Raw genomic sequence first — 57671 nt, forward strand, 5'->3', positions numbered from 1 at the left:
GCTTTCGTCAGGCTGCTGCGCAGCCCGATCTCGATCGCGATCGACGGATCGTCGGTCGCGTCGAGCAGGTTGAACACGATCGCCGCCTGCTGCAGCGGCGTGATGCGCGCATCGGGCTGCGCGAGCCGGTCACGCTCGACGCCCGAGCCGGCGAGGATGCGGCCGCCGTCGATGCCGCGCTCCTCGGCCAGCATCAGCATGAACAGCGCATACGCGGACGACACCGTCGCCTTGTTCAACTGGCGCGCGGCATCCGGAACGGACGGGACCATGCGGCTCACTCCGGGCGGTTTCGGCGGATTGTAGCGTCGCTGGCCCGCCATGACACCTTGTCGGCACTCTAGCGCGACGACATCCGCTCGGGCGCGTGCCCGCCGGCCAACGTGGCCCGAAATGACACCACCATTGGCACCAGCGGCCCTCGCACGCGCTCCGGCACGCGCCTATGCTTGTCACATCGGCATTGCGCCCCCACTCCTTCCGTACGGATCCCGGTCGATGAGCCACCCTGCACGAACCGCCTTTCGCCACGACGCAGACAAGGTCGCGTACGTCCGCCGCGAAGTCAACGCCGCGAGCGACGCGATCCGCGCGCGCTTTCCGCTGCTCGACAACCAGAACCTCGTCGGCGCGACCGTGATGGCCGTGTCGGTCGGCGCGATGCTCGCGATCGCGTGGCTGTATGCGCGCGGCGCGATCGCGTGGTACGTCGCGCTGCCGCTCGCCGCGTTCGTCACGTCGTTGATCCACGAGCTCGAGCACGACCTGATCCACCTGATGTACTTCAAGAAGACACCGTGGGCGTATCACCTGATGATGGCGCTGTGCTGGCTCACGCGGCCGGGCACGATCAACCCGTGGACGCGGCGGCGCATGCACCTGCATCACCACAAGGTATCGGGCGGCGAATCGGATCTCGAGGAATTCGGCATCACCAACGGCGAGCGCTGGGGCGTGAAGCGCGCGCTGATGATCGCGGACGGCATGCTCGCCGTCGTGCTGCGGCCGGCCGCGATGCGTCGCAAGGTGAAGCAGTACGTGGCCGCGCAGCCGGTGGAGGATCCGTCCGAGCGCCTGCAACTGCGCGTCGAGCAGCTGTCGTCGTACATGCCGATCGGTCACCTGTACTACACGCTGTGGCACGCGTTCATCGTCTATCACGTCGGCCTGTTCGCACTGCATGGGTTCGGCTACGCGGCGACGGTGCCGGCCGTCGTCGAACGCGTGATGAGCGTCGTCGATTTCCTCGCGGTGGTGTGGCTCGGGCCGAACTTCCTGCGCAGCTTCTGCATCAACTTCGTCAGCTCGAACATGCATTACTTCGGCGACATCGATTCGCGCAACGTGATCCAGCAGACGCAGGTGCTGAACCCGTGGTGGATGCTGCCGTTCCAGTTGTTCTGCTTCAATTTCGGCAGCACGCATGCGATCCATCACTTCGTGGTGCGCGACCCGTTCTACATCCGGCAACTGACCGCGCGCACCGCGCATGCGGCGCTGCGCGAAGTCGGCGTGCGCTTCAACGACGTCGGCACGTTCGCCCGCGCGAATCGCTGGGGCGCCTATCGTCCGTCTCGCGGCACGCGCGACGCGCAGGCCGACGCGTAACGCGTAACGCGTGCGGCGCGCGGCGTCAGCGCCTCGTCAATCGCCGATCGGCGGCATCGCGCCCTGCCCGCGAATCCACGACCAGTTCGCGAGCTCGGCCATTTCCTTGTCGCCGCGGCTGTCGCCGTACGCGAACAACTGCTTCGGCGGCCGGTTGCCCCACCATCCGCGCAACCGCACGACCTTCTGCGGCCCCCAGCAGTTCTCGCCGTCGAGCCGCCCGGCGAAGACACCGCGCTCGAACGCGAGCCGCGTCGAAAGCACCGCGTCGAAGCCGGCCGTCTTCGCCCACTTCTCCAGATACAGCGACGGCGACGCGCTGACCAGCACGACTTCGTGCCCGCGCGCGCGATGTTCGCGAATGCGTTCGAGCATTTCCGGACGCACGAGGCTCGGCAGATAACTGTCGACGAACGTGCGCGCGTGTGCATCGAGCGCGTCTTCGCGGATCGGCCCGAACGCGAACGACGCGAACTTCGCCTTCGCGTCGCCGCGCGACAGCAGCCCGGCCTTCATCGCGAAGATCCACGGCAGCGCGCGCAGCCCGGCCCACGCGAATCGCGGCGTGCCGACCGCCTGGCGGACGAAATGGCGGAAGCTGTCGGTGGTCGTGATGGTGCCGTCGAAATCGAAGGCGGCGACGATGCGGTCGGTCATGGGGAATCGGCGGGAAAGCGGTGAGATGCCGGGAAGATAGCAGAGTCGGGGCCCCCCGCGCGAAACCGTATCGCCCGACACGAGACCACGCGCACCGAAGCGCGCGGTCGCATCGTTCCCTCAGCGCGGCGGCCGCGCGGCCAGCGCCGCCGGCAGCACGACGTTCATCAGGTGATCGGCGCGCGACAGCAGATCGGTCACGCGCTCGTCGAGCCCGCGCAGTTGCGCCGGCTGCATCCGGATCTGCTGGACGGCCTGCCCGACGATGTTGCGGCGATCGAACAGCGTGCGCTCGACGCCCGCGTCGTCCGGCGCCCGCACGACGTCCGACACCGCGCTCAGCGCCGCGAGCACGACCACGAGGTTCTCTTCCGCATGGCGAACCTTCGCGGCGAGTTCCTCGGTACGGCGCGGGAAAAAGCCGAGCGACTGCTTCAGCGCGCCGAGCGCCGCGCGGTAGTCGACATGGCTGGACGCCCCGCCGAACCAGCGTTCGAACATGCCGGCCTTGCGCGTTGCCTGCGCGAGCATCCCGGCCATCATGTCGGCCGCGCCGAGCTCGTTGAATTCGCGCGTCGTCGCGGCGACCGCTTCGACGAGGTTGCCGGCCGTCTCCAGCGCGCCGTCGCCGATCGTCGCGACCGTCGCGAGCTTCAGCGGCACCAGTTGCCGGATATGCCGCTCGATGCGCGGTGCGTAGTCGGGATAGAGATTCGGAAAGCTGGCCTGTGCGGCGCGGAAACAGGCTTCAAGCTGCGGATGGTTCGATTCGCCGAACAACGCGCGGCCGACCGCATCGGCCGGCGCCGTACGCACGGCTCGATCGGACGCGGGCGCCGGCCCGAGATCGAGCGCCCGCGGGGCGGGCCGCGCCGGCGCACCGGCCGCCGTCGGTGCGTCGAACGCAAGACGCCCGGGCGTAGGCTCGGGCGTCGTATCGAACTCGAGCCGCTTCGGCTCGTCGGACGGATTCGTCATTGCTGCTTCCTGCCCGGCGCGGCGGCGTGCCGCGCGCCGGGCCGCCGCCAGTCAGACCGCGCCACCGTATGCGCGGACGAAATCGCCGAGGCCGCGGTTGTAGCCCGCGCCGACCGCCTTGAACATGAAGTGGCCGTCGCGACGATAGAAGCTGCCGACCTGCACCGACGTCTCCATCGAGAAGTCTTCCTCGAGCGCATATTTCGCGATCACCGTACCCGACACCTCGTCGGCGATCTGGATATAGCTGTTGCGGACCTGCCCGAAATTCTGGCGGCGCGCTTCGGCCTGGTCGATCGTTACGACCACGGAGATTTCCTCGACATCGGCCGCGAGCTTGGTCATGTCGATGAAGATCACTTCGTCGTCGCCGCTGCCGCTGCCCGTGCGGTTGTCGCCGCTATGCACGACGCCCAGGCACTTCGACGAAGGCATCCCGCGCTTCGGGAAATCGTCGCCTGGCTGGATGAAGGTTTCCTTGCGCTCCATCGTGCGCACTTCGCTGTTGTAGAACACGAAATGCTGATCCGAGATCAGCTTCGGATTGCTCTGCTCGTCGTACTTGCACAGGAACACCGACACGTCGAGATCGAAATCCGTGCCCGTGTCCGTCGCGTTCGCGTCCCAACCGAGACCGATGCGGAATTTCTGCGTGCCGGGCGCTTCCTTCGACAGATTGACGCGACCGCCTTTCGACAAATTGATCATCTGAACCTCTTCTGCTGGAACCGCCGTTACGCCGGCGGCGATGCCGGGCCGCATGGAGCGGCCCCTTCGTTGATGGTTTTCGTGCCGCGCGACGCGCTTACTTGCCCGCCACCGCGGCGCGGTCTTCCCTGCGCTGCACGACGATCGACGACCACACGGCCGCGGCGATCATCGCCGCGCCGATCAGGCCCGTGACGACTTCGGGCACCTCGAACTTCACGCCCAGGAACATGATCGTCGCGAGCGCGCCGATCGCCCAGAACGCGCCGTGCTCGAGAAAGCGGTACTGCGCGAGCGTGCCCTTCTTCAGCAGCACGAGCGTCATCTCCCGGATGTAGGCCGCGCCGACGCCGAGGCCGAGTGCGATCAGGAAGATGTTGTTCGACAGCGCGAACGCGCCGATCACGCCGTCGAAGCTGAACGACGAATCGAGCACTTCGAGATACATGAAGCCCGCGACGCCTTCGCGCACCACGCGCGTGCCCGTGTCCTCGCCGCCGACGAGGTCACCCACGCCGTGCGCGATCACGAAGCCGATTACGCCGAACGCGCCCGCGAGCAGGAAGCTGACCTGCTCGGCCGCCGGCACGTAGAACGACGCGATGATCACGATCGCGAGCGTCAGCGCCACTTCCAGCGCGGTGATGCGGCCGAGATGGCGCATCGGGCCTTCGAGCAAGCCGATCCAGTGTTCGTCCTTCTCGGTGTCGAGCATGAACTTGAAGAACACCATCAGCAGGAACGCGCCGCCGAACGCCGACACCTCGTGATGCGCGGACGTCAGCACCGCCGCGTACTTGTCCGGCGATTCGATCGCGAGCGTCAGCGCGTCCCACAGGCCGATGTGGCCGATCACCGCGACGATCAGCAGCGGGAACACGAGCCGCATGCCGAACACCGCGACCGGCAAGCCGAACACCATGAAGCGGTTGCGCCACTTCTCCGACCAGTTCTTGAGCACCGACGCGTTGACGACCGCGTTGTCGAGCGACAGCGAAATTTCGAGCACGCACAGGACCGCGACGATCAGCATGTCCTTCACGCCGCCGAGGAGATAGGCCGCGATCAGCGCGAGCGCCGTGAGCGACAACGGGATCTTGAAGTCTTTCAACATGATGGGGTAATCGAGTTCAAAAAATGGGTAGGCGGGATACGCTTACTTCGCGCGCACCCAGTCGCAGAATTCCTGCGTGATCAGCTGTTCGTAGATCTGTTCGTCGCTCAGGTCGAGCGATTCGAGATGCAGGAAGCCAACGTTCGGCATTTCGTTCGCGACTTCAGCGAGGAAGTCGAATTCGCTCGGATCGCCGACGCCGACGAGCGACCAGTACAGCGGGAAATGCTGCGAGTCGGCCAGCAGCTGGCGCACGCGCTTGCGGTCGTTCTTCGGGTTCTGGCCGTCGGTGACGAACAGCACCCAAGCGGGCAGATGGCCGTTAGCGGGCGCCGAAGCGGCCGGTGCGGACGTATCGTCCGCGCCGCCGAACAGCCGACTCAGGAAGCCGCGCTTTTCTTCGCGCTTCGGCTCCGGCGCGCGGAAGAAGAAGTCGACGATGTCGTTCATCACCGGCGCGTACTGCGTGCCGCCCCACTTGTCGATCCGCGCATTGAGCACATGATCGGAAATGTACGAACCGTAGTTCTCCGGCGTCGCGGTCGGCAGGCGGTCGTAGCCTTCGGTGAAGGTCCACGTATCGACTTCGCCGTTGTCGTCGAACTTCAGCGCGATGCCGAGGATCCGGTCGTGCGTCTCCTGGATCACGCCCGACTGGTACAGCGGCTTCGCGGAGCCCGAGATGTCGAGCGCCGCGCCGACGCGCACGACGGGCGGCTTCAGGATCTGACGTTTTTCGAGGACGATCGCGACCTTCGCCGCGCGTTTCTCAAGCGTAATCATGCGGTGTTCTCTCAGGTTTCTTGGTTGTCAGTTCTGCTTCGGAGCAAATCGGGTGATCAGGTCCTGTTCGAGCTGGCGCAGGCGCGGCGCGTCCTGCTCGCGCTGGCGGCGGCCGTCGGCGATGATCTGCGTGATGTCGTCGAACGCGCCGAACAGCTGCTGCTGCGCGTATTCGAACGTGTCGGTCGAGATCACCGGGCGCTGGCCGAGCTTCGCGACTTCCTGCGCGTTCTGGCGATTCAGGTCGGCCTGCGCGCGGATCGCCTCGTCGGCCGCGTCGTACGTCGCGTTCGCGAGCGCCGCCGCGCGCTTCGTGCTGAGCTGTTCGAGGTAGAGCGCAAATGCGTTGGTCCACGCGGGGATCAGCACGGTCTTGATCGTCATGAATTTCGACGTCAGCGTGCGTTTCTGGTCCTGCTCCATCCGGATCTGCGGCGCGAGCTGCTTCGACATCAGCATCGCGCGGTCGAGATCGTCGAGCTTGCTTTCGAGCGCGTCGACCTTGCGCTTCACGTCGAGCAGGCGCTGCGCGGCGAATGCGTCGTCCGCCGGCTGCTGGCCGGCCGCCAGATGCGCGCGCAGCGCCGCGAGCGCCGTTTCGCCGTGCGCCTTCGACTGCGCGAGCTCCTGGTGCAGCGCGTAGTTGTCGTTGTACATCCGCTCGAGCTCGTCGATGCCGGCCTTCTGGCGCTGCGCATGGTTTTCGAGCTCGACGACGAGCGTGTCCATCCGCTTGCTCACCGATTCATATTGCGACAGCAGCTTCTCCTTGGTCGAGCGGAACAGCCGCGTGACCTGCGTGAGCAGCCCGCCCTTGTCGGCGCCGCGCGGGTCGAGCCCTTTCGCGGTCGCAATCAGCTCGTTGAGCTTGTCGCCGAACTGGTCGGCGTCCGAGGCCCGGACGCTCGCGAGAATCTGCTGGGAGAAGGCGGCGATCCGCGTGCCCTGCGTCGCGCCGAGCTGGTCGATCTCGTCGACGGTGATCAGGCGCGCGTGTTCCGTGGGCTGCGCTGCCGGCGCGACGACGTGGGCAGCGTTGGCGACGGCGGCGAGCACGGCGACGGGTGACGAAGGCGGGGTGGAAGGACGATTGCTGACCGCATCGGATTGCTTGTCGTCGAATAGCGGCTTCATGTGGCTACCCCGTTTCCTTTTCTGCTTTTTGCTACGTGTTGTCGTGCGCGCGAGGCGCGCTTCCGTGGTTGCCGTCGTGCTCTCTCACGGACGGCAGACGGACAATAATGGGCGGCGGTGCGGCTCGTCAAGCCGGGCCAATCTTTCATTTTCCATACCTTTTGTAATATATGCGGCGGAAATTCCGACACTGCCTCCGGCAACGTCAGGACAAATGCCTTGATGGAGCACGAATCCGGGTTCCTCGGGGCACGTCGGCAAAGAGAAGTGGAAAGTATTTTGAAAGAATTAAGCGCTCGCCATTCCGCTGATTGTTACAGATCGCTTAACGCGAGCCCTTGCGTCGCGCCCTAGTACGAATAGCCTTGCGACGCCGGGCGCGCATCGTGACGGCGGCCCCACCACGGCAAGTACGCGTTGTTCTCCCCGCGTGCGCGGAACCAGTCCTTGCCGGGATCGATCGGTGTCAGCTTCGACGGCGCAACCACCACCACGGCCGTCGGACGCTCGGCGTCGGTCGTCCCCGCCACGAGCACGTTTCCGCCGAGATGGTTTGCGCGGCCGATCGCCAACGCCACATCGGTCAGCGCCGCGCCGGCGCCCATGTCACCGAGCAGTGCCGACGTGTTGAAGGTCGCGTCGCGGAGGTCGCTTTCCGGCACGGTTTGCGCGAGCCCTTGCGAAAGCGACGCGGCCCTTGCCGACGCGGCAGCGCTGCCCTTGCCCGCATCGTGAATAACGTAGTTCAGCGACGAGACAGCGACGCCCGCATTGCGTGCCGCCGCATCGATCGTCGACTTCCATGCCTGCCCTCCCCGGCTGCCGCCCTGCTTCGCGTCGAAACCCTCGACGTTGCCTTGCGCTGCCTTGCCGATCCATGCCAGCGGTTCGCGCTCGGTCTTCAGAGCCGGGCCGGCGAGGAACAGCACCACCATGTTCTCGTTGATCTGTTCGTCCTGCGGAGGAAAGCTTGGCGCGTCCCAGTTCATCACCCACACGCTTTTGTCGGGATGCGCGGCCAGGTAGTCCAGCGCGGCGTTCAGCGACGCGAAGCCGGCATTGCCGTGGCCCGACGTCACGCGCACGTCGGGCGGCGTATCGCTGCTCCACAGATTTTTTGCGGAAGGGTTGCCGATTTCGTACGCATTTACCATTTCGTCGCGCAAGAACGCGCCGGCAGCTTCAGGATCGAGACGGCCGGCAGGAAGTGCGAGTTCGACACGCACCCCGGCCAGTTCACGCCACTCCCGCTTGTACTTCGAGCCGATGGTGTAAAAATAATCGGGGTTCATCACGTAGCGCGTCCGAAACAACACAAGAAGTTCGCGAATATATTTCTTGTAGAAACCTACGAACGACTCGCGCCCCCACCGCCCGTCCGCGACGATGGAAACCGCCTGCAAGGTCGAGTATTTTTTGGGGTTTGTCCGCACCATGTCGTCGTTGGCGTTCGGTTTCACCAACCCGAGCGTCCACAGCAATTGCCACTCGGTCGGATAGTCACGACGCTGCAGTGGATTGAGCCATTCGAGTCCGACAACTTGAGCAACAAATGGCGCGGCAGATGCACCTTCGACAGATTGCGCCGATGTGGCGCTCGTCTCGGCCCGCAACGGCGAACCCGACACGAGTGTCGCCACGAGGATCGAGACGCACCCGATGCGTCTGGCAAGCGTGAAACAGTGCATGAATATTCCCGATCGAACCGACCAATCCCGAGCGCCGGTCCGATAATTCATTCCCGTCCGGACGACGCCAGACTCGAAATCAGCGTCGCGCCGCAAGATGTCTTGTGACCATCGAATGCGGCCGGCTTCCCGTCGACGATGACCTGCGGATCGCCTTCGGCGATAAAGCAGGCCTGATGGCCCGTGATCGGGCAGACACACGTATCACCGAGCCGCGCGACCGGCCGCCCCATCACTTCGCTGACCGCGCTGCCGGTCACGACCTGACCGCCGTGGCTCGTTGCGTCGCCGACCCGGATGATTCCGCGCATGCGTGTTCCTTACTTTGAATAGCCTTGGGCCGTCGGGCTCGCATCGTGACGACGCCCCCACCAAGGCAGATAGGCGTTGTTTCCGCCGCGTGCACGAAACCAGTTCTTACTTGCGTCGATTGGCGTCAGTTTCGACGGTGCAATCACCACCATCGCCGTCGGATGCTCGGTGTCGGTCGTTCCTGCTACGAGCACATTTCCACCGAGGTGATTCGCTCGGCCGATCGCCAGCACCACATCGGTCAGCGCCGCGCCGGCGCCCATGTCACCGAGCAACGCCGATGTATTGAAGGTCTGCGTACGGAAATCGTATTCCGGCAGGACTTCCGTCAGGGTCTGCGACAGCGACGCAATTCTCGTCGATGCAGCATCGCTGCCCTTGCCCGCGTCGTGCACGATGTAATTCAACGACGACACCGGCACGCCTGCATTACTCGCCGCCATATCGATCGTCGACTTCCATGCCTGCACCGCGCGGCTCGCGCCCTGCTTGGCCTCAAAATCCTTGACGTTGCTTCGAGCAGCCTTGCCGATCCAGGCCAGCGGCTCACGCTCGGTCTTCAAGTCGGGGCCCGCGAGGAACAGCACCACCATGTTCTCGTTGATCTGTTCGTCGTTCGGCGGAAAGCTCGGCGCGTCCCAGTTCATCACCCATGCACTCTTGTCCGGATGCGTAGCCAGATAGTCCAGCGCTGCGTCCAGCGATGCGAAGCCGGCATTGCCGTGGCCCGTCGTCACGTGCACATCAGGCGGTGTATCGCGGCTCCATAGATTTTTTGCGGATGGATTGCCGATTTCGAATATATTGACAATGCGATTGCGCAGATATGACGCAGCCGATGCAGGCTCAATTCGACCAGAAGGAATAGCCAGTTCGACGTGCACACCCGCCAACTCTCGCCACTTCCCTTTATCATCCGCACTGACGGTATAAAAATAATCTTCATTAGTAAAATACGGAACCCGGAACAGCAACAACAATTTATCAACATATTTCTCGTAAAATCCGGAAAAAGATTCGCTACCTCGATTACCATCGGCGACAATGGAAATTGCCTGTAACGTCGAATACTTCTTCGGGTTTGTCCGAACCATATCGTCGTTGACATTTGGCTTGACTAGACCAAGTGTCCACAATATTTGCCACTCAGTAGGGTAGTCTCTGCGTTGAAGGGGATTCATCCATCCAAGCCCTACAACTTGAGCAATGAAAGGTTTGGATGAACTGGCCCCAGCTATGGCGACTGCCTTATCGGTCGACGAGGCCGCCACCGCGCGAGGGGTTGCAATCACCGTTGCGAACGCAAATACCATGATTGCCACGAGCCCAGGGACCAGCACCAATCGTCTCATCAGATTACCCATACTCAATAACTCTCCCGTCGACTTTCCCGACGAAATCAATATCAAAAATGATGCCCCTAAAGCAAAAAACAACGCAAGACTTGCAATCCCGACTCGGCGCGGCCAGGTAGAAATGACCGCCTTCACAATACACCTCCCAGCTTCAGGAAAAATCCACCATCTCGCTCATCGTATATTTTCCCTGGCATCTTGGCATTTTCGTCTTTTTTCACCCAATCAGGCAAAAACAAATCGCCATGCTTTCCAGTATTTATATAATCCATCAAATTGAAATTAGGATCACCCTTCCTGGAATCACTGGCAAACCTCCAATCAGCTTGAGTTCTGAGATATGTCAAATCATCTTCAGTCAGATAGCAAAGCCCAATTGCAACATCATAAGCCAACGCCTTTTCAGCATGGTCCTTGTTGGTCATGATGGTCGAATGGTTGGTGGGGTTATTCTTGTCCCCGCCGTTCAGAATCTGAAATATCTCCTTGTTCCGCCATTCCGTATAGTCAGCACTCGCTGACTCCGGATTGTCCTCCCCGACCACGGTTCCGATCTCGTCGACCCAGCGACGATTTCCGGATCTCCGCGCTTCCATGCGAAGAATCGAATGATCCTCATACCGCTGCGCAGCCTCGGACGCCGCATCGCCCTGTGCTTTCAGCGCATCACCCTCAGTCTTGAATTTTTCCGACTTCGCGTCGAAGTTGTCGTACGGATCGTCATCGCGCTTGCTCTCCTTCTTGGCATCGCGCGCAGCCGACGGCGGATCGTAACTCTCGTTGAAGCGCCCTTCCTCAATCGGTTTCCCCTGCGCATCGCAAGCGCCCGACGGTTTGTCGTAGCGCAACGCCTGCGGAAGGAAGCGGGTCTCCTTGTCGAGCATCGGTGCCGTAATCGGGATTTCCCAGTCTTTCGGCGGATCGGCATTGACCGCCATGTCCGTCAAATTGAACAGGTAGAGGGCCGGGCTCGTTGCAATCGTGAAAAACTTCGCGATCCACGATTTATTGGAATGCGTGCCTCGTCCAAGACCATACCGTGCAGGTGGTGACGGCGGATACCAGAAACCTTCCTTCTGGTTCTTGTCCTTGCGCCAGTCATCCTGCCAATACCGATAGAGCTTGTTCTCTCCGCCCACCTCGAAATTCGACGCGAACACGCGCTGCGAGAAAACACCCCACCCGTTGGTCGCACTGATCTCGTCGACACTCATCCCGCGCCAGCCGATTCCCTGAACGGTCAAGGCCGAAATGACCTGATCGTGCGGGCAACAATACAGCGTCACTCTGCCGTACGTGTTTTTCTGGTACAACCCGTGCGCCTCGCGGTCCTTGGCTGCACTATACGGTTTGCCGCCGTTCTTCGACGGTCTTGCGTTTTCCATTGCGCGATCGAGATCCTCCGCAGGCATCTCGAGCTCGGCCCTGGCACGCAGGATATCGAAGTACTCCCTCAGCGTTTCCTTGCGCGCGACATAGGTCTCGCGCCCCACGTGCCCGTTCTTGTCGCGCACCCCGCGCTGGGCCCACGAGTCGGTCATGTTGGCCTCGACGAGACTGTACGGGGGATTGGCGAGAACATAGGTATCGGCGACGCAGCGCCCTTTCTTGCCCCACTGATCCGTCACCTCGGGCAACCGGTCACCGAGAAACGCTGCGGCGAGACCGATCATGTTTCCCTGACTGTGGCACACGATCGTGATCGGCGCGTCGGCCTGTCGCTTGCGGATCGATTCGACCAGGCGTGCAAGCCGCAGTGCGCCAAGTACACCGTAAGTGCGCGGTGGCGTGGAGTAGATTTTTCGATTGCCGATGCCATTCATGTGCTGGACGGTCAGCCACAGAAAAAGCCGATCGTTCAACCCGTCGTTCCACAGATCCGGCAGACTCGTACACCCGCCCGCGAACGGGCCACCGCCCCAGTAATTCTTTTCGTTGAGCATAATCTTGTCGCCATACTCCTTCAGCTCCTCCGCGTTCGCGGCGTAGCCCCACCGAAAGTGGATGACGGGCGAAAAGGACGGATCGGGCTTGATGTACGTCTTCGACGACATGTCCGGATTCAGGAAACCGTCTGGCGTCAGGCTTTCGATATAGCTGACCGGCGTCATCTGCCCGGCCACCGGCCCCCAATGGAACAGTTGATCGTCATAACGCCCCATGCGCCGGTTCAATCCGGCACACAACCCTTTCTCGGCGTCCTTGAACCATTCCCCTTCCGAATTCACCCCGTGCACGAAAATGACGACGCCCGGCAACGGCATCTGCATCACGCACTCGAGGTCGTTGCGGTTGAACAGTGTCGTCCCCAGTCCACCGCCCACCGAAGTCTGCGACGGGTCGTCCGTCGACGGTTGCCCGCCCGGGTTCTGCGCAAAGTTGTAGTTGAACATGTTGTTTTTCTTGAAGACTCAGCTCAGGTTCTGGACTTGAAAAAGCGAACCGCCAATTGTTCGAACTGATCGCTGCTGACCGGCGCCAGCTTGCCTTGCGCGTCGGTCTTCCCCTTGATCAATTCGCCCGACGCCTTTCGCACCTCGGCTTCCATGCCCTCGACCGGCTGCCCGTCCGTGGCGCGTACCAGCTTCGGCACGCGCCCCAGCGAGCCTTGGTCGAACTTCGGAAAGTCGGCGCTCATGCTCGCCGGCCCGGCCCACGTATGCGACGCGGACTTGACGGTGAAACTCCCCGGGCACCCGAGCTCGATATCGCCGCCATGCAGCTTCAGATACGCGCCGCCCGACGTCACGAACACGACCTGCTCGCTGGCCATGCCCGCGAGCTTGCCGCCGCCCGCCGTCATCTGGATGTTCTTCGCCGAATCGATCTGCGTGTCGTCGTTCTGGCTCTGCAGCGCAACTTTCCCCTGGTTGGCGATTGCCGATACGCCTTCGCTGTGCGCAAACATCGCGACACCGTGCCCGGCCTGCAGGTTGATCCGCTGCCCGCTCGTGTACTGCAGGTGGTTCTGCGCGACGACATCGACGTTGCCGCCCGCATGGGTCGTCACGGTCTTCGGCGTCGCCATGCTGATGCCTGCCGGTGCGGTGATGCCGATCGCGGCCATCGGCGCGCCTGACGACTCACCGCCGCCGGACGCCTCGCCATTCGGCCAGCCTTTCACCGTGGTCACGAGTGCATCGTGCGGCTGCGTGTCGGGCGCGACGCCCTGATGCTGGCCCGCATAGTCGCCGAGACTCTTGAACAGCTCGACGCATTCCTGCATCAGCTGCAGATACTCGTCCCGCGCGAGGTGGCCGTCACTGGCGCGCAGCCGCTCCCAGGCCGAAATCAGCATCGCCTTGCCGCTTCGAATCGCGACGTGCGCATCGCTGCGCAATTCCGCGCCTTCGCCGCGCGCCGCCCCCTGCCCGTTGTCGCGCGGCTGCGTCAGATAGCCGAGGTTCAGCTGACTGTACGCATGCTCGCTCGCCAACTGGCTGCTGATCTGCCCGGGCGTATCGTCGAAGCGGATCTGGTTGTACCGCTGCCCCTTGATTTCCTTCGTCTTCGTGCCGGAAAGATAGCGGTTGCCCGGCAGCGCGCCGGTATGACTGAAGGTCGCCGGCATGTTCGGCCCATTGGCCAGCACACCCATCACGACGAGCCGGTCCGGATCGCCGCCGATATGGCCGATCAGCACTTCCATGCCGACGCGCGGCAACGTATTCGCGCCGAAATTCGGCCCGGCGAGCGCGCAGGCGACGCGCACCGGTGCGCTGTCGGACGGCGTGCCACTCGTGCCGGCCCCCTGCGCGTGCGCATGATCGTCCGCGCTCAGCCCCTGGATCCGCACCCGGATGCGGCCCATTTCATCGCAGAACACCTCCTCGCCCTCCGGCCCGACGACGACGGCCGTCATCGGATGCACGGGCGGCAGGTCGACGTGCGGATCGTAGGCAGGCGTCAGCGGCACGCCGCGCCGCACGCACGAGAACGTGTTCTCGTAGCGCCTGTCGCTTTCGTCGCCCGGCTTGCCGCTCACGTCGGTCGGCACCGCGTTGAACAGCACGCGGCTTGCGGCGAACAGCGATTGCGCGCGCCCGTTCAGTTCCTTCGGCAGGTTGTTTCGCACGCAATGATGAAGCGACGTGACGACAAACTGCCGCTGTTCGGCCGGCAACGTGTCGAGTTGCGGATGCTCCGCGAGCGCAAACCAGTGACCGACGGCCAGATCACGCACGTTGCTCACGCCGTCGACGGATTCGGCGCGCAGTTCATGCGCCAGCATCCGGTCCTTGCCGATCCGGTCGAGATCGGACGACGAATCCCCGGCGTGCGGGATATCGATCACGACGTCGGCCAGCAAATGCCCGAGGTCGTTGCCACTGTCGCCCTGATCGACGATCGTCGCCTGCTCGGTTTGGGACATCCGGCCGCTCTTGTAGTCCCACGTCGGCCGGACGATCTTGCCCGGAATCAACCGGCGGCTCGTCGCCCACAGCGTGATCGAGTCGCGCTCTTCGGTGGCGGCGTCACGGTGGTAGCGGATGGTGCCGGCGGCCGTCTGCGGCAACTTCATCGAGTCGTCGGCAAAGACGAGCGTATGCACCGGCGTGTCGTGCGCATTGCCGCTCGCCCGCTCACCGGCCTTGCCCGCCTTGACGAATACGGTCGCTCCCTCCCGTCGCAACAGGCGCCGAATGAAATGCGCGTCCGACTCGTTGACCTGCCGCGTGAGTTCCCGCGCGGGGTAACGCTCGGCTTGCAGACCGGACAGATCGAATTCGAATGCGCCCGCGAGCGCCGAGCTGCGCTGCCGCCATTCCTGAAGCAGCACACCCAGGATGTCGGGGAGGCTCTTGGACCGAAACAACCGCGAATTGGTGCGCCGCTCCATCACGGACAGCACGTCGCGAATCGTCAGCTGGTAGCAGGTCAGTGAACCGTCCGATTGGCCGGTGCGAACGTCGGTGACAATGCCGTTGATGGTATGGAGACGCCCGCGATCGGTCGTCATCTCGACGGAGACCGGCAGCCCGATGAAGCCGCGGATCGGAAGATCGGCCCGCGCTGACACGCAGGTCAGATGCCCCTCGATGCCCGTCATCAACCCTTCGCGGATATCGGCATACTGGAGCGCAAGCACCTGCTCGAGCGTTTTCTGGGCGGCCCCCCAGTTCATGCGAACCGGCCGATTGTTCTGATCGACCACCCCGGACGCAAACGTGCGCAGCAATTCGGCTGTATTCACAGCGTGACTCTCAGGATTTTGTTTGACTTCGTTATTCGGCAAGCAATCACGCCCGCTGGTCCGTCCTGGGAGTGCCGCCCGTCTGATTTTCGGCGAGCATAACAAATTTGTCGGCTTGGTGACGGCTTTTTGACAGGATTTAGAATCCTTTTTGCGAAGCGTCCGAACGGACTCTACAGTTCACATTCTTTCGAACCGGGACGTTCCGTGTCCGATGTAGCGAACGGGTCGTACGGGTCGTCACGATCTGACGCAGGGCGTCGCGCGCTCGGTATGGATCGACGATTTTCCGACGGGCGAGGAAGGGAGTGGCGGGCTGCCGCCAGAGTTTGCTATACTCTCGGTCTTCCGGAGAGATGGATGAGTGGTTTAAGTCGCACGCCTGGAAAGCGTGTATAGGTTAATCGCCTATCGGGGGTTCGAATCCCCCTCTCTCCGCCAGAATACGTGAGGCCCCTGACTTCCCTAGGAATCAGGGGCTTTTCATTTTGGGACCGCCGACACGCCATACATCGCCCCGCCCCCTCACGGATGCCGAATGTAATCCACCAACGCCCGCGTATACTCATCCGGCCGCCTGTCGCACAGACTGACCACGATCGCCACCGCAAACCCCGCCGGCACCCCGAACACGCCTGAACTGATCGGCTCGATCCCGAACCACGTGCGCCCGGCGAACCCGGTCAGTTGCGTGAAGAACGGATAAGTCGACACGATGTAGTACACGCACACCGCCAACCCCGTCACCATCCCCGCAATCGCGCCACGCGTCGTCGTGCGCTTCCAGAACACCCCCAGCACCAGCACCGGAAAGAAGCTCGACGCCGCGAGCGAAAACGCGGCGCCGACCAGAAACAGGATCTTCCCGGTATTGAGCGACGCGACATACGACGCGAACAGCGCCACCCCGAGCAGCAGCACCTTCGAGATCGTCACGCGCCGCTGGCTCGACGCATCGGGCGCCACCATGCAGTAGTAGACGTCGTGCGACAGTGCATTCGCGATCGTCAGCAGCAGCCCGTCCGCGGTCGACAGCGCCGCGGCCAGCGCACCGGCCGCGATCAGCCCCGACACCACGTACGGCAGCCCCGCGATTTCCGGCGCGGCCAGCACGACCATGTCCGGCTGCATCTGGATTTCCGACCAGTGCACGATGCCGTCGCGAATCACCTCGACGACGCTGATCAGGTCGGGCTCGAAGTGATGCCACTGCGTGACCCACCCCGGCAATTCGGCGAACGGCCGCCCGACGAGATTCGCGAGGAGCTCGTACTTGATCAGCACCGCGAGCACCGGCACGCTCAGGTAGAACAGCGCGATGAAGAACAGCGTCCAGCCGACCGAGCGCCGTGCCGACGCAACGGACGTGGTCGTGTTGTAGCGCGTCAGGATGTGCGGCAGGCTCGCCGTACCGAGCGACAGGCACAGCAGCAGCGCGAGGAAATTCCGCTCGCGCGGCTTGCGTTCGTCTTCGCTCGCGGCCGGAAACGGCTCGTGCATCGGCACGGGCGGCTCGGCACGCGCGAGCAGGTCGTCACGCGCCTGCGTCCACGCCACGCGCGCCGCCGCCGGATCGCGCGGGAAATCGGCCAGCTCGCGCTCGCGCCGGCTGATCTCGCGCAGCGGCCCGTTGTGGCGCCGCAGGTCCGCAAGCTGGTCGACGAGATGACGGCGCGCGTCCGCATAGGACGCCGGCAACCGGTCGAGCCGCGTCTGGATGTCCGCGGCTTGCCGGCGGTATGCATCGCGCACCTGCTGCTCGTCACGCGCGTCGCGCACCTGCGCCTCGCGCGCCGCGACGCGCTCCATCAGCTTGCCGTAATTGAACTGCGGCACGGGGCCGAGCCCGTTCTTCATCGCGATCAGCGACACCGGAATCAGGATCGCGCCGATCAGGATGATGTACTGCGCGACCTGGGTCCACGTGACCGCGCGCATCCCGCCGAGAAACGAGCACACGAGAATGCCCGCGAGCCCGCAGAAGATGCCGATCGCGAAATCGACCCCGATGAAGCGCGTCGCGATCAGGCCGATCCCCTGGATCTGCGCGACCAGGTACACGAACGAACACAGGATCGCCGCGCCGGCCGCGAGCGCGCGCACGGCCGTGCTCGAAAAGCGCGTGCCAAGAAAATCGGGAATCGTGTAGCGCGCGAGCTTGCGCACATACGGCGCGAGCAGGAACGCGACGAGGCAGAACCCGCCCGTCCAGCCCATCACGTACGCGAGCGCGTCGTAACCGGTCGCGTAGAGCGAGCCGGCCAGACCGATGAACGACGCGGCCGACAGCCAGTCGGCCGCCGTCGCCATCCCGTTGAACGCGGACGGTACGCGCCGCCCGGCCACGTAGTACTCGACGAGATCGGACGTGCGCGACAACAAGCCGATCACCGCGTACACGGCGATCGGCACGAACAGGAACACGTAGCCGATCCACACGCCCGAGCCCGTCGCGCGCTCGATCCGCCACATCAGCAGCACGAAACCGAGAAACCCGAGCGTATAGAGCGCGTACGCGCGTATCAGTCGATGTGTCAGCATGAATCAGCGCCCGCCGTTCGCATGGCCGGCGCGCGCCGCATGCTCGTCGTACGCGCGGCGCAGCGTGCGGTCCGCGCGCTGCATCAGCCCGATGTAGACGACGATCAGCACGAGGTACACGAGAATCGCGCCCTGTGCGCCGACATAGAACGGCAGGCTGAAGCCGGCGAAGCGAACCCCGGCGAGCGCGGGCCCGAAGAACGGCACGATGAACGACACCGCGAAACCGATCACCATCAGCACCGCGATCAGCGCGACGTTGAAGCGCCAGTAGCGTGCGTGCGCACGCGCGAGCGGCGCGGGAACGGGAGGTGGCGCAGCAGGCGCCGAACGGGTCGGAACGGTCATGCCGTTATGTAGCAAAAAGCCCCTGCGCGGGCAATCGGGATTGCCGCGCAGGGGCTCGTGCGCGTGACGCGCAACCGGCAGGCGCTCAGCGCACTTCGGTGAGTTGCTCGAGGATGGCCGGATTCTCGAGCGTGGACGTATCCTGCGTGATCGCCTCGCCCTTCGCGAGCGAGCGCAAGAGGCGCCGCATGATCTTGCCCGAGCGCGTCTTCGGCAGGTTGTCGCCGAAGCGGATGTCCTTCGGCTTCGCGATCGGCCCGATCTGCTTGCCGACCCAGTCGCGCAGCGCCTTCGCGAGCGCCGCCGCTTCGTCGCCTTCCGGGCGCGAACGCTTCAGCACCACGAATGCCACGACCGCCTCGCCCGTCGTGTCGTCCGGGCGACCGACCACCGCCGCCTCCGCCACGAGTTCGTGCGACACCAGTGCCGATTCGATCTCCATCGTGCCCAGCCGGTGGCCCGACACGTTCAGCACGTCGTCGATCCGGCCCATGATCGTGAAGTAGCCGGTCTCCTTGTCGCGCACGGTGCCGTCGCCAGCCAGATAGAGCGTGCCGCCGAGTTCTTCCGGGTAGTAACTCTTCTTGAAGCGCTCCGGATCGCCCCAGATCGTGCGGATCATCGCGGGCCACGGACGCTTGACGACCAGAATCCCGCCTTGCCCGTTCGGCACGTCCTGGCCCGTCTCGTCGACCACCGCGGCCATGATGCCCGGCAGCGGCAGCGTGCACGAACCCGGCACGGTCGGCGTCGCGCCCGGCAGCGGCGTGATCATGTGGCCGCCGGTTTCGGTCTGCCACCACGTATCGACGACCGGGCAGCGCTCGTGGCCGACGTGCTTGTGGTACCACATCCACGCTTCCGGATTGATCGGCTCGCCAACCGTGCCGATGATGCGCAGGCTCGACAGGTCATAGCTCTTCGGATGAACCTTGTCGTCGGCTTCGGCCGCCTTGATCAGCGAACGGATCGCGGTCGGCGCGGTGTAGAACACGGTCACCTTGTGGTCGCCGATCATCTTCCAGAAGCGCCCGGCGTCCGGATACGTCGGCACGCCCTCGAACACGACCTGCGTGCCGCCGCACGCGAGCGGGCCGTACGTGATGTACGTGTGGCCCGTGACCCAGCCGATGTCGGCCGTGCACCAGAACACGTCGTCGGGTTTCCAGTCGAAGGTCCACTTCATCGTCTGCGCGGCCCACAGCAGGTAGCCGCCCGTGCTGTGCTGCACGCCCTTCGGCTTGCCGGTCGAGCCCGACGTATACAGGATGAACAGCGGATGCTCGGCGCCGACCCAGGTCGGCTCGCAGCGGTCGGATTCGCCGTCGGTCAGCTCGTGCATCCACAGGTCGCGGCCCGCATGCCAGTCGATCTTGCCGCCGGTGCGGCGATAGACGATCACGCTCTTGACCGCTTCGCAGCCGCCCAGCGCGATCGCCTCGTCGGCGATGCTCTTGAGCGGCAGCGTCTTGCCGCCGCGCGCCTGTTCGTCGGCGGTGATGAGCGCCACGGCGCCGACGTCGACGAGCCGCTCGTTCAGCGATTTCGCGGAGAAGCCGCCGAACACGACCGAGTGCGTCGCGCCGATGCGCGCGCAGGCCTGCATCGCGACGATGCCTTCGATCGACATCGGGATATAGATGACGACGCGATCGCCCTTGCCGATCCCGCGTTTCTTCAGCGCATTGGCGAAGCGCGACACGCGTGCGAGGAGATCGGCATAGGTGACGCGGGTGACGGTGCCGTCGTCGGCCTCGAAGATCACCGCGACGCGCTCGCCGTGGCCGGCTTCGACGTGACGGTCGAGGCAGTTGTACGACGCGTTGAGCTCGCCGTCGTCGAACCATGTGTAGAACGGCGCGTTACGCTCGTCGAGCACCTTGGTGAACGGCTTGTGCCACGTGAGGCCTTCGCGCGCGAGCCGCGCCCAGAAGCCTTCGTAATCCTGCTCGGCCTCGGCGACGAGCGCGCGATAGGCCGGCATGCCGGAAATGGTCGCCGTCTTCTCGAGCGCCGCGGGCGGCGCGAACTGACGGGTTTCGTGAAGAACCGATTCAATCGCAGACATCGACTACCCCTTGGTGAACATGAATCCTCTGCATGGCGGCGCGATCGTGCGCGCCGCGCGTCGTCCTGGCCGGCGCTGCGCGCCGCTGTCTCCCACCACCCGCGCGCGGCCGCGAAGGCCTGCGCACGATGCTGCACCGCACCACATCAAGTCACGTCACGCAAACGTGACCTGCGGCGCGGCAGTTCCACGATAAGCGCGCCAACTTACCCGTCACTTACGCGGCATGGCCGTTTCGTGCGCGAGGCGCCGCATCGAGGCCCGCTTTACGCTGTTACAACCGCGACCCTACAATCCTAACTGAACTCGCCTTCCGGATTCCAGCTTGAATCGCTACGCCCTCTTCCTCATCCTGTCGATGCTGTTCGTCGGCAGCAACGTCGGTATCGGTAAATCCATCGTTGCATTCGTCCCCGTCGCCATCCTCGCCACGCTGCGCTTCGTGATCGCGATCGCGGTGCTGTGGCCGCTGTTCAGCCCCGCGAAGATGCGCGCGGTCAAGCGCGGCGAATGGCTGAACCTGTTCCTGCAGGCGTTCTTCGGCACCTTCATGTTCACGCTGCTGATGCTCAACGGCGTGCAGCGTACGAGCGCGGTGGCCGCTGGGGTCATCACCAGCACGATCCCGGCGATCGTCGCGCTGTTCGCATGGCTGATCCTCCGTGAAAAACCGAACGGCCGTGCGCTCGTGTCGATCGCGCTCGCGATCATCGGCGTCGTGACGATCAACCTCGCCAACGGCAGCGCGGCCGGCCACGGCGCGCAGGGCGACGCGTCCGGCTCGCTCGCCGGCAACCTGCTGATTCTCGGCGCGGTGTGCTGCGAATCGATCTACGTGATCCTGTCGCGCCGGCTCACGCAGACGCTCGCGCCGATCGACATCTGCGCGTATACCCACCTGTTCGGCCTGTTCCTGATGCTGCCGCTCGGCGCGACGGCGCTGTGGCGCTTCGATTACGCGAGCGTGCCCGCCGGCACGTGGGCGCTCGTCGTCTGGTACGGGTTGTCGGCCAGCATCTTCTCGTTCTGGCTGTGGATGAAGGGCATCCGGCACGTGCCGGGCAGCCTCGCCGGCGTGTTCAGCGCGGTGCTGCCGATTGCGGCAGCCGCGTACGGCATCGCGTTCCTCGGCGAGCGCCCGACGCTCGCGCACGGCATCGCGCTCGCGTGCGTCGTCGCCGGCATCGTGCTCGCGAGCCTGCGCGTCAAACGCGTGCCGGCGGCCGCCTCCTGATCCGTCCCCCGCGGCGCCGGCGCGTCGCTGCAGTCGCGCCGGCCGACGCGTTACAATAGCGCGCCTTTTCAAGATTACCCCGATACCTGCGCACCGCGCCCGTACCCCGACATGTCCGCCCCGCATTCGCCCGGCCATCCTGGCCGTCGCCCGCTTCGCCCGCTTCCCGCGCTGATTTTCATGAGCCGCTGGCTCCAGGTTCCGCTCTATCTGGGCCTGATCGTCGCGCAGGCCGTCTACGTGTTCCTGTTCCTGAAGGAAGTCTGGCACCTGCTGTCGCATGCGACGGGCCTCGACGAAATCAGCGTGATGCTCGCCGTGCTCGGCCTGATCGACGTGGTGATGATCTCGAACCTGCTGATCATGGTGATCGTCGGCGGGTACGAAACCTTCGTGTCGCGGCTCGGCATCGAGGGCCACCCCGACGAGCCCGAATGGCTCGACCACGTGAACGCGGGCGTGCTGAAGGTCAAGCTGTCGATGGCGCTGATCAGCATTTCGTCGATCCACCTGCTGAAGACGTTCATCAACCCCGACCAGCACACGACGCACGCGATCATGTGGCAGGTGATCATCCACGTGTCGTTCCTCGTGTCGGCGCTCGTGATGGCGTGGGTCGACCGCCTGACGACGCACACGCACCCGGCCCATTTCCACGAGGCGCATGCGTCCGCAGCGTCCCGACCGGCGGCCTGAACCGTCGGCAACGCATTCCCCACTGTCCCCACAGAGTCTCAGCCATGACCGTCATCAAACAGGAAGACCTGATCCAGAGCATCGCGGATTCGCTGCAGTACATCAGCTACTACCACCCGCTCGACTACATCCAGGCCCTCGGCCGCGCGTACGAGCTGGAAGAGAGCCCGGCGGCGAAGGACGCGATCGCGCAGATCCTCACGAACAGCCGCATGTGCGCGGAAGGCAAGCGTCCGATCTGCCAGGACACCGGCATCGTCACGATCTTCGTGAAGGTCGGCATGGACGTGCGCTGGGACGGCGCGACGATGGGCCTCACCGACATGATCAACGAAGGCGTGCGCCGCGGTTACACGCACCCGGACAACGTGCTGCGCGCATCGATCGTCAATCCGCCGGAAGGCGCCCGCAAGAACACGAAGGACAACACGCCGGCCGTGATCCACTACGAGATCGTGCCGGGCGACAAGGTCGACGTGCAGGTCGCGGCGAAGGGCGGCGGCTCGGAAAACAAGTCGAAATTCGTGATGCTGAACCCGTCCGATTCGATCGTCGACTGGGTGCTGAAGACGGTCCCGACGATGGGCGCCGGCTGGTGCCCGCCGGGCATGCTCGGGATCGGCATCGGCGGCACCGCCGAGAAGGCGATGCTGATGGCGAAGGAATCGCTGATGGAGCCGATCGACATCCAGGAAATCATCGCGCGCGGCCCGAAGGACTGGGTCGAGGAACTGCGTGTCGAACTGCACGAGAAGGTCAACGCGCTCGGCATCGGCGCGCAGGGCCTCGGCGGCCTCGCGACCGTGCTCGACGTGAAGATCATGGCGGCGCCGACGCACGCGGCGTCGAAGCCGGTCGCGCTGATCCCGAACTGCGCGGCCACGCGCCACGCGCACTTCGTGCTCGACGGCTCGGGCCCGGCCAAGCTTGAAGCGCCGTCGCTCGACGCCTGGCCGAAGGTGCAGTGGGAACCGAACACGGAAACCAGCAAGCGCGTCGACCTGAACACGCTGACGCCGGAAGAAGTCGCGAGCTGGACGCCGGGCCAGACGCTGCTGCTGTCGGGCAAGATGCTCACCGGCCGCGACGCCGCGCACAAGCGCATCGCAGACATGCTCGCGAAGGGCGAGAAGCTGCCCGTCGACTTCACGAACCGCGTGATCTACTACGTCGGCCCGGTCGATCCGGTGCGCGACGAGGTCGTCGGCCCGGCTGGCCCGACGACGGCCACGCGCATGGACAAGTTCACCGAGACGATGCTCGCTCAGACGGGTCTGATCTCGATGGTCGGCAAGGCCGAGCGCGGCCCGGTCGCGATCGACGCGATCAAGAAGCACAAGGCCGCCTACCTGATGGCGGTCGGCGGCGCCGCCTACCTCGTGTCGAAGGCGATTCGCGGCGCGAAGGTGCTCGCGTTCGAAGACCTCGGCATGGAAGCGATCTACGAATTCGACGTGCAGGACATGCCTGTAACAGTTGCCGTCGATTCGTCGGGCACGTCGGTGCACCAGACGGGTCCGAAGGAATGGCAGGCGAAGATCGGCAAGATCCCGGTCGCAGCCGCGTAAGCGCGATCGAACGAAAGGCCGGACGCGCGTCCGGCCTTTTTACTTCTCATTCTCATTATTGTGCGCGGCCGGTTATTCAAGGCTGATTCTCATTACACGCAAAAGGCAGGCCCGACAAGGCTTCGAGGCTTGGCTTTTCTCGTTCGAGCGATTATCGTTCGGTTTCTGAAGCTCCACTGAACAAGGAACAGCCATGCAAGGCGACAAGAAAGTCATCGAATATCTGAACGCCCAACTGAAGAATGAACTCACGGCGATCAACCAGTACTTCCTGCATGCGCGCATGTACAAGCACTGGGGCCTCGACAAGCTCGGCAAGCACGAATACGACGAGTCGATCGGCGAAATGAAGCACGCCGACTGGCTGATCGAACGCGTGTTCATGCTCGACGGCCTGCCGAACCTGCAGGACCTGCACAAGCTGCTCGTCGGCGAGGAAACCGAAGAGATCCTGAAGTGCGACCTGAAGCTCGAGCAGATCTCGCAGTCCACCTGCAAGGAAGCGATCGCCTACTGCGAATCGGTTCGCGACTACGTGTCGCGCGAGATCTTCGAAAAGATCCTCGACGACACCGAAGAGCACATCGACTGGCTCGAAACGCAGATCGACCTGATCGGCAAGGTCGGCCTGCAGAACTATCAGCAAACGATGATGGGTTCGGCCGAGTAATCGCCCTGCCCTGCCCGCCAGCCCGCCGCCCGCCCGACGATGACGCACCCGTCCGCCGCTAGCGCGCCGCACGCCGCCGCCCCTGTCGGCATCTTCGACTCGGGGCTCGGCGGCCTGTCGGTGCTGCGCGCCGCGCGCGCGCACCTGCCCGGCGAATCGTTCGTCTACGTCGCCGACTCGCACCACGCGCCATACGGCCCGCGCGACGAGGCATTCATTACGGAACGCACGCTGGCCATCGGCGAGTGGCTCGCGCGCGAAGGCGCGAAAGCGCTCGTCATCGCATGCAACACGGCAACGGCTCGGGCGATCGCGGCCATCCGCGAACGCCTGTCGATACCGCTCGTCGGCGTCGAGCCGGGCATCAAGCCGGCCGCCGCGCTGTCCGCGACCGGCGTCGCGGGCGTCCTCGCCACGCAGTCGACGCTGAACAGCCCGCGCTTCCAGGCGCTGCTCGACCGCTACGGCGCCGGCCGCCGCTTCATCTGTCAGCCCGGCCACGGGCTCGTCGAAGCGATCGAGCGCGGCGACACGAACTCGCCCGCACTACGGGCACTGCTCGAGCGTTACATACAGCCGATGCTCGACGACGGCGCCGATACGCTGGTACTCGGCTGCACGCACTACCCGTTCTTCACAGAAACGATTCGCGACATTGTTGGCGAGCGCCTGACGATCGTCGACACGAGCGATGCCATTGCCCGCCAGCTCGCGCGGGTGCTCGACGAACGCGGGCTGCGCGCGCCGGCCGGCACGCACGCCGCGCCGACGCGCTTGTGCTCGACGAGCGACGGCCTGCAACTGCGCGCGCTCGCGTCGACGCTGCTCGGCCTCGAGGCGCCGGTCGAATCCGTCACCATTTCCTCGCCGAACGCGCACGCCTGCGCGACCGCCTGACGCGGGCCGGCACGCCGGGCTCCCGCACCGGCCAAGCCGCCGCTTCCTTTCAAGGGTCCGATGACCTTAAAAAAAGCCCGACCCAGGCTTGTCAACACCTGCAAAATTAATGATAATAATTCGCATTAACGTTAGCTATCGCAACTCATCATGATCGTCTGCGTGTGCAAGTCTGTTTCCGATCGCAAGATTCGCGCGTCCCTCGCGGAGGGCGTGAACTCTTTCGATGAACTCCAGTTCGAGCTCGGCGTGGCCACGTGCTGCGGCAAGTGCGAGGAGTCCGTACGCGACCTCATGGCCGAGCAAGGCGTCTGCGCGAGCCGGTGCGGTGTCGAGCATCATGCTCATCCGATCCCGGTCACGTTCTACGACCGCAAGGCGGCCTGAGCGGCGCCGAGCGTGTGCATGCGGCCCGGGCCGCATTTTTTGTCTTGACCGTCAGCAAGCCACCGTCTGCGCGAGCCAACGGCTTACCTGCCAAGGAGCCTGTGATGGAATTGCTGATCGGATTCGTAACCACCGTTTGCATCTCGCTGCTGATCTTCCGCAAGTGATGCCGATTCACCCGCCGCGCCCCGGGTGCGGCGTCGTTCTTTCAAGCTAACATGCAGGCTTCGCATCTCGCTCCTGCCGGCGCCATGCCGGCTGCACCACGTATGAATCCCCGAGTGATCGTCGTCGCGGTCGGCGTGCTAGCCGCACACGCGATCATGCTGACGGCCGCATGGCTCCATCGCAACGCGCCGCCGCCGAAATCGGTCGAGGTCCAGACGATCACCGCGCAGCTCATCACGCCTGCGCCGATCGCGCAGCAGGTCGCGGCCGAATCGATTCCGCAGCCCGCCCCGCCGAAGCCCGTGCCGCGCGTGAAGCCGAAGGTCGAGCCGAAACCGGTGCAGAAAGCCGCAAAGCCGACCCCGCAGCCGGTCGCGCCGTCGCCGGCGCCGTCGCCCACCCCGGCTCCCGCGGCCGATCCGACACCCGCTCCGGCCGCGCCCGCGCCCGCCGCACCGGCCGCCACGCCGGGCCCGGCGCGCGAAACGATGCAGGTCAGCGCGCCGAAGAACGTGCCGACGCTCCAATGCAACTTCGTGAAGCCCGACTATCCGTCGATGTCGCGACGCCGCGGCGAATCGGGCACCGCCTATGTCCACTTCGTCGTCGGCGTGACCGGCAAGATCGAAAGCATCGATCTGCAGAAGAGCAGCGGCTATCCGCGCCTCGACGATGCCGCACTCGACGCGATGCGCGCGACCACCTGCCGTCCGTACATCGAGAACGGCGAGGCGATCCGCGCCGCCCGCACACAGCCCTACAGCTTCGGGCTCACCGACTAACCTGCCTCATCCGGAAGATTCAAAGGAAACAAAAAAATGCAAAGCTACGGTATCGCGCACGTCTGGGCGCAAGGTGATTTCGTCACGCGCGCCATTGCGATCACGCTGCTCGTGATGTCGGTCCTGTCGTGGATCGTGATCGTCATCAAGGGCTGGAACGTGATCCGCCTGAACCGCCTCACGAAGAACGCCGAACAGGCTTTCTGGCATTCCGACGATTTCGACGACGGCATCAAGAAGCTCGGCCTCGCCGCGTCGACGCCGAACGACAACCCGTTCCTCGCGCTCGCGCTGTCGGGCAAGGAAGCCGTCGACCACCACCATCACACGCAACCGCATCTGCACGATCGCATGGACGTATCGGACTGGGTCACGCGCTGCCTGAAGGACACGATGGACGAAGGCATTTCGCGCATGCAGAGCGGCCTCGCGATCCTCGCATCGGTCGGCAGCACCGCGCCGTTCGTCGGCCTGTTCGGCACGGTCTGGGGGATCTATCACGCGCTGCTCGCGATCGGCGCCACCGGCCAGACGTCGATCGACCAGGTCGCGGGTCCGGTCGGCGAATCGCTGATCATGACGGCCTTCGGCCTGTTCGTCGCGATTCCCGCAGTGCTCGGCTACAACGCGCTGATCCGCGCGAACAAGGGTGTCGTCAGCAAGCTGCGCCGCTTCGCGCACGGTCTGCACGCGTACTTCGTGACGGGCGCGAGCCTCGCGTCGTCGTCGACGCGCGACGGCCTGCGTCTCGCATCGCGCACCGCCAGCTGAGACGAGGTGAACCATGGCCATGAACACCGGTTTCAGCGACGATGACGACGATGCCGTGATGAGCGAGATCAACATGACACCGCTCGTCGACGTCATGCTCGTACTCCTGATCATTTTCCTCGTGACGATCCCGGCGATGCAGCATGCGGTGAAGATCGACCTGCCGCACGCCAGCAGCCAGCCCGTCGACGAAAAGCCGCAGACCGTCGACGTCGCGATCCAGGGTGACGGCACGATCCTGTGGGACGACCACACGGTCACGCGCGAACAATTGCAGGCGCGCATCGCGGAAGCCGCGAAGCGCACGCCGCAGCCGGAATTGCATCTGCGCGCGGACCGCAAGGTGGCCTACGAGCACGTCGCGGAAGTGATGTCGGATGCACAGGCTGGCGGCTTAACCAAGCTCGGCTTCGTGACGGAGCCCGGCGCAAAAACGAAGTAACACGCGCACGTTCTGTCGTCGCCGGTAGCCACTGCGCGCCTTGCCGGCCGCACCTAGCCGGCCGCACCCAAAGTAAAAGGCCTTCATCGCCAGATGAAGGCCTTTTTTCATGCGCACGCGGGCGCCTTCGGGCGGCGGGCTCTTCGGCGGTATCGGTTACGCCTCGAGCAACGCAAATGCGACTTTGCCGTGGTCTGCACGGACTGCGCGTTCTGCCCTATCTGGCTCACAATATATGCGGCCACCTGATTTCGCTCAGAACTTCCTTCACGAAATGGGATTTCAATATAGGCTCGCCCGCGCACGCATTCAAGGTTCCGGCGATTGAAACTTGCGATTGCAGGCGACGCTTCAATGACAAAACAAATTTGCGTCGTCGTGCCCGCCGTGTTCAGGTGGCCGAAACATCGGCCGCCGCTTCCTTCTTTGTGCGTTCCGGGCAACCCGGATCCTTGTACGCGCCATGGTCGAGCTTCTCGACGAGGTAATCGACGAATGCACGTACCGCGGGCGGCATCCCCTGCCGCGACACGAACACCGCATACAACTGCGGCACCGGCAGCGTCCAGCCCGGCATCACCGGCGACAGTTGCCCCGCACGCAGCGCGTTGCCGTACATCATCTCCGGCAGCGCCGCGATGCCGAGGCCGTCGAGCACGGCCTCGCGGATCGTCATCAGGTCGGCCGTCACGAGGCGAGGATCGTGCTCGTGCACGTGGCGCGTCCCGTCCGGCGCGATCAGGTTGAAGACGTGCCGGCCGTCGACGCTCGGCGTATCGAGCGTCTCGAAGCCGGTCAGGTCGTCCGGCACCAGCGGCGGTGCATTCTGGCTCAGCAGGCTCGGCGCGCCGACCAGCATCTGCTCGGTACGCCACAGCGGCCGCACGACGATGTTGGCGTTCTGCGGCGGCTCCGAGCGCACGCGCAACGCGACGTCGATCGAATCCTCGAACAGGTCGATCACGCGGTTCGTCACGCGGACGTGCACCTTCACCTCGGGATAGCGGCGCAGGAATTCGGGCAGGATGCGCGACAGCATCGTCTGCGACAGCGTCACCGGCACGCTGACACGTACCGAGCCGCGCGGCGACGCGCGCAACTGCTGCACGGCGTTCATCGCGGCCTGCGCTTCCGCGAGCATCGCCTGGCAATGCTGGTAAAACAGCTCCCCCGCCTCGGTCAGCGCGAGCTTGCGCGTCGAGCGCTGCAGCAGGCGCACGCCAAGCGCCGCCTCGAGCTCGGTCAGGCGCCGCGACAGACGCGATTTCGAGATGCCCAGCACGCGCTCGGCGGCCGAGAAACCGCCATGTTCGACGACCTGCGAGAAGTACATCAGGTCGTTCAGGTTATGTGCATCGATATTCATCTCATCGTTCCAATTTCAGAACAATCCATTGCGATCCGCCGCAAATCGACCGGTAAAACGCCCAATATAATAGCGCTATGTTTCGAAAATAACGCTATTCCGATGATTTCGAGGGCTTCCCATGACCACCGCTCGCTCGCTTGATCGCACCTACCCCGCGCTTCGCACCACCGAAGGCGGCGGTTTCGTGGTTCACCGCCCGTTCCCGACGCGGCTGCTGATGGATTTCGATCCGTTCCTGCTGCTCGATGAAATGGGCCCTGTCGACTACGCGCCCGGCGAAGCCGTGGGCGCGCCCGACCATCCGCATCGCGGCTTCGAGACCGTGACCTACGCGCTCGACGGACGCTTCCGCCATCGCGACTCGTCCGGCCATGCCGGCACGCTCGGCCCGGGCGACGTGCAATGGATGACGGCCGGGGCCGGCGTCGTCCACAGCGAAATGCCGGACCCGGCGTTCGCGCAGGCCGGCGGCCGCTCCCACGGCTTCCAGCTGTGGGTCAACCTGCCGCGCCGCGACAAGATGATCGCGCCGCGCTACCAGGAGATTCCGGCCGCTCGCATTCCGACGGCGACGTCGCCGGACGGTCGCGCGCGCGTGCGCGTCATCGCCGGCGAAGCGTTTGGCGTACAGGCCGCGATCGAGACGCGCACGCCGATCCTCTATCAGCATTTCACGCTGGAGCCCGGCGCAACGGTCACGCAGCCGGTACCGGCCGGTTATCGCGTGTTTGCCTATCCGATCGACGGAACGGGCCTCTACGGGCCCGACAGGCAGGCTGTCGACCCACGACACATGATTGTCTACGGCGACGACGGCGACACCGTCACGTTCGCTGCCGCCGACACGTCGCTCGACCTGCTGCTGATCGGCGGCGTGCCGCTCAACGAGCCGATCGTCCGTTACGGCCCGTTCGTGATGAATACCGAGGAAGAGATCCGGCAGGCCGTTGTCGACTATCAGACCGGTCGCATGGGTCGCATCGAGGCGTAGTTTCGATCGGGGGTCGCAGGTGCCGCGAAGCCGGCGGTTTTGCGTCACAATAACTTCTTGAACCATGTGGCCACCCGCCACCCAGAAGGAACCCGTCCCCTTGAACTTCGAACATCTGATCCAGATCAACTCCGACGATCCGGCCGTGCCGACTCTCACTCGCGACCAGCTCTGGGAAGGCCTCGTGCTGCGTGCGGAACAGCCGCAATTGTTCGTGATCGGCCTCGACAGTTGCGTCATCCACGAACGGACGGACACGACGCTCGAACGCGAACTGCACTACGGCCACGCGACGGTGCGCGACCACGTGACGTTCACGCCGAACCAGCAGGTCCGCTACGACATCCGAGCAGCCGATGGCGAGATCGGCGGCTCGCTGACGATGACGATCGAGGAGCGCGACGACCACGAACTGTTCCTGCGTTTCGAGTACCGGACGACGCTGACGGTCACCGACGACAGCGAAGAAGCGCGACAGACGCATGGGATCGTCAAGGAGGCATACCGCACGTCGGATATCGACACGGTGCGCCTGATCCGCGAATACGCGCAGGGTCGCAAGGACCCCGATCCGCTGCACTGAGCCCGGCGGCGGCCTGCGGGCCGCCCCTTTTGATTCAAACTATCAGACTAGAACCATCGATCGATAAAGAGTTTTTGTAAATGGGAATAGTTATCATTTAGAATTCATTCCATCGTATCGACAGTCACCGATCAAACCGAATGACCGACACCATGCGCCCGACCACGCTGACCCTGCGCCGCACCACCGGCACCGCAGCCAGCAGCCGTCAGAAGACGGCAGCGGTCACCACGCCGGCGAAACCCGCCGGCAACCGCGATGCAGGCACGCGGGTCGTCAACAGTGATGCGTTGCTGCAAGGCCAAAGCCACGTCAGCATCGCGCATAACGGAGAGACGTATCAGTTGCGCGCCACGCGGCTCGGCAAACTGATCCTGACGAAGTAACGACCGAGTATTGTGGGGACCACCTCCCTGAGAGGTGTTGGGCAGTAGCCAGCGTAACGGCTTGCACGCGAGATCTAGACCCCTTCGTGCAAACACACTCAAGCAGCCGTTGCAGCAAGCCAAGCCACTTTTTTTGGTTCTCGCACAAGGAAGAAAAAAGCGACACGTCGATGGACGTGTCGCTTTTTTGTTTGGGCAGCCGATGCGCGAAGCACGCTGCCCAAGTGTCGTGGCTGCCGTCAATGCGCGACGGCGAGAGCGGCATACGCGCCGCCTCAGAATCCCCAGAACATCAACCACCATGCGCTGTCGACGACAGCCAGCCCGACGGCGAACCACGCGAATGCCGCGAGCCGGCGCGGCCACGCCGCATAGCGCCCCGTCACCATCCACGCGAGCCACGCACTCCATACGTTGGCGCCGACCAGAATCGCGATGCGCACATCGGTTGCCCAGCCGAGCGGCACATGCTCGGCGCGCAGCAACGACAGCGTCGTGGCCGACAACCCGAGGAACACGCCCGCACCCGCGATGGGGATCAGCGCCTGCGCGAGGTGATGCAGGCGCACGCGATCGAAGCGGCCGAGCATCAGCGTGGCGCCGGCCAGCAACACCAGCAGCGCCGTGCCGTACACGAGCCCCGTGCCGACGATGTAGCTGACGACCAGCCCGCCATCGAGCCAGGAGAACACGTCGTTGCGATCCGGGTAGTGCGTGAGCAGGAACCACGGCGCATTGGTCTCGAGCGGCCACGTGATGTCGTGGTCGATCAGCCATCCCGCGAGCCATTGCTTGATCTGCACGAACCACGGGCTGACGGTCCAGTGGAACGCACCGATCGCCACGCCGAGCAGGCCGTACAGGATCAGTGCGGTGTCCCACGGGTTGGCTCGCTCCGCCCCGAGGTTCACGACTTCGTCGGACGGCGAGCGCAGCGACAGCGAAATCGCGTCGCGGTGCCCGCTGCAGCGGCCGCACATATGGCAGTCCGCCGCGCCCTTCATGTTGCGCAACGGGACGAGCGGCGCGCAATTGATCGGAATCACGCGATGGCCGTGCTCGCCGTTCCTGTACGAACGGCGCCACGCGTCCTCGTCGACCTTGTAGCGCATCGGCGCAAGCCGCGCGAGCAGCCCGAACACGCCGTTGACCGGGCACAGATACTTGCACCACACGCGCTTCTCGCGGCCGTACAGCACGCCGATCACGATCGCGCCGACGGTCGAGCCGCCGAGCACGAACAGCACCGCGAGCGGGTACTGGTACACGCTCACCATCTGCCCATAGATCGTCGTGATGCCGAACGCGACGAACGGCCAGCCGCCCCACCGGATCCAGCGTGGAATCGGGCCGCCGCGGCCGAACTTGCTCGCGTATTCGGTGAGCGCGCCTTCCGGGCACAGCACACCGCACCAGACGCGGCCGAGCATCACCATCGACAGCAGCACGAACGGCCACCAGATGCCCCAGAACGCGAACTGCGCGATGAGCGTGAGGTTGTTCCACAGATGCGCGGAATCGTCCGGCAACGGCAACACCGCCGGCACGATGATCAGGAATGCGTAGACGGCGACGACGATCCACTGAATACCGCGGATCAGCGCACCGTGGCGCTGCATCCACTGGCCGGCCTGCGCGAGCCAGCCCGGCTTGACGGCGGCGACAACGCTCATGCCGCGCGACCCGCTACGACGGCCGGACGGCGGCTCGCACGCTTCATCAGCAACCAGACGACCGCCCAGTACACCGCATACGCCACCAGGTTGGTCAGCGCCGGGTGCGCGCGATAGCCGGTCAGCGTCGCGACGAGCGAACCGAACGTGCCCGAATCATCGAGGATCGCGGACGTATCCCACACCTGCGAGATGCCGAGCGGCAGGATTTCCTTGTCGATCAGCTTGTCGACGCCCGTCTGGAACAGGCCCGCGCCAAGGAACAGCAGCATCACTTCGGTGACGCGGAAAAAATGCCGCCACGAGAAGTACTTGCCGCCGAGCTGCAGCAGATAGAACGTGAGGAACGCGAGGCCCAGGCCGATCACGACCGCGAGCATCTGGCTGCCGTCGACGTGGCCGGACTGGCCGAAACCGAGGCCGTACAGGAAGATCACCGTCTCGCTGCCTTCGCGCGCGATCGCGAGCGCGACCAGCACGGCGACGCCCCACCAGTTCGAATCACGCGTGCTTTGCTGCAGCGATTGCTCCATGTCGCGCTTCAGCGTGCGGCCGTGCCGGCGCATCCACAGCACCATCTGCACGATCAGCACGCACGCGATCAGCACCATCGCCGTCTGGAAATAGTCCTGCGCGTCGCCGGACAACACTTCGGTGAACCCGACCAGCGCGGCGCCGAGGCCGACTGCCATCAGCAGGCCGACAGCGACGCCCGTCCAGAGGAAAGGCAAACCGCGGCGCGCGTCGTCGTCGCCGTTTTTCAGCCATGCATAGAGAATGCCGACGACGAGCAGCGCTTCGACGCTCTCCCGCCAGACGATGAACAAGATCTGACCCATCGATACCTCCTGACGCGCGGGGCACGGCCTGGCCCGCCCGCGCGCAGATAAAACACGTTACTTCGCGACGATCACGCCCTGTGCCTGCTGGTGGAAATCGTCGAAAAACTTGTATTCGCCCGGCGACAGCGGGGCGACGACCACGAACGAATCGGCGCCCGGCGCGAGCACCTTCTCCTTGCGCAACTGCACGCTCTCGAATTCGGCGGCGCCCTTGCCGGTGTTCCTGATCTCGATCTTGAAACGCTGGCCGGCCGGCACTTCGATGCGGGCGGGATTCAGCTTGCCATCCGTCATCTCGAGCTTGAACGTCGGCAGATCGGCCGCATGCGCCGCGCCGGCAAGCCACAGCGCAGCGGCTGCGGCGACGATTTTCTGGGGAATTTTCATTCTGGGTTCTCTACGCCGACGGCGCGCCGAAGCGCGCCGTTCGTGATGCCACCGATCAGTAACCGCCCTTCTTGCCGATACCGGCGAACGGGAAGTCGTACTCGAGCGTGATGGGCTTGAACCACGGGCCCACGCCCGTTTCCTTGTCGACGTGACGACCGAACGCCATGTGACCCGACTGCATCGGCGGCTTGACGACCAGCGTCAGGTGGTACTTGCCCGGGCCGGCGAGCTTCACGTTGTCGCCGTAGTGCGGGCCGTCGCTCGCGACCATGCCCATCAGGTCGCCCTCGGCCTTCCACTTGGTGTCGCCCTGCTTCGTCAGCTTGTACGTGACCTGCAGGTACGGCATCCAGTCGCCTTCCGCGAAACCCGTCGGGTTGTTCTTGACCGCATGGATATCGGCCTCGAGGTGGATGTCCGAATCCGACGCCTTGCGCATCATGCCTTCCGGGTCCATCGTGATCGGCTGCAGATACACGGCGCCGATTTCCATGCCGCCCTGGATCTGCTGCTTGCCGATCGGATACTCGGCAGCCGAGGCCGACATCGCGGCAAACGCCGCCGCTACCGCAACCGTCGTGCGGATGAACGAAGAACCCAACATGGACACTCCTTGTTATTTGTCTGACTATCTTGACGACATGCGAGCCGCCGCTGCCGCCCGCCGGAAACACTAACGCGACGAAGAACGTTAATGCGAACTATTCTCAATACATGCGGAGTTTAGCACCGAACCCGTTCCGGAACAAACGGGGAGCGCCGTAAACCCCTGATCCGACAAGGCTTACAGGCGCTTTACCGAAGGATTCCGTGACGCTTGGAAAGATTTACCGGCCGCCGCTGATGTGGTCGCCGACGTTCGCGCCGAACACGCGTTCACGCAGCACGGCAAGCTGGTCGCGGGTCGCGGCGGCCTTCTCGAATTCGAGATTCTTCGCGTAGTCGGCCATCTGCTTCTCGAGGCGCTTGATTTCCTTCGCGAGCTGCTTTTCCGACATGTCCTCGAATTTCGCGCGCTGCTGCGCCTCCTTCAGCTCCGCGCGCGCGTCGTCGGCGTTGTAGACGCCGTCGATGATGTCCTTGATGCGCTTCACGACGCCGCGCGGCGTGATGCCCATCTTTTCGTTGTAGGCGATCTGCTTCGCGCGGCGCCGCTCGGTTTCGCCGATCGCGCGCTTCATCGACTCGGTCATGTTGTCCGCGTAGAGGATCGCCTTGCCGTTCACGTTCCGCGCGGCACGACCGATCGTCTGGATCAGCGAGCGCTCGGCGCGCAGGAAGCCCTCCTTGTCCGCATCGAGAATCGCGACGAGCGACACTTCGGGAATGTCGAGGCCCTCGCGCAGCAGGTTGATCCCGACCAGCACGTCGAACGTGCCGAGCCGCAGGTCGCGGATGATCTCGACGCGCTCGACCGTGTCGATGTCGCTGTGCAGGTAACGCACCTTGACACCGTGGTCGGCCAGGAACTCGGTCAGCTGTTCGGCCATGCGCTTCGTCAGCACGGTGATCAGCACGCGCTCGCCGGCCTTCACGCGCGCGTTGATTTCGGTCAGCACGTCGTCGACCTGCGAGCTCGCCGGCCGGACTTCGATTTCCGGATCGACGAGGCCCGTCGGCCGCACGACCTGCTCGGCGATCTGACCCGTCACGCGCTTCTCGTAGTCGGCCGGCGTGGCCGACACGAACACGACCTGGCGCATCTTGCGCTCGAACTCGTGGAACTTCAGCGGCCGGTTGTCGAGCGCCGACGGCAGGCGGAACCCGTAATTGACGAGGTTTTCCTTGCGCGCGCGGTCGCCGTTGTACATGCCGTTCAACTGGCCGATCAGCACGTGCGATTCGTCGAGCAGCATCAGCGCATCGGGCGGCAGGTAGTCGACGAGCGTCGGCGGCGGATCGCCGGGCGCCGCCCCCGAGAAATGCCGCGAATAGTTCTCGATGCCCTTGCAGAAGCCGAGCTCCTGCAGCATCTCGAGGTCGAAGCGCGTGCGCTGCTCGAGGCGCTGCGCCTCGACGAGCTTGCCTTCGCGATGGAAGAACTCGAGCCGTTCGCGCAGTTCGTCCTTGATCGTCTCGACCGCGCGCATCACGGTGTCGCGCGGCGTCACGTAGTGCGACGACGGATACACGGTGAAACGCGGGATCTTCTGCCGCACGCGCCCGGTCAGCGGGTCGAACAGGTGCAGCGTCTCGACCTCGTCGTCGAACAGCTCGACGCGCACGGCCATTTCCGCATGCTCGGCCGGGAAGATGTCGATCGTGTCGCCGCGCACGCGGAACGTGCCGCGCTGGAAATCCTGCTCGTTGCGCGTGTATTGCATCGCGATCAGCCGCGCGATCACGTCGCGCTGGCCGAGCTTGTCCCCGGTGCGCAGCGTCAGGATCATCTGGTGGTATTCGGACGGGTTGCCGATACCGTAGATCGCCGACACCGTCGCGACGATCACCACGTCGCGGCGCTCCATCAGGCTCTTCGTCGCCGACAGCCGCATCTGCTCGATGTGCTCGTTGATCGACGAATCCTTCTCGATGAACAGGTCGCGCTGCGGCACGTAGGCCTCGGGCTGGTAGTAGTCGTAGTACGAGACGAAGTACTCGACCGCGTTGCGCGGGAAGAACTCGCGGAACTCCGCGTAAAGCTGGGCGGCGAGCGTCTTGTTCGGCGCGAACACGATCGCCGGGCGGCCGAGCCGCGCGATCGTGTTGGCCATCGTGAAGGTCTTGCCCGAGCCGGTTACGCCGAGCAGCGTCTGGAAGGCAAGGCCGTCGCCGACCCCTTCGACGAGCGTGTCGATCGCGCTCGGCTGGTCGCCCGCGGGCGGATACGGCTGGTAAAGCTGGAACGGCGACCCTTCGAAAGTGACGAATTTGGATTCGTCGAGCGCGTCGCCGACTTCGGCATGATGTTGGGACATGGAATGCGGCCGGAGCAAGGGCAAAGAAAGCATTCTAGCGCTTCGCGGCCGAGCGAACTGCTGTCGGCTCCTGACGCGCGACGGCCGCCCGAAATCGCGTTTCGCCGCGCCAATCGCGACGGAATCACCGCCCCCGCCAGCGCGAATTCGCTACAATGTCAGGCTGCTGCGCTTTCCGGCGTCGCGCCGTTGGCGCGGTCCGCTGCGCCCGTCCCGCCGGCTGAAAGCCTGACCCTCTTTTCACTACTGCCGAATCATCATGTCGCTCTTCTCCGCTGTCCAGCTTGCTCCCCGCGACCCGATCCTGGGCCTGAACGAAGCCTTCAACGCCGATACGCGTCCGACCAAGGTCAACCTCGGCGTTGGCGTGTACACGAATGAGGAAGGCAAGATTCCGCTGCTGCGCGCGGTGCGCGACGCGGAGAAGGCGCGCGTCGAAGCCGGCCTGCCGCGCGGTTACCTGCCGATCGACGGGATCGCCGCCTACGATGCGGCCGTGCAGAAGCTGCTGCTGGGCAACGATTCGCCGCTGATCGCGGCGGGCCGCGTCGTGACGGCGCAGGCCCTGGGCGGCACGGGCGCGCTGAAGATCGGCGCCGATTTCCTGCGCACCGTGAATCCGAACGTGAAAGTCGCGATCAGCGATCCGAGCTGGGAAAACCACCGCGCGCTGTTCGAGGCGGCCGGCTTCGAAGTCGTCGCGTACCCGTATTATGACGCGGCCACCAACGGCGTGAACTTCGAAGGCATGCTGTCGGCGCTGAACAGCTACGCGGCCGGCACGGTCGTCGTGCTGCACGCGTGCTGCCACAACCCGACCGGCGTGGACCTCACCGAAGCGCAATGGCAACAGGTCGTCGACGTCGTGAAGGCGCGCAACCTCGTGCCGTTCCTCGACATGGCCTACCAGGGCTTCGGCGAAAACATCGAAGCCGATGCCGCTGCCGTGCGCCTGTTTGCCGCGGCCGACCTGAACGCGTTCGTGTCGTCGTCGTTCTCGAAGTCGTTCTCGCTGTACGGCGAGCGCGTTGGCGCGCTGTCGATCATCACGTCGAGTAAGGAAGAAGCCACGCGCGTGCTGTCGCAACTGAAGCGCGTGATTCGCACGAACTACTCGAACCCGCCGACCCATGGCGGCGCGGTGGTCGCAGCGGTGCTCGCGTCGCCGGAACTGCACGCTTCGTGGGTCCAGGAACTCGGCGAAATGCGCGACCGCATCCGTGCGATGCGCAACGGTCTCGTCGAACGCCTGAAGGCAAGCGGCGTCGATCGCGATTTCAGCTTCATCAACGCGCAGCGCGGGATGTTCTCGTATTCGGGCCTGACCTCGGCACAAGTCGATCGCCTGCGCGACGAGTTCGGCATCTATGCGGTCGGCACGGGCCGGATCTGCGTCGCCGCGCTGAACACGCGCAACCTCGACGTGGTCGCCCAAGCGGTCGCAGCGGTCCTGAAGTAAAGCGGCGCCGGGCGGCGGCCGTCGCCGGCCCCGCCCTGCCGACATGAAAAACGCGCTCCACGGAGCGCGTTTTTTTGCGCCGTCCAGCGCGGCGGGCGGCGACACCGCCCGCATCCGCGTTACTGCATGAACCAGCCGTGACTGACGACCACCGACTGGCCCGTGAGCGCGGCGCTCGGGAACGCCGACAGGAACAGCACCGTCTGCGCGACGTCCTGCACCGTCGTGAACACGCCGTCGACCGTGTTGCCGAGCATCACCTTCTTGATCACGTCCTCTTCGCTGATGCCGAGCTCCTTCGCCTGCTCCGGAATCTGCTTGTCGACCAGCGGCGTGCGCACGAAGCCCGGACACACGACGTGCGAACGCACGTTGTGCTTCGCCCCTTCCTTCGCCAGCACGCGCGCGAGACCCAGCAGCCCGTGCTTGGCCGTCACGTACGCCGACTTCAGCGGCGACGCTTCGTGCGAGTGCACCGAGCCCATGTAGATCACGACGCCGCCGCGATCGTCCTTGTACATGTGCTTGAGCGCGGCCTTGGTCGTCAGGAACGCGCCGTCCACGTGGATCGCCTGCATCTTCTTCCAGTCGGCGAACGAGTAGTTCTCGATCGGGTTGACGATCTGGATGCCCGCGTTCGACACGAGGATGTCGACCGAGCCGAACGTCGCGGCGACCTTGTCGATGCCGTTGTTCACCGCTTCCTCGTTGGTCACGTCCATCGCGACGCCGATCGCCTTGCCGCCTGCCTTGACGATCTCGTCGGCGACCGCGTTCGCGCCGTCCTGGTTCAGGTCGGCGATCGCGACGGCCGCGCCCGCCTTGGCGAGCTCGAGCGCGATTTCCTTGCCGATGCCGCTCGCGGCGCCCGTGACGACTGCGGTCTTGCCATTCAGATCTGCTGCCATGTCCGTCTCCTCCCGTTGTCGGATCGATAAAACACGCGCCCGCCGCATCCGCGCGCATCGCGAAATCGCATCGGCGTGCCAGCCGCCATTGTGCCCGATCGGACCCGCCGTTCGCGCGCAAAACGTCTAAGCTTAAGGTCGGTTCCGTTCAGCAGGAGAATCTCATGCACTATCGACGGCTAGGCCGCTCCGGCCTGCAGATCAGCGAGCTTTCCCTCGGCTCGTGGGTGACGTACGGCAACCAGGTCGACCAGCGGGTCGCGCGCGAATGCCTCGCCGCGGCACGCGACGCGGGCGTCAATTTCTTCGACAACGCCGAGGTTTACGCCGGCGGCAAATCCGAGGAAATCATGGGCCACGCGCTCAAGTCGCTCGACTGGCCGCGCGTCAGCTATATCGTGTCCACGAAGTTCTTCTGGGGGCTCGCGGAAGCCCCGAACCAGTATCACACGCTGAACCGGAAATACCTGCTGAACGCGATCGACGGCTCACTGCGCCGGCTACAGCTCGACTATGTCGACCTCGTCTATTGCCATCGCCCCGATCCGCATACGCCGATCGAGGAAACCGTCTGGGCAATGAGCGACATGATCGTGCGCGGCAAGGCGCTGTACTGGGGCACGTCGGAATGGAGCGCCGACGAGATCCGCGCGGCATGCGAGATCGCCGAGCGGCATCATCTGCACAGGCCGGTCGTCGAACAACCGCAGTACAACCTGTTCCACCGCACCCGGGTCGAACAGGAATATGCGCGGCTCTACGACGATTACGGCCTCGGCCTCACGACCTGGAGCCCGCTCGCGTCGGGCCTGCTCACCGGCAAGTACCGCAACGGCGTGCCGGCCGGCAGCCGCGCGCAGTTGCAAGGCTACGACTGGATGCGCGAACGCCTGACCGATCGGGCCGCCAACGACATCGTCGAACGGCTCGGCGAGATCGCCGCCGAGCTCGGCTGCAGCACCGGCCAGTTGGCCATCGCGTGGGTGCTCGCGAATCCGCGCGTGAGTTCGGTCATCACGGGCGCCTCGCGGGTCGACCAGATCGGCGACAACATGCGCGCGCTCGACGTTGCCGCGAAGCTGACGCCGGATGTGAAGCAGCGCATCGAGGCGGTAGTCGGCGACGCATACGAGTAAGGCGACTCGCGACCACTCGCGTACAATACGCGGCCGCATCGGTGCCCGGCCTGACGGCCGCGCACGTTCGACCGTTTTAATCGATTCATCTTTCGTTTCAGGCAGCCAGCCATGCTCAGTTATCGTCACGGTTTTCACGCAGGCAACCACGCGGACGTGCTCAAGCACACCGTCGTCGTCCAGCTGCTGCGCTACCTGAACAAGAAAGACAAATCGTACTGGTACATCGATACGCACGCGGGCGCCGGCGTGTACTCGCTGCGCGACGGCTATGCAGCGAAGACGTCGGAATTCGATACCGGCATCGGCCGGCTGTGGAACGAAAAGAGCCTTCCGGAAGCGCTGGGCGACTATATCGATGAAGTCCGCGCGCTGAACGACGACGGCGAACTGCACTTCTACCCGGGCTCCCCGTACATCGCCTGGCGGTCGATGCGCGAGCAGGACCGGATGCGTCTGTTCGAAATGCATACGACGGAAATCGATGTGCTGCGCCACAATTTTCGCGATGCGGGGCGACGCGCGATGATCTTCGCCGGCGACGGCTTCGAAGGTATCAAGGCGCTGCTGCCGCCGCCGCCGCGACGCGCACTCGTGCTGATCGATCCGTCCTACGAGGACAAGAAGGATTACGCGCGCACGGTGAGCTGCGTGACGGAAAGCCTGAAGCGTTTCGCGACCGGCTGCTATGCCATCTGGTATCCGCAGGTCACGCGGACGGAATCGCAGCGCTTTCCCGAGCAGTTGAAGCGCCTGCAGCCGAACAACTGGCTGCACCTGACGCTGACGGTGTCGAATCCGCCGACCGATGGACTGGGCCTCTACGGAAGCGGGATGTTCATCCTGAATCCGCCATATACGCTCGCCCAGAGCATGAACGAGGTCCTGCCCTACCTGGTCGAGAAGCTGGGACAGGATAGCGGCGCCCGCTGCCAGATCGAGCACCGCGGCAACTGATCTGGCGGCCGGCGGTTACGGTTGCGGTCTGGGCGCCAGTCTCGGCTGGTTGGCCGGCTGCCCGTTCCATACGGGAACATTGATGTACGGCGCGACGAACAGCGGAACCGACGTATTCGGTCCCTGCCCGGCTGGAGCCCGCATGCCTGCCGGCTCGACGATCGGCTCCGAAGACAACGGTGTCGTCTGCAACACCAACCCGCCCTTGCCGTCCTGGATACCGCGCTGGGTATCGAGCACGAGCGGCCTGGACGACGTCGCGGCACCTACAGCGAAGCCATGGACGAGCATTGCCGCGCCCAGAACGAGACGCGCGCAGGTACTGCGTCGCACATCGACACGCACACGCATGATCGTGTCCTTCCCGATGAAAAGTAGGCCCATACCATAGCGCTGCACCGACGATTTCGCCAGATCCGGCGCACAAAAAAACAAAGCCCCGTCAATACGGGGCTTGCTTATCGTTCGGTGCCGCTCGGCACCCGACGGTCACTCCGATTACAGCGAGTAGCCGTTGGTTTCGAGCGAGCGGATGCGGCGCTCGAGCTGAACGATGTCCGACGACGTGGCGAGGTAAGCCTCACGGCGCTCACGTTCTGCGGACTCGAACCAGTTGCTCAGCTTTTCGACGATGTAGGCGATCATGACGTTCTCCAAGGAAGAGGGACCCCTGGTGAATCGATATTCAGGGATTTCCCGTATAGGGTTATCCCGAATTATAGCGACGCCGCACCAAGATGCTAGTGAAATACTTGCATGGTCACCATTCCGATTTGGAATGGAGCCGCACCGACCACCTGTAACTCATTGATTTTTATAGGAATAGAGCTGGAGCCCGTTTTGCGGCTCGAGGAAGCGCACTAATTTGGTTCATCGACGGGGTCGGCGAGGCGCGCCAAAATCGGGCATTCAGGCCGCCCGTCACCATGGCAGTGCGCGGCCAGATCGGCCAGCGTGTCGCGCATGTCGCTGAGTTCGGCGATGCGTTTGTCGAGTTCGGCCACGTGCTCGAGAGCGATCGATTTCACTTCGGCGCTGGCGCGCGAGCGATCCTGCCAAAGCATCAGCAGCTTGCGAATGTCCTCGACGAGAAAGCCGAGTCGCCGCGCCTGACGGATGAATCTCAGGATATGGATTTCGTCCGCGCCGTAGATCCGGTAGCCGGCATCGGTCCGCTTGCTCGGCGCAAGAAGGCCGACCTGTTCGTAGTACCGGATCATTTTCGCGCTGACTCCGGATTCGCGCGACGCGTCGCCGATATTCATTCCCTGCCCTCTTCATCAAGCCCTGGTTTCGAACACGAACGGCGACGGAGGCCATCGCCGACGACACGTCGATCGTATCAAATCGAGAGGTTTCGTTCCGAGGGACAGCTTGGTCGCAGGAGCGCAGATGGAACGGGTGCGGCCCGACGCAAGCCTTTCGGGATGCCGAAATGCAAAAACCCCCGCCTTGTCGGGCGGGGGTTCTTGGCTTAGGGAGCCTGACGATTACCTACTTTCACACGGGAATCCGCACTATCATCGGCGTGGAGTCGTTTCACGGTCCTGTTCGGGATGGGAAGGGGTGGGACCGACTCGCTATGGTCATCAGGCAAAGGGGGTTGTTCTGCTGGCGTGGCCAACAGAACCAATCTGGGAAGAAGCAGTAATTTTGAATTGTGTGTATCACACACGAGAATCCAACATGTCTCGTCTTGCTACGCAGGTCACCGGTACTTCAACCGGCGCGCCGCATCGATCAGCTTCGCTGCTCGACGCTCTGCGTGGGATGCTCGTAAGTGCTGAAGCACTAACGATCATCGACACAAGGCAGACTTGTTATAGGATCAAGCCTTACGGGCAATTAGTATCGGTTAGCTGAACGCATTACTGCGCTTACACACCCGACCTATCAACGTCCTGGTCTCGAACGACCCTTCAAGGAGGTCAAGCCTCCAGGGATATCTCATCTTAAGGCGAGTTTCCCGCTTAGATGCTTTCAGCGGTTATCTCTTCCGAACATAGCTACCCGGCGATGCCACTGGCGTGACAACCGGTACACCAGAGGTTCGTCCACTCCGGTCCTCTCGTACTAGGAGCAGCCCCCTTCAAATATCCAACGCCCACGGCAGATAGGGACCAAACTGTCTCACGACGTTTTAAACCCAGCTCACGTACCTCTTTAAATGGCGAACAGCCATACCCTTGGGACCGGCTACAGCCCCAGGATGAGATGAGCCGACATCGAGGTGCCAAACACCGCCGTCGATATGAACTCTTGGGCGGTATCAGCCTGTTATCCCCAGAGTACCTTTTATCCGTTGAGCGATGGCCCTTCCATACAGAACCACCGGATCACTATGACCTGCTTTCGCACCTGCTCGACTTGTCGGTCTCGCAGTTAAGCACGCTTATGCCATTGCACTATCAGCACGATTTCCGACCGTACCTAGCGTACCTTCGTACTCCTCCGTTACGCTTTGGGAGGAGACCGCCCCAGTCAAACTGCCTACCATGCACTGTCCCCGACCCGGATCACGGGCCAAGGTTAGAACCTCAAACAAACCAGGGTGGTATTTCAAGGACGGCTCCACCGAAACTAGCGTTCCGGTTTCATAGCCTCCCACCTATCCTACACAGATCGGTTCAAAGTCCAATGCAAAGCTACAGTAAAGGTTCATGGGGTCTTTCCGTCTAGCCGCGGGTAGATTGCATCATCACAAACACTTCAACTTCGCTGAGTCTCGGGAGGAGACAGTGTGGCCATCGTTACGCCATTCGTGCAGGTCGGAACTTACCCGACAAGGAATTTCGCTACCTTAGGACCGTTATAGTTACGGCCGCCGTTTACCGGGACTTCAATCAAGAGCTTGCACCCCATCATTTAATCTTCCGGCACCGGGCAGGCGTCACACCCTATACGTCCACTTTCGTGTTTGCAGAGTGCTGTGTTTTTATTAAACAGTCGCAGCCACCAGTTTATTGCAACCCCTTCACCCTCCTGGCGCAGGCCAGTCAAGCTACAAGGGCGTACCTTATCCCGAAGTTACGGTACCAATTTGCCGAGTTCCTTCTCCCGAGTTCTCTCAAGCGCCTTAGAATACTCATCTCGCCCACCTGTGTCGGTTTGCGGTACGGTCATCGTTAGACTGAAGCTTAGAGGCTTTTCTTGGAACCACTTCCAATTGCTTCGCTCCCGAAGGAGCTCGCGCCACACCCTTGAATCCCGCGCCCGGATTTGCCTAAGCGCCTTCTCCAATGCAGCGACCGGGACGTCCAACACCCGGACAACCTTCCGCGATCCGTCCCCCCATCGCATCTAACAATGGTGCAGGAATATTGACCTGCTTCCCATCAGCTACGCATTTCTGCCTCGCCTTAGGGGCCGACTCACCCTACGCCGATGAACGTTGCGTAGGAAACCTTGGGCTTACGGCGAGGGGGCCTTTCACCCCCTTTATCGCTACTCATGTCAGCATTCGCACTTCCGATACCTCCAGCACCCTTTACAAGGCACCTTCGCAGGCTTACGGAACGCTCTCCTACCATGCGAGCAAGCTCGCATCCGCAGCTTCGGTATATAGCTTAGCCCCGTTACATCTTCCGCGCAGGACGACTCGATCAGTGAGCTATTACGCTTTCTTTAAAGGGTGGCTGCTTCTAAGCCAACCTCCTGACTGTTTTAGCCTTCCCACTTCGTTTCCCACTTAGCTATATTTGGGGACCTTAGCTGGCGGTCTGGGTTGTTTCCCTCTTGACACCGGACGTTAGCACCCGATGTCTGTCTCCCGTGATTGCACTCTTCGGTATTCGGAGTTTGCTATGGCGGGGTAATCTGCAATAGACCCCCCAACCATGACAGTGCTCTACCCCGAAGGTGAGACACGAGGCACTACCTAAATAGTTTTCGGAGAGAACCAGCTATTTCCAGGTTTGTTTAGCCTTTCACCCCTATCCACAGCTCATCCCCTAACTTTTCAACGTTAGTGGGTTCGGACCTCCAGTACGTGTTACCGCACCTTCATCCTGGCCATGGATAGATCACCTGGTTTCGGGTCTACGCCCAGCAACTGAACGCCCTATTCGGACTCGCTTTCGCTACGCCTGCCCTATACGGTTAAGCTTGCTACTGAACGTAAGTCGCTGACCCATTATACAAAAGGTACGCCGTCACCCCTTGCGAGGCTCCGACTGTTTGTATGCATGCGGTTTCAGGATCTATTTCACTCCCCTCCCGGGGTTCTTTTCGCCTTTCCCTCACGGTACTGGTTCACTATCGGTCGATCACGAGTATTTAGCCTTGGAGGATGGTCCCCCCATCTTCAGACAGGATTTCACGTGTCCCGCCCTACTTGTCGCACACCTAGTTCTTTCATACTGTTTTCGCCTACAGGGCTATCACCTGCTATGGCCGCACTTTCCAGAGCGTTCGGCTAACAATACAAATAAAGAGTGCAAGGCTCATCCCATTTCGCTCGCCACTACTTTGGGAATCTCGGTTGATTTCTTTTCCTGCGGTTACTTAGATGTTTCAGTTCACCGCGTTCGCTTCGCATGGCCTATGTATTCAGCCATGGATACTCCATAAGGAGTGGGTTTCCCCATTCGGACATCTACGGATCAAAGCTCGTTTGCCAGCTCCCCGTAGCTTTTCGCAGGCTACCGCGTCCTTCATCGCCTGTGATCGCCAAGGCATCCACCACATGCACTTGTTCGCTTGACCCTATAACGAGTCTGTCTCATGTCGGCCATCGTTAGCGCTTTAGCGCTTACGAGGGCCCCATCCCCGCATGGGGGACGACAGCCGCTACAGGTTGAGTTCTCGCGTTGTGCCGTATTCCAAAATCGAGCCGAACAATGAAGTTCGAATCATCTTGAGATACATCGATACAATCACAACCCGGATAGCTTTCCACGTCCATCTCAAGACGCTTCCGCTATCCAAATTACTTACTTCTTCCAGATTGTTAAAGAACGACAGCCGATACTTTCGTACCGCTCTGACTGGCTCAATCGCCAATGACAAAGACTCGAACCACGCTTCGTTCGAACGCTTGTCATTGAAGATTGGTGGAGGCAGACGGGATCGAACCGACGACCCCCTGCTTGCAAAGCAGGTGCTCTCCCAGCTGAGCTATGCCCCCATGAGTACAGATGCCCTCAGGTGTGTACCGCCACACAAGACGTGGTGGGTCTGGTTGGATTCGAACCAACGACCCCCGCCTTATCAAGACGGTGCTCTAACCGACTGAGCTACAGACCCCTGAGTCTGTCTTTAATTTACAGCCGATAAGCGTGAGCGCTCAACTTGTGCGAGAAGCTCTGGAAAGGAGGTGATCCAGCCGCACCTTCCGATACGGCTACCTTGTTACGACTTCACCCCAGTCATGAATCCTACCGTGGTGACCGTCCTCCTTGCGGTTAGACTAGCCACTTCTGGTAAAACCCACTCCCATGGTGTGACGGGCGGTGTGTACAAGACCCGGGAACGTATTCACCGCGGCATGCTGATCCGCGATTACTAGCGATTCCAGCTTCATGCACTCGAGTTGCAGAGTGCAATCCGGACTACGATCGGTTTTCTGGGATTAGCTCCCCCTCGCGGGTTGGCAACCCTCTGTTCCGACCATTGTATGACGTGTGAAGCCCTACCCATAAGGGCCATGAGGACTTGACGTCATCCCCACCTTCCTCCGGTTTGTCACCGGCAGTCTCCTTAGAGTGCTCTTGCGTAGCAACTAAGGACAAGGGTTGCGCTCGTTGCGGGACTTAACCCAACATCTCACGACACGAGCTGACGACAGCCATGCAGCACCTGTGCGCCGGTTCTCTTTCGAGCACTCCCGCCTCTCAGCAGGATTCCGACCATGTCAAGGGTAGGTAAGGTTTTTCGCGTTGCATCGAATTAATCCACATCATCCACCGCTTGTGCGGGTCCCCGTCAATTCCTTTGAGTTTTAATCTTGCGACCGTACTCCCCAGGCGGTCAACTTCACGCGTTAGCTACGTTACTAAGGAAATGAATCCCCAACAACTAGTTGACATCGTTTAGGGCGTGGACTACCAGGGTATCTAATCCTGTTTGCTCCCCACGCTTTCGTGCATGAGCGTCAGTATTGGCCCAGGGGGCTGCCTTCGCCATCGGTATTCCTCCACATCTCTACGCATTTCACTGCTACACGTGGAATTCTACCCCCCTCTGCCATACTCTAGCCTGCCAGTCACCAATGCAGTTCCCAGGTTGAGCCCGGGGATTTCACATCGGTCTTAGCAAACCGCCTGCGCACGCTTTACGCCCAGTAATTCCGATTAACGCTTGCACCCTACGTATTACCGCGGCTGCTGGCACGTAGTTAGCCGGTGCTTATTCTTCCGGTACCGTCATCCCCCGACTGTATTAGAGCCAGGGATTTCTTTCCGGACAAAAGTGCTTTACAACCCGAAGGCCTTCTTCACACACGCGGCATTGCTGGATCAGGCTTTCGCCCATTGTCCAAAATTCCCCACTGCTGCCTCCCGTAGGAGTCTGGGCCGTGTCTCAGTCCCAGTGTGGCTGGTCGTCCTCTCAGACCAGCTACTGATCGTCGCCTTGGTAGGCCTTTACCCCACCAACTAGCTAATCAGCCATCGGCCAACCCTATAGCGCGAGGCCCGAAGGTCCCCCGCTTTCATCCATGGATCGTATGCGGTATTAATCCGGCTTTCGCCGGGCTATCCCCCACTACAGGACATGTTCCGATGTATTACTCACCCGTTCGCCACTCGCCACCAGGTGCAAGCACCCGTGCTGCCGTTCGACTTGCATGTGTAAGGCATGCCGCCAGCGTTCAATCTGAGCCAGGATCAAACTCTTCAGTTCAAACCTGTTACTGTTTTCGGTTCCGTTAAGAACCGGTCGCTCACTCAAAGCTGACAGGAATATGAATCACTTCATAAACCTGACTTACTTTAGTGTGAGACTCTTGATACTTTCGCTATCTGATCCGAGGATCAACTCGCTTTCATCAAGCGCCCACACTTATCGGCTGTTAATTTTTAAAGAGCGTTTCTGCGAGGAATCTGAGACCCCTCGGCAGCGCTGCGTTTTCAGCAGCAGAGAAGCGAGATTATGAACCGTGTTTCGCAGCTCGTCAACAACTTTCTGAACGACTTCGTTGCGACTGCGGGGCCCAACTTCCTGCGCCGCCGCGGCTCGTTACCACCGAACCTCAACAGCACCGCTTCCCTTTCTCCCGCGCCGCGTTTCCGGTAGCGCGAAAGAGGCGTGATTCTAAGCACCCGCCCCCATCCGTGCAAGCTCTTTGTGAAGAAAGTTTGAAAAGGCCTCCGTGCGCTGCCGCGCACGGAGGCTGGGGGCTCGACGAACGATGTAGCGCTGTCGGCCGACAGGCCGTCGGCAATCTCCCCCTCTATATATAGTGGGGCGTCACTTGCCGCCCACGGCAGCCTGCAGTTGCTCGAGCGGCACCGCATCGGCCATCGCCGTGTAACCGGCATCGCTCGGATGGATTCCATCGCCGCTATCGTATCGGCGCTGCAACACGCTCGCACGCGCCGGATCGCGCAGCACCGCGTCAAAGTCCACCACGCCGTCGAACCCGCCGCCGCTCCGGATCCACCGGTTCACCTCGAGCCGGATCGCCTCGCGCCCGGCCGGCAACGCCGCCGGCGTGAGCGTCGCGCCGAAGACCTTCACGCCCTGGCGATGCGCCGCGTCAATCAGCCGGCGATAGCCGTCGATCAGCGATGCGGCCGTTACCTGCGTATGCGGGTGATCGCAATCGAGCCCGGCGCGCGACGGCATCGCCGCGAAGTTGATGTCGTTGATCCCGATCAGCACGATCGCCGCCTTCACGCCGGAGCGCGACAGCGCATCATGCTCGAATCGCGACGCCAGCGAGGTGCCGTAGCACGCGGAGTCGCTGAGCAGCCGGTTCCCGCTGATGCCGAGATTCACGACACCGATCGAATCGGCGCCCGACGCGGCCAGCCTGCGCGCGAGTGCGTCCGGCCAACGGCGGTTCCGGTTGACGGTGGAGCGCAGCCCGTCGGTGATCGAATCGCCGATCGCGGCGACGCTGGCGCGCGCGGCGCCGGACTCGACAGCCAACTCGGTCACCCACGCATATTGGGTAAAACGGGTGCGAAACGCGTCGGCGCCCGGGTCGCCCACGTGATCGCCCGGCGCGGACACATAATTGAACTGATTCGACACGCGGTGCCAGACCGTCATCCGTTGGTTCGGCCCCATCCGGAGACTGATCGCATACGGCCGCGCGGCCGTCACGTCGATCGTCACCGGATCGCTTTCGATCTCGTGACCCGGCGCGAGCGTCACCGACGCCTTGCCGCCAAACCGGACCGGCACCGCCGCGCCGCCGGCGAGCGCGGCACCTTCGCCGGCACGCGCGAGGCTCGCGGCCTCGACGACCAGCGGCGCGCGACCGTATGCGTTGCTCACGCGAATCCGCACGGCCCGCCCCGACACGGTCGGATAGACGACCTGGCGCACGGTTCGGCCGGCCACGTCGGGCGCGCGGTAAAGCGGCGGCGGCGCGGCGAGGTCGGGAATCGGCTGCAGTGCGGTCGCCCACGCGGCGACCCACCCGGCCGGCGCGGCCGACGCCTCGAGCGGCGACACGAAAACGGCCGCACCCAGCACGGCCGCGGCGAAACTGCTTCGAAATGACATCGACAAGATCCTCGTCGGAAAGCGGGCATTGTGCCGCAGAAGACGCCGGGACCCTCGCGCGAAGCCGCACTTGCGCCATTCGATCGCGCCCCGATGTCCCTCGTTTACCCCAGTCCCGCCGCAAATCCGCAATAAATTTATTAACCGACCGGTCGGTTGGTTTATAATTCGCACACATTCAACCGGACGAGAGCCTCCGCCATGTACACGCAATCCCTCGACATCCCCGGCAACGTCGCGCCGCTCGACGCCGCAGCCGAGTCGCCCGAGCAGGCGCGGTTCGATGCGGTGATGGCCGCGGACGGCAAGATCGAACCGCAGGACTGGATGCCCGATGCCTATCGCAAGACGCTGATCCGCCAGATCTCGCAGCATGCGCACTCGGAAGTCGTCGGCATGCTGCCGGAAGGCAACTGGATCTCGCGCGCGCCGAGCCTGAAGCGCAAGGCGATCCTGCTCGCGAAGGTGCAGGACGAAGCCGGCCATGGCCTCTATCTTTACAGCGCGGCCGAAACGCTCGGCGTATCGCGCGATTCGCTGGTCGACGCGCTGCATGCGGGCAAGGCCAAATACTCGAGCATCTTCAACTACCCGACGCCGACCTGGGCCGACGTCGGCGTGATCGGCTGGCTCGTCGACGGCGCCGCGATCATGAACCAGATCCCGCTGTGCCGCTGCACGTACGGCCCCTACGCGCGCGCGATGATCCGCGTGTGCAAGGAAGAGTCGTTCCATCAGCGCCAGGGCTTCGACGCGCTGCTGTCGATGATGAAGGGCAGCGACGCGCAGCGTGCGATGGTCCAGCAGGCCGTCGACCGCTGGTGGTGGCCGGTGCTGATGATGTTCGGCCCGAGCGACGCGGATTCGGTCCACAGCAATCAGTCCGCGAAATGGGGCATCAAGCGGATCTCGAACGACGATCTGCGCCAGAAATTCGTCGACGCGACGGTCGATCAGGCGAAGGTGCTCGGCGTGACGCTGCCCGACCCCGACCTGAAATGGAACGAGGCGCGCGGTCACTACGACTACGGCGCGATCGACTGGGACGAATTCTGGCGCGTGGTCAACGGCGACGGCCCGTGCAACAAGGAACGCCTCGCCACTCGCGTGAAGGCGCACGAGGACGGCGCCTGGGTGCGCGAAGCCGCGCTCGCACACGAAGCGAAGCGCCGCGCCCGCGCCGAACAGCACGCCGCCTGAGCGGCACCCCTCGAATCCAGGAATCAGGAGAAGGTAATGAACAAGGAATGGCCGATCTGGGAAGTGTTCGTGCGCAGCAAGCAGGGCCTCGACCACAAGCACTGCGGCAGCCTGCACGCCGCCGATGCGACGATGGCGCTGCGCATGGCGCGCGACGTCTACACGCGTCGCCAGGAAGGCGTGAGCATCTGGGTGGTGCCGTCGTCGGCGATCACGGCGTCGGATCCGAGCGAGAAGGCCGAACTGTTCGAGCCGGCGGGCGACAAGATCTACCGTCACCCGACGTTCTACACGCTGCCCGACGAAGTCAACCACATGTAACGCCCGCGCCATGACGATCACGCCCGAACACCTCTCCTACGTGCTGCGCCTCGCGGACAATGCGCTGATCCTCGGTCAGCGCAACGCCGAATGGTGCGGCCACGGCCCGATCCTCGAGGAAGACATCGCGCTCACCAACATGAGCCTCGACCTGATCGGCCAGGCGCGCATGCTGTACACGCACGCGGCCGAGCTCGAGCGCCAGCTCACCGGCGCGACGAAGACCGAGGACGACTACGCGTACTTCCGCACCGAGCGCGAATTCGCGAACTTCACGCTCGCCGAGCTGCCGCACTATGGCCCGCTCTCCGGTACCGCGCACGCCGACAAGGACTACGCGGTGACGATCGTGCGCAACTTCCTGTACGCGGCGCTGATGCTGCACGTGTGGAGCGCGCTGGAAACGTCGACCGACACGCAACTCGCCGCGATTGCCGCGAAATCGGTGAAGGAAACCCGCTATCACGTGCAGCATGCGCGCGAATGGCTCGTGCGCCTCGGCGACGGCACCGACGAATCGCACCGCCGCGCGCAGGCCGCGCTCGATTACCTGATGCCGTACACGCGCGAATTCTTCGCCGCCGATGCGGTCGACGACGCGATCGTCGCACCGGGCATCGGCCCGGCGCCGGCCGCGATCGAGGCCGCGTGGCGCGCGGACGTGGACGATGCGCTCGCCGAGGCCACGCTCACGCCGCCGACTCCGGTGAAGCATGTGACGACCGGCAAGCAGGGCGAGCACTCGGAACACATGGGCTACCTGCTCGCCGAAATGCAGAGCCTCGCGCGTCAGCATCCCGGTGCGAGCTGGTAACCGCCCCACGCCACGGAGCCCGACGATGTCCGCCCAGACCGCCGCCCCCACCCACGGCGCTCCCGCCGCGCACCGCGACGATCCGCTGCTCGCCCGCGCATGGGACGTGCTGGAAGCCGTGCCCGATCCGGAGATTCCGGTCGTGTCGATCCGCGAGCTCGGCATCCTGCGCGACGTCCGCCGCGCGGACGACGGCCGGCTCGAAGTCGTGATCACGCCGACCTACTCGGGCTGCCCCGCGATGTCGCAGATCGCCGAGGACATCGCCGCCGCGCTGCAGGCCGCCGATCTGCCGCCGCACCGGATCGAGACGGTGCTCGCCCCCGCGTGGACGACCGACTGGATCACGCAGGCAGCGCGCGACAAGCTGCGGGCCTACGGCATCGCGCCGCCGGTCGGCCAGTGCGACAGCACCGCGCCGCGGGAGCACGTCGTGCGCTTCGTGCCGCGGCAGGTCGCGGCGCCCGCCTGCCCGCGCTGCGGCTCCGCGCGCACCGAACGTCTCGCGCAATTCGCGTCCACGGCCTGCAAGGCGCTGTATCGCTGCGTCGACTGCCGCGAACCCTTCGACTACTTCAAACCCTACTGAATATGGCGACCCCGCAATTTCACCCGCTGCGTATCCGCGACGTGCGGCCCGAGACCGCCGATGCCGTCACCGTCTCGTTCGACGTGCCGCCCGAACTGCGCGACGCATACCGCTTCACGCAGGGCCAGTTCGTCACGCTGAAGACCCACATCGACGGCGAGGAGACGCGCCGCTCGTATTCGATCTGCGTCGGCACGACGGACTACGATCGCGACGGCGAATTGCGCATCGGCATCAAGCGCGTGCGCGGCGGCCGCTTCTCGAACTTCGCGTTCGACACGCTGAAGCCCGGCCACACGATCGACGTGATGACGCCGGACGGCCGCTTCTTCACGCACCTGAACGCCGACCATGGCAAGCAGTACGTCGCGTTTTCCGGCGGCTCGGGGATCACGCCGGTGCTCGCGATCGTGAAGACGACGCTCGAGCTCGAGCCGCGCAGCACGTTCACGCTGATCTACGGGAACCGCAGCGTCGACGCGATCATGTTCGCGGAGGAGCTGGAAGACCTGAAGAACCGCTACATGAACCGCTTCGTCCTCTATCACGTGCTGTCGGACGACCTGCAGGACGTCGAGCTGTTCAACGGCGTGCTCGATCAGGCGAAGTGCGCGGAATTCCTCGCCACGCTGACGCCGGCCGACGCGATCGACGAGGCGTTCATCTGCGGCCCGGCGCCGATGATGGACGCCGCCGAAGCGGCGCTGAAGGCGGCCGGCGTGCCGCAGGCGAAGGTGCACGTCGAGCGCTTCGGCACGCCGCTGCCGCAGGCCGGCGCACCGGTCGTCGAGATCACCGCGCAGACGCCGGCCGCCGACCTCGAAATCGTGCTCGACGGCAAGAAGCGCAAGCTGCGCTTGCCGTACGAAGGCGTGAGCCTGCTCGACGTGGGCCTGCGCGCGGGCCTCGCGCTGCCGTACGCATGCAAGGGCGGCGTGTGCTGCACGTGCCGCGCGAAGGTGATCGAAGGCGAAGTGCGGATGGAGAAGAACTACACGCTCGAGGAGCACGAAGTGAAGGACGGTTTCGTGCTCACGTGCCAGTGCCACCCGATCAGCGACAAGGTCGTCGTGAGCTTCGACGAACGTTGAGCGGCGTCGCGTCGCGGCGCCGGGCGGTTTCTCGCCGTCACACATCTCGCTTACACTAGGGTCTGTTTACATATGGAACGCGCATGCGTTGCCACGAGAACGGCCGCTCGCGAGGCGTGCGACGCCGCGAATACTGACGTATTCGCAAGGAGCACAACGCGGCGAGCGGCCGTTCTCGTGGCAACCCCAAATTAAAAAAATCATGTCAGGGGAATGCCCGAAATCGCCCGTATGGCGGCGTCGCTCGTCGCTTGTTTGGCGCGGCCAAACGGCGCTTCTCACTCCTTGCCCTACGAGCGATTTCGGGCATTCGCATGTGCGTTCCATATGTAAACAGACCCTAGGGGCCGCCGGCCGGCTGGACATCGCAACGTCCGCCCGGCCGGCGGTTTTCTTTTGTTGACGACAGGCCGATGAGTACCATTCATGTGATTCAGGGCGGCACCGCCGCCGCGTCGCTGCGCGAGGCCCTTGCGCTAGCCGGACGCGACGAGCGCGTCGTCGGGTTGCTCGACGATCTCGGCGTCGGGCCGCTGAAGGGCGTCGACGAGACGCCCGACACACGCGCCGCGTTCTGGCAGCACGTGCTCGGCGACCAGATTCCCGACTGGAACGCGGAAATCGAGGCCGAATTCGCGCGCCTCGACCAGCTTGCGATGGATACCGGCCAGGTCGTCGTGTGGCACGCGCCGAGCGTCGGCGACAAGCTGCTGCTGCGCCGGGTCGCCTATCACCTGCGCAACGTGCCGCAGCGCCTGAACGAGGTGCGGCTGTCGGCCGCCGACCTCGACGCCGCGCAGCGCGCAGCGCTGTCGCGCACCGACCAGGCGTGCGCGACCGGAATGTTCTCGCCCGCGGAACTGGCGCGCAAGCGGCCGGCGGCCGCGCCGGTCTCGGTCCTGCGCATCGGCCGCCTCGCGCTCGAATGGCAGGAGGCGAAGCACCTGAACGCCGAACTGCGTTATTGGGTCAGCAACACGATCAAGAGCGGCCACTACGCCGATCTCGACGCGCTGATCGTCGCGCGCGCGGAAGCCGACTGGCAGCCCGCGCAGCGCCTCGTCGGCAGCATCATGGCCGCGGCCGACCGCGGCGGGCTGTTCGTCAGCGACTCGATCGCCTGGTGGCGTTGCCGCGAGCTCGCGGCAGCCGGTCGGCTCGAACTGCAGGACGATGCGCCCGCAGCCCTCTCTTCCACGCGCGTGCGCGCAGCCGCCGCGGCCGCGCACCGCTAATCTTCCGTATTCGACCATGGCCCGAACCCGAGCGCCCGACCACGAATCCCAGCGCGAGCAGATCCTCGACCTGGCCGCCGAGAAATTCGCGCAGACGAGCTACCCGAGCACGTCGATGTCCGATCTCGCGACCGCGAGCGGCACGTCGAAGGCGCGGCTCTATCACTATTACGAGAGCAAGGAAGCGATCCTGTTCGACCTGCTCGACCGCTACACGAAGCGGCTGATGCTGATCATCGCCGAGGTCGAGGGCGCGAGCCAGCGGCGCGGCCTCAGCGAGCGCGACGCGTTCGCCGAACTCGTGCGCGCGTTCCTCGCCGAATACGAGACGTCGCACAGCCGCCACGTCGCGCTGCTCAACGACGTGAAGTATCTGGAGGACGCGCAGCGCGAAATCGTGCTCGACCGCCAGCGCGACATCGTCGCGGCGTTCACGCGACAGCTCGCGCGCGCCTACCCGGACCGGATCTCGAAGGAAAACCAGACCCCGGTGACGATGATGGTGTTCGGGATGATCAACTGGACCTTCACGTGGCTGAAGCCCGGCGGCCGCCTCGGCTACCGCGACTTCGCCGAACAGGTGATCGACCTGATCGAGCGCGGGCTGTCGACGGCGGCCTGATTGCCGCGCGGCAGCATGCGTTGCGCGACGGGCACAGTGCGACCGCCCGCCGCGCATTTCATATGATGAATTTTAAATCCGTTCAAAATCAGCAGGTTACGGAATGAACTAAGCGGATTTAGAATTCCCCCTCAGGACAAAGAACGTCAAATACGGGTTTTCCCCAACCTCGCTCGGGTAAAATGCTGTTGCATTGCACAACCCGCTTGTGCACCCACACTGAGGAACCCACGATGAACACGCAATTCAACGGCCGTGCCGATGCTGTCGGCAAGGTCGGTACTGCGCCGGTTCTCGTCAGGGAACTGGCTTCCAAAGACCGTGAGCAAATGCTCACCCACTTTCTCTCGCTCGACGAAGAGGACCGCCTGCTGCGCTTCGGCCAGATGGTGCCCGACCACGTGATCGAGAACTATGTCCGCACGATCGATTTCGGTCGCGATACCGTGTTCGGCGTGTTCGACCACGACCTCGAACTGATCGGCGTCGGCCACCTGGCCTACTTGCCGGCCGAGGGCGACACGCGCACGGCCGAATTCGGCGTGTCGGTGCTCGAAAGTGCGCGCGGCCGCGGCGTCGGCTCGAAGCTGTTCGAGCGCGCGGCGATCCGCAGCCGCAACACGCACGTGACGATGCTGTACATGCATTGCCTGTCGCGTAACGCGACGATGATGCACATCGCGAAGAAATCCGGGATGCGGATCGAGTACGCGTACGGCGAAGCCGATGCGTACCTGTCGCTGCCGCCCGCCGACCACTCGACGATCATCGCCGAGATGCTGCAGGAACAGGCTGCGGTGTTCGACTACGCGATGAAGCGCCAGGCGCGCCGCACGACGAAGTTCATCGAATCGCTGATGCCCTCCGCACTGACGGCCTGACGTCGATGACGTCGGCCAGCCGGGCCGCGCCAGCGGCGCGCCCGGCGCCCTCCCTTCCCCGCCACGCTAGCGCACCGAACGAATCGGCAACGCCGTCGTTTCCTTGAAGCAATCGAGCGAGAAGCTCGTTTTCACGTCGATCACCGACGGGTGATGCAGCAGATGCTCCTGCACGAAGCGGGAGAAATGCGCCATGTCCTCGACCTGCACGCGCAGCAGGTAATCCATGTCACCCGTCATCGCGTGGCACGCGACCACTTCCGGCCAGGTCTGCACGGCCGCGCGGAACAGTTCCGCGTGGGTCGCGCCCGCGCGCGCCGACGTCTCGTCGGCCCGGACCGGCGCGAGGCCGCCGCGCTTCTCGAGCCGCACGCTCACGTACGCGAGCAGGTCGAGCCCGAGCTTCTGCGGATTCAGCAGCGCGACATAGCCGGTGATCACGCCGATTTCCTCGAGCCGCCGGATTCGCCGCAGGCAGGGGCTCGGCGACAGGTTCACGCGCTCGGCGATCTCCTGGTTCGACAGGCGCC

Annotated in this window: 51 protein-coding genes, 3 tRNA genes and 3 rRNA genes (2 of these 57 only partly in view); 25 read left to right on the plus strand and 32 right to left on the minus strand. The window is 63.7% G+C overall.

Annotated elements, in window-relative coordinates:
* Positions 1 to 272: the beginning of an AraC family transcriptional regulator gene (locus tag WS64_RS09860; RefSeq protein ID WP_059640038.1), read on the minus strand. 766 nt of this gene lie to the left of the window's left edge; the window shows 272 of its 1038 coding nt (coding positions 1–272); it begins with the start codon at positions 270 to 272; its stop codon lies off the left edge, out of view.
* A 226-nt stretch (positions 273 to 498) separates the two neighbouring features.
* Between WS64_RS09860 and WS64_RS09865 the strand changes: the two genes are divergently transcribed.
* Positions 499 to 1608: a fatty acid desaturase gene (locus tag WS64_RS09865; RefSeq protein ID WP_060966362.1), complete on the plus strand. Its 1110-nt coding sequence runs from the start codon at positions 499 to 501 to the stop codon at positions 1606 to 1608.
* A 36-nt stretch (positions 1609 to 1644) separates the two neighbouring features.
* Here the strand turns inward: WS64_RS09865 and WS64_RS09870 are convergent, their stop codons facing one another.
* The 11 genes from WS64_RS09870 to WS64_RS09920 all read right to left on the minus strand — a co-directional run bounded on the left by WS64_RS09870 (position 1645) and on the right by WS64_RS09920 (position 15531).
* Complete coding sequence (locus WS64_RS09870) at positions 1645 to 2265, minus strand: HAD family hydrolase (protein WP_060966363.1); 621 nt, start codon at positions 2263 to 2265, stop codon at positions 1645 to 1647.
* Between the two features lie 120 nt (positions 2266 to 2385).
* Complete coding sequence (locus WS64_RS09875) at positions 2386 to 3243, minus strand: hypothetical protein (protein WP_060966364.1); 858 nt, start codon at positions 3241 to 3243, stop codon at positions 2386 to 2388.
* Between the two features lie 51 nt (positions 3244 to 3294).
* Positions 3295 to 3951, minus strand: a complete 657-nt coding sequence (locus tag WS64_RS09880) for a TerD family protein (protein ID WP_060314191.1) — start codon at positions 3949 to 3951, stop codon at positions 3295 to 3297.
* 97 nt (positions 3952 to 4048) lie between these two features.
* Entirely contained in the window at positions 4049 to 5065 is a 1017-nt protein-coding gene (locus WS64_RS09885) for a DUF475 domain-containing protein (RefSeq protein ID WP_060314194.1), read from the minus strand.
* A 42-nt stretch (positions 5066 to 5107) separates the two neighbouring features.
* Positions 5108 to 5848, minus strand: coding sequence for a VWA domain-containing protein (locus WS64_RS09890; RefSeq protein WP_060314197.1), 741 nt, complete (start codon positions 5846 to 5848; stop codon positions 5108 to 5110).
* 27 nt (positions 5849 to 5875) lie between these two features.
* Positions 5876 to 6982 carry a toxic anion resistance protein gene (locus WS64_RS09895; RefSeq protein ID WP_060966365.1) on the minus strand — a complete coding sequence of 369 codons (1107 nt, stop codon included), beginning with the start codon at positions 6980 to 6982 and terminating at the stop codon, positions 5876 to 5878.
* 350 nt (positions 6983 to 7332) lie between these two features.
* The gene (locus WS64_RS09900) at positions 7333 to 8670 is read right to left on the minus strand and encodes a hypothetical protein (protein WP_060966366.1); all 1338 of its coding nucleotides are present in this window, start codon (positions 8668 to 8670) and stop codon (positions 7333 to 7335) included.
* Positions 8671 to 8717: 47 nt separating this feature from the next.
* Positions 8718 to 8981, minus strand: coding sequence for a PAAR domain-containing protein (locus WS64_RS09905; protein ID WP_060966367.1), 264 nt, complete (start codon positions 8979 to 8981; stop codon positions 8718 to 8720).
* Between the two features lie 9 nt (positions 8982 to 8990).
* Entirely contained in the window at positions 8991 to 10472 is a 1482-nt protein-coding gene (locus WS64_RS09910; protein WP_167351614.1) for a cytochrome d ubiquinol oxidase subunit II, read from the minus strand.
* Complete coding sequence (locus WS64_RS35205) at positions 10469 to 12730, minus strand: T6SS effector phospholipase Tle3 domain-containing protein (protein WP_060966369.1); 2262 nt, start codon at positions 12728 to 12730, stop codon at positions 10469 to 10471. The genes WS64_RS09910 and WS64_RS35205 overlap by 4 nt, the downstream gene beginning before the upstream one ends.
* Before the next feature lie 23 nt (positions 12731 to 12753).
* On the minus strand, positions 12754 to 15531 hold the full coding sequence (locus WS64_RS09920; RefSeq protein WP_060966370.1) for a type VI secretion system Vgr family protein: 2778 nt from the start codon (positions 15529 to 15531) through the stop codon (positions 12754 to 12756).
* Between the two features lie 350 nt (positions 15532 to 15881).
* On the opposite strand from WS64_RS09920, the gene WS64_RS09925 reads away from it, so the two are divergent.
* Positions 15882 to 15972, plus strand: a tRNA-Ser gene (locus WS64_RS09925).
* An 84-nt stretch (positions 15973 to 16056) separates the two neighbouring features.
* Here WS64_RS09925 and WS64_RS09930 read toward each other — a convergent pair.
* The 3 genes from WS64_RS09930 to acs form a co-directional block, all read right to left on the minus strand.
* The gene (locus WS64_RS09930; RefSeq protein WP_060966371.1) at positions 16057 to 18072 is read right to left on the minus strand and encodes a sodium:solute symporter family protein; all 2016 of its coding nucleotides are present in this window, start codon (positions 18070 to 18072) and stop codon (positions 16057 to 16059) included.
* A 3-nt stretch (positions 18073 to 18075) separates the two neighbouring features.
* Positions 18076 to 18420 (minus strand): DUF4212 domain-containing protein, encoded by a 345-nt coding sequence (locus WS64_RS09935; protein ID WP_060966372.1) that lies wholly within the window; start codon positions 18418 to 18420, stop codon positions 18076 to 18078.
* Positions 18421 to 18505: 85 nt separating this feature from the next.
* Positions 18506 to 20488: an acetate--CoA ligase gene (gene acs, locus WS64_RS09940; RefSeq protein WP_060966373.1), complete on the minus strand. Its 1983-nt coding sequence runs from the start codon at positions 20486 to 20488 to the stop codon at positions 18506 to 18508.
* Positions 20489 to 20813: 325 nt separating this feature from the next.
* Here acs and WS64_RS09945 point away from each other — a divergent pair, with 325 nt between their 5' ends.
* The 9 genes from WS64_RS09945 to WS64_RS09985 all read left to right on the plus strand — a co-directional run bounded on the left by WS64_RS09945 (position 20814) and on the right by WS64_RS09985 (position 28103).
* On the plus strand, positions 20814 to 21722 hold the full coding sequence (locus WS64_RS09945) for a DMT family transporter (RefSeq protein WP_059642269.1): 909 nt from the start codon (positions 20814 to 20816) through the stop codon (positions 21720 to 21722).
* Positions 21723 to 21833: 111 nt separating this feature from the next.
* Positions 21834 to 22418 carry a TIGR00645 family protein gene (locus WS64_RS09950; RefSeq protein WP_059583558.1) on the plus strand — a complete coding sequence of 195 codons (585 nt, stop codon included), beginning with the start codon at positions 21834 to 21836 and terminating at the stop codon, positions 22416 to 22418.
* 44 nt (positions 22419 to 22462) lie between these two features.
* Positions 22463 to 23986 carry a fumarate hydratase gene (locus WS64_RS09955; RefSeq protein WP_034183495.1) on the plus strand — a complete coding sequence of 508 codons (1524 nt, stop codon included), beginning with the start codon at positions 22463 to 22465 and terminating at the stop codon, positions 23984 to 23986.
* Positions 23987 to 24179: 193 nt separating this feature from the next.
* Positions 24180 to 24656 carry a bacterioferritin gene (gene bfr, locus WS64_RS09960; protein ID WP_006478315.1) on the plus strand — a complete coding sequence of 159 codons (477 nt, stop codon included), beginning with the start codon at positions 24180 to 24182 and terminating at the stop codon, positions 24654 to 24656.
* 39 nt (positions 24657 to 24695) lie between these two features.
* The gene (gene murI, locus WS64_RS09965; RefSeq protein WP_059583556.1) at positions 24696 to 25553 is read left to right on the plus strand and encodes a glutamate racemase; all 858 of its coding nucleotides are present in this window, start codon (positions 24696 to 24698) and stop codon (positions 25551 to 25553) included.
* A gap of 150 nt (positions 25554 to 25703) precedes the next feature.
* A complete protein-coding gene (locus tag WS64_RS09970; RefSeq protein WP_006482749.1) occupies positions 25704 to 25940 on the plus strand; it encodes a (2Fe-2S)-binding protein in 237 nt (78 codons plus the stop codon).
* A 218-nt stretch (positions 25941 to 26158) separates the two neighbouring features.
* Positions 26159 to 26890, plus strand: a complete 732-nt coding sequence (locus WS64_RS09975) for an energy transducer TonB (RefSeq protein ID WP_059642280.1) — start codon at positions 26159 to 26161, stop codon at positions 26888 to 26890.
* 36 nt (positions 26891 to 26926) lie between these two features.
* Positions 26927 to 27661, plus strand: coding sequence for a MotA/TolQ/ExbB proton channel family protein (locus WS64_RS09980; protein ID WP_059642283.1), 735 nt, complete (start codon positions 26927 to 26929; stop codon positions 27659 to 27661).
* Between the two features lie 13 nt (positions 27662 to 27674).
* Positions 27675 to 28103 carry an ExbD/TolR family protein gene (locus WS64_RS09985; RefSeq protein ID WP_059583550.1) on the plus strand — a complete coding sequence of 143 codons (429 nt, stop codon included), beginning with the start codon at positions 27675 to 27677 and terminating at the stop codon, positions 28101 to 28103.
* A gap of 391 nt (positions 28104 to 28494) precedes the next feature.
* Here the strand turns inward: WS64_RS09985 and WS64_RS09990 are convergent, their stop codons facing one another.
* Positions 28495 to 29469, minus strand: coding sequence for a LysR family transcriptional regulator (locus WS64_RS09990; protein ID WP_060966374.1), 975 nt, complete (start codon positions 29467 to 29469; stop codon positions 28495 to 28497).
* 121 nt (positions 29470 to 29590) lie between these two features.
* Here WS64_RS09990 and WS64_RS09995 point away from each other — a divergent pair, with 121 nt between their 5' ends.
* The 3 genes from WS64_RS09995 (at position 29591) to hemP (ending at position 31432) form a co-directional block, all read left to right on the plus strand.
* Positions 29591 to 30463, plus strand: a complete 873-nt coding sequence (locus tag WS64_RS09995) for a pirin family protein (protein ID WP_059642290.1) — start codon at positions 29591 to 29593, stop codon at positions 30461 to 30463.
* Positions 30464 to 30563: 100 nt separating this feature from the next.
* Positions 30564 to 31046 (plus strand): SRPBCC family protein, encoded by a 483-nt coding sequence (locus tag WS64_RS10000; protein WP_059583545.1) that lies wholly within the window; start codon positions 30564 to 30566, stop codon positions 31044 to 31046.
* Positions 31047 to 31186: 140 nt separating this feature from the next.
* Positions 31187 to 31432: a hemin uptake protein HemP gene (gene hemP / locus WS64_RS10005; RefSeq protein ID WP_034207822.1), complete on the plus strand. Its 246-nt coding sequence runs from the start codon at positions 31187 to 31189 to the stop codon at positions 31430 to 31432.
* Positions 31433 to 31707: 275 nt separating this feature from the next.
* Here hemP and WS64_RS10010 read toward each other — a convergent pair whose 3' ends face one another.
* From WS64_RS10010 to uvrB, 5 genes are all read right to left on the minus strand, one after another.
* Positions 31708 to 33105 carry a 4Fe-4S binding protein gene (locus tag WS64_RS10010; protein WP_060966375.1) on the minus strand — a complete coding sequence of 466 codons (1398 nt, stop codon included), beginning with the start codon at positions 33103 to 33105 and terminating at the stop codon, positions 31708 to 31710.
* The gene (locus WS64_RS10015; RefSeq protein WP_059583542.1) at positions 33102 to 33944 is read right to left on the minus strand and encodes an FTR1 family iron permease; all 843 of its coding nucleotides are present in this window, start codon (positions 33942 to 33944) and stop codon (positions 33102 to 33104) included. Before WS64_RS10015 ends, WS64_RS10010 begins: the two co-directional genes overlap by 4 nt.
* Before the next feature lie 57 nt (positions 33945 to 34001).
* On the minus strand, positions 34002 to 34334 hold the full coding sequence (locus tag WS64_RS10020) for a cupredoxin domain-containing protein (RefSeq protein WP_006478303.1): 333 nt from the start codon (positions 34332 to 34334) through the stop codon (positions 34002 to 34004).
* Positions 34335 to 34389: 55 nt separating this feature from the next.
* Positions 34390 to 34941, minus strand: coding sequence for an iron transporter (locus WS64_RS10025; RefSeq protein WP_059583539.1), 552 nt, complete (start codon positions 34939 to 34941; stop codon positions 34390 to 34392).
* A 223-nt stretch (positions 34942 to 35164) separates the two neighbouring features.
* The gene (gene uvrB / locus WS64_RS10030; protein ID WP_060966376.1) at positions 35165 to 37255 is read right to left on the minus strand and encodes an excinuclease ABC subunit UvrB; all 2091 of its coding nucleotides are present in this window, start codon (positions 37253 to 37255) and stop codon (positions 35165 to 35167) included.
* Between the two features lie 259 nt (positions 37256 to 37514).
* Between uvrB and WS64_RS10035 the strand changes: the two genes are divergently transcribed.
* Positions 37515 to 38714 carry an amino acid aminotransferase gene (locus WS64_RS10035; protein WP_059583535.1) on the plus strand — a complete coding sequence of 400 codons (1200 nt, stop codon included), beginning with the start codon at positions 37515 to 37517 and terminating at the stop codon, positions 38712 to 38714.
* Positions 38715 to 38833: 119 nt separating this feature from the next.
* On the opposite strand, the gene WS64_RS10040 is transcribed toward WS64_RS10035, so the two are convergent.
* Entirely contained in the window at positions 38834 to 39622 is a 789-nt protein-coding gene (locus tag WS64_RS10040; protein WP_059583533.1) for a 3-hydroxybutyrate dehydrogenase, read from the minus strand.
* Positions 39623 to 39786: 164 nt separating this feature from the next.
* Between WS64_RS10040 and WS64_RS10045 the strand changes: the two genes are divergently transcribed.
* Both WS64_RS10045 and WS64_RS10050 read left to right on the plus strand, forming a co-directional pair.
* Complete coding sequence (locus WS64_RS10045) at positions 39787 to 40758, plus strand: potassium channel beta subunit family protein (RefSeq protein WP_059583531.1); 972 nt, start codon at positions 39787 to 39789, stop codon at positions 40756 to 40758.
* 111 nt (positions 40759 to 40869) lie between these two features.
* On the plus strand, positions 40870 to 41715 hold the full coding sequence (locus WS64_RS10050) for a 23S rRNA (adenine(2030)-N(6))-methyltransferase RlmJ (RefSeq protein WP_060966377.1): 846 nt from the start codon (positions 40870 to 40872) through the stop codon (positions 41713 to 41715).
* A 15-nt stretch (positions 41716 to 41730) separates the two neighbouring features.
* On the opposite strand, the gene WS64_RS10055 is transcribed toward WS64_RS10050, so the two are convergent.
* The 9 genes from WS64_RS10055 to WS64_RS10090 form a co-directional block, all read right to left on the minus strand.
* Positions 41731 to 42099: a hypothetical protein gene (locus WS64_RS10055; protein ID WP_060966378.1), complete on the minus strand. Its 369-nt coding sequence runs from the start codon at positions 42097 to 42099 to the stop codon at positions 41731 to 41733.
* 114 nt (positions 42100 to 42213) lie between these two features.
* Positions 42214 to 42360 (minus strand): DUF3563 family protein, encoded by a 147-nt coding sequence (locus WS64_RS32630; RefSeq protein WP_080970925.1) that lies wholly within the window; start codon positions 42358 to 42360, stop codon positions 42214 to 42216.
* A gap of 215 nt (positions 42361 to 42575) precedes the next feature.
* The gene (cueR, locus tag WS64_RS10060) at positions 42576 to 42980 is read right to left on the minus strand and encodes a Cu(I)-responsive transcriptional regulator (RefSeq protein WP_059583527.1); all 405 of its coding nucleotides are present in this window, start codon (positions 42978 to 42980) and stop codon (positions 42576 to 42578) included.
* A gap of 216 nt (positions 42981 to 43196) precedes the next feature.
* Positions 43197 to 43309: ribosomal RNA gene (gene rrf / locus WS64_RS10065) — 5S ribosomal RNA — on the minus strand.
* Between the two features lie 230 nt (positions 43310 to 43539).
* Positions 43540 to 46419, minus strand: a 23S ribosomal RNA gene (locus tag WS64_RS10070).
* A gap of 345 nt (positions 46420 to 46764) precedes the next feature.
* Positions 46765 to 46840 (minus strand) — tRNA-Ala (locus tag WS64_RS10075).
* Between the two features lie 42 nt (positions 46841 to 46882).
* Positions 46883 to 46959, minus strand: a tRNA-Ile gene (locus WS64_RS10080).
* Positions 46960 to 47022: 63 nt separating this feature from the next.
* A 16S ribosomal RNA gene (locus WS64_RS10085) occupies positions 47023 to 48555 on the minus strand.
* Together the 16S, 23S and 5S rRNA genes with 2 tRNA genes alongside form the textbook arrangement of a ribosomal RNA operon.
* A 567-nt stretch (positions 48556 to 49122) precedes the next feature.
* Positions 49123 to 50388 (minus strand): SGNH/GDSL hydrolase family protein, encoded by a 1266-nt coding sequence (locus WS64_RS10090; protein ID WP_060966379.1) that lies wholly within the window; start codon positions 50386 to 50388, stop codon positions 49123 to 49125.
* Between the two features lie 201 nt (positions 50389 to 50589).
* On the opposite strand from WS64_RS10090, the gene paaA reads away from it, so the two are divergent.
* The 8 genes from paaA to WS64_RS10130 all read left to right on the plus strand — a co-directional run bounded on the left by paaA (position 50590) and on the right by WS64_RS10130 (position 57141).
* Complete coding sequence (gene paaA / locus WS64_RS10095; RefSeq protein WP_059643734.1) at positions 50590 to 51588, plus strand: 1,2-phenylacetyl-CoA epoxidase subunit PaaA; 999 nt, start codon at positions 50590 to 50592, stop codon at positions 51586 to 51588.
* A 36-nt stretch (positions 51589 to 51624) separates the two neighbouring features.
* Positions 51625 to 51909 (plus strand): 1,2-phenylacetyl-CoA epoxidase subunit PaaB, encoded by a 285-nt coding sequence (gene paaB, locus WS64_RS10100; protein ID WP_006482881.1) that lies wholly within the window; start codon positions 51625 to 51627, stop codon positions 51907 to 51909.
* A 10-nt stretch (positions 51910 to 51919) separates the two neighbouring features.
* A complete protein-coding gene (gene paaC / locus WS64_RS10105; protein WP_059643732.1) occupies positions 51920 to 52723 on the plus strand; it encodes a 1,2-phenylacetyl-CoA epoxidase subunit PaaC in 804 nt (267 codons plus the stop codon).
* A 25-nt stretch (positions 52724 to 52748) separates the two neighbouring features.
* Positions 52749 to 53312 (plus strand): 1,2-phenylacetyl-CoA epoxidase subunit PaaD, encoded by a 564-nt coding sequence (paaD, locus tag WS64_RS10110; protein WP_060966380.1) that lies wholly within the window; start codon positions 52749 to 52751, stop codon positions 53310 to 53312.
* A 2-nt stretch (positions 53313 to 53314) separates the two neighbouring features.
* Positions 53315 to 54403: a 1,2-phenylacetyl-CoA epoxidase subunit PaaE gene (gene paaE, locus WS64_RS10115; protein WP_059578243.1), complete on the plus strand. Its 1089-nt coding sequence runs from the start codon at positions 53315 to 53317 to the stop codon at positions 54401 to 54403.
* Positions 54404 to 54816: 413 nt separating this feature from the next.
* Positions 54817 to 55638, plus strand: coding sequence for a DUF1835 domain-containing protein (locus tag WS64_RS10120; RefSeq protein ID WP_060966381.1), 822 nt, complete (start codon positions 54817 to 54819; stop codon positions 55636 to 55638).
* A 16-nt stretch (positions 55639 to 55654) separates the two neighbouring features.
* Entirely contained in the window at positions 55655 to 56260 is a 606-nt protein-coding gene (locus tag WS64_RS10125; protein WP_059578238.1) for a TetR/AcrR family transcriptional regulator, read from the plus strand.
* A 233-nt stretch (positions 56261 to 56493) separates the two neighbouring features.
* Complete coding sequence (locus tag WS64_RS10130) at positions 56494 to 57141, plus strand: GNAT family N-acetyltransferase (RefSeq protein ID WP_060966382.1); 648 nt, start codon at positions 56494 to 56496, stop codon at positions 57139 to 57141.
* 66 nt (positions 57142 to 57207) lie between these two features.
* Here WS64_RS10130 and WS64_RS10135 read toward each other — a convergent pair whose 3' ends face one another.
* Positions 57208 to 57671, minus strand: the 3' portion of a protein-coding gene (locus WS64_RS10135; protein WP_040143005.1) for an Lrp/AsnC family transcriptional regulator. It continues 61 nt past the right edge of the window; the window shows 464 of its 525 coding nt (coding positions 62–525); its start codon lies off the right edge, out of view; its stop codon occupies positions 57208 to 57210.

Origin of the sequence: Burkholderia anthina (assembly GCF_001547525.1) — a bacterium.
Classification (GTDB): Bacteria; Pseudomonadota; Gammaproteobacteria; order Burkholderiales; family Burkholderiaceae; genus Burkholderia; species Burkholderia semiarida.

Coding starts and splice junctions, on each gene's coding strand:
- WS64_RS09865 (WP_060966362.1), top strand. CDS start 499: ATGAGCCACCCTGCACGAACCGCCTTTCGCCACGACGCAGACAAGGTC.
- WS64_RS09870 (WP_060966363.1), bottom strand. CDS start 2,265: ATGACCGACCGCATCGTCGCCGCCTTCGATTTCGACGGCACCATCACG.
- WS64_RS09875 (WP_060966364.1), bottom strand. CDS start 3,243: ATGACGAATCCGTCCGACGAGCCGAAGCGGCTCGAGTTCGATACGACG.
- WS64_RS09880 (WP_060314191.1), bottom strand. CDS start 3,951: ATGATCAATTTGTCGAAAGGCGGTCGCGTCAATCTGTCGAAGGAAGCG.
- WS64_RS09885 (WP_060314194.1), bottom strand. CDS start 5,065: ATGTTGAAAGACTTCAAGATCCCGTTGTCGCTCACGGCGCTCGCGCTG.
- WS64_RS09890 (WP_060314197.1), bottom strand. CDS start 5,848: ATGATTACGCTTGAGAAACGCGCGGCGAAGGTCGCGATCGTCCTCGAA.
- WS64_RS09895 (WP_060966365.1), bottom strand. CDS start 6,982: ATGAAGCCGCTATTCGACGACAAGCAATCCGATGCGGTCAGCAATCGT.
- WS64_RS09900 (WP_060966366.1), bottom strand. CDS start 8,670: ATGCACTGTTTCACGCTTGCCAGACGCATCGGGTGCGTCTCGATCCTC.
- WS64_RS09905 (WP_060966367.1), bottom strand. CDS start 8,981: ATGCGCGGAATCATCCGGGTCGGCGACGCAACGAGCCACGGCGGTCAG.
- WS64_RS35205 (WP_060966369.1), bottom strand. CDS start 12,730: ATGTTCAACTACAACTTTGCGCAGAACCCGGGCGGGCAACCGTCGACG.
- WS64_RS09930 (WP_060966371.1), bottom strand. CDS start 18,072: ATGCTGACACATCGACTGATACGCGCGTACGCGCTCTATACGCTCGGG.
- WS64_RS09935 (WP_060966372.1), bottom strand. CDS start 18,420: ATGACCGTTCCGACCCGTTCGGCGCCTGCTGCGCCACCTCCCGTTCCC.
- acs (WP_060966373.1), bottom strand. CDS start 20,488: ATGTCTGCGATTGAATCGGTTCTTCACGAAACCCGTCAGTTCGCGCCG.
- WS64_RS09950 (WP_059583558.1), top strand. CDS start 21,834: ATGTCCGCCCCGCATTCGCCCGGCCATCCTGGCCGTCGCCCGCTTCGC.
- WS64_RS09955 (WP_034183495.1), top strand. CDS start 22,463: ATGACCGTCATCAAACAGGAAGACCTGATCCAGAGCATCGCGGATTCG.
- bfr (WP_006478315.1), top strand. CDS start 24,180: ATGCAAGGCGACAAGAAAGTCATCGAATATCTGAACGCCCAACTGAAG.
- murI (WP_059583556.1), top strand. CDS start 24,696: ATGACGCACCCGTCCGCCGCTAGCGCGCCGCACGCCGCCGCCCCTGTC.
- WS64_RS09970 (WP_006482749.1), top strand. CDS start 25,704: ATGATCGTCTGCGTGTGCAAGTCTGTTTCCGATCGCAAGATTCGCGCG.
- WS64_RS09975 (WP_059642280.1), top strand. CDS start 26,159: ATGCAGGCTTCGCATCTCGCTCCTGCCGGCGCCATGCCGGCTGCACCA.
- WS64_RS09980 (WP_059642283.1), top strand. CDS start 26,927: ATGCAAAGCTACGGTATCGCGCACGTCTGGGCGCAAGGTGATTTCGTC.
- WS64_RS09985 (WP_059583550.1), top strand. CDS start 27,675: ATGGCCATGAACACCGGTTTCAGCGACGATGACGACGATGCCGTGATG.
- WS64_RS09990 (WP_060966374.1), bottom strand. CDS start 29,469: ATGAATATCGATGCACATAACCTGAACGACCTGATGTACTTCTCGCAG.
- WS64_RS09995 (WP_059642290.1), top strand. CDS start 29,591: ATGACCACCGCTCGCTCGCTTGATCGCACCTACCCCGCGCTTCGCACC.
- hemP (WP_034207822.1), top strand. CDS start 31,187: ATGACCGACACCATGCGCCCGACCACGCTGACCCTGCGCCGCACCACC.
- WS64_RS10010 (WP_060966375.1), bottom strand. CDS start 33,105: ATGAGCGTTGTCGCCGCCGTCAAGCCGGGCTGGCTCGCGCAGGCCGGC.
- WS64_RS10015 (WP_059583542.1), bottom strand. CDS start 33,944: ATGGGTCAGATCTTGTTCATCGTCTGGCGGGAGAGCGTCGAAGCGCTG.
- WS64_RS10020 (WP_006478303.1), bottom strand. CDS start 34,334: ATGAAAATTCCCCAGAAAATCGTCGCCGCAGCCGCTGCGCTGTGGCTT.
- WS64_RS10025 (WP_059583539.1), bottom strand. CDS start 34,941: ATGTTGGGTTCTTCGTTCATCCGCACGACGGTTGCGGTAGCGGCGGCG.
- uvrB (WP_060966376.1), bottom strand. CDS start 37,255: ATGTCCCAACATCATGCCGAAGTCGGCGACGCGCTCGACGAATCCAAA.
- WS64_RS10035 (WP_059583535.1), top strand. CDS start 37,515: ATGTCGCTCTTCTCCGCTGTCCAGCTTGCTCCCCGCGACCCGATCCTG.
- WS64_RS10040 (WP_059583533.1), bottom strand. CDS start 39,622: ATGGCAGCAGATCTGAATGGCAAGACCGCAGTCGTCACGGGCGCCGCG.
- WS64_RS10045 (WP_059583531.1), top strand. CDS start 39,787: ATGCACTATCGACGGCTAGGCCGCTCCGGCCTGCAGATCAGCGAGCTT.
- WS64_RS10050 (WP_060966377.1), top strand. CDS start 40,870: ATGCTCAGTTATCGTCACGGTTTTCACGCAGGCAACCACGCGGACGTG.
- WS64_RS10055 (WP_060966378.1), bottom strand. CDS start 42,099: ATGGGCCTACTTTTCATCGGGAAGGACACGATCATGCGTGTGCGTGTC.
- WS64_RS32630 (WP_080970925.1), bottom strand. CDS start 42,360: ATGATCGCCTACATCGTCGAAAAGCTGAGCAACTGGTTCGAGTCCGCA.
- cueR (WP_059583527.1), bottom strand. CDS start 42,980: ATGAATATCGGCGACGCGTCGCGCGAATCCGGAGTCAGCGCGAAAATG.
- WS64_RS10090 (WP_060966379.1), bottom strand. CDS start 50,388: ATGTCATTTCGAAGCAGTTTCGCCGCGGCCGTGCTGGGTGCGGCCGTT.
- paaA (WP_059643734.1), top strand. CDS start 50,590: ATGTACACGCAATCCCTCGACATCCCCGGCAACGTCGCGCCGCTCGAC.
- paaB (WP_006482881.1), top strand. CDS start 51,625: ATGAACAAGGAATGGCCGATCTGGGAAGTGTTCGTGCGCAGCAAGCAG.
- paaC (WP_059643732.1), top strand. CDS start 51,920: ATGACGATCACGCCCGAACACCTCTCCTACGTGCTGCGCCTCGCGGAC.
- paaD (WP_060966380.1), top strand. CDS start 52,749: ATGTCCGCCCAGACCGCCGCCCCCACCCACGGCGCTCCCGCCGCGCAC.
- paaE (WP_059578243.1), top strand. CDS start 53,315: ATGGCGACCCCGCAATTTCACCCGCTGCGTATCCGCGACGTGCGGCCC.
- WS64_RS10120 (WP_060966381.1), top strand. CDS start 54,817: ATGAGTACCATTCATGTGATTCAGGGCGGCACCGCCGCCGCGTCGCTG.
- WS64_RS10125 (WP_059578238.1), top strand. CDS start 55,655: ATGGCCCGAACCCGAGCGCCCGACCACGAATCCCAGCGCGAGCAGATC.
- WS64_RS10130 (WP_060966382.1), top strand. CDS start 56,494: ATGAACACGCAATTCAACGGCCGTGCCGATGCTGTCGGCAAGGTCGGT.